Annotated in this window: 56 protein-coding genes (2 of these 56 only partly in view); 27 read left to right on the top strand and 29 right to left on the bottom strand. The window is 59.8% G+C overall.

All coding sequences use genetic code 11. From position 1 onward, the window contains the following. Positions 1-856 carry the 5' portion of an AraC family transcriptional regulator gene (locus AB4N91_RS15145; RefSeq protein WP_145310866.1) on the bottom strand. 38 nt of this gene lie to the left of the window's left edge, so the window shows 856 of its 894 coding nt (coding positions 1-856); it begins with the start codon at positions 854-856; its stop codon lies off the left edge, out of view. A 138-nt stretch (positions 857-994) separates the two neighbouring features. Here AB4N91_RS15145 and AB4N91_RS15140 point away from each other — a divergent pair, with 138 nt between their 5' ends. Genes AB4N91_RS15140 through AB4N91_RS15130 form a run of 3 tightly spaced genes read left to right on the top strand, consistent with a single transcriptional unit; the run spans position 995 to position 3,123 of the window. Then, the gene (locus AB4N91_RS15140) at positions 995-1,738 is read left to right on the top strand and encodes an SDR family NAD(P)-dependent oxidoreductase (RefSeq protein ID WP_460112636.1); all 744 of its coding nucleotides are present in this window, start codon (positions 995-997) and stop codon (positions 1,736-1,738) included. An 18-nt stretch (positions 1,739-1,756) separates the two neighbouring features. After that, positions 1,757-2,158, top strand: coding sequence for a VOC family protein (locus AB4N91_RS15135; protein WP_077750092.1), 402 nt, complete (start codon positions 1,757-1,759; stop codon positions 2,156-2,158). Continuing rightward, entirely contained in the window at positions 2,155-3,123 is a 969-nt protein-coding gene (locus AB4N91_RS15130; protein WP_460112634.1) for a saccharopine dehydrogenase family protein, read from the top strand. The genes AB4N91_RS15135 and AB4N91_RS15130 overlap by 4 nt, the downstream gene beginning before the upstream one ends. Here AB4N91_RS15130 and AB4N91_RS15125 read toward each other — a convergent pair. After that, positions 3,120-3,425, bottom strand: coding sequence for a DUF7693 family protein (locus tag AB4N91_RS15125; protein ID WP_010459128.1), 306 nt, complete (start codon positions 3,423-3,425; stop codon positions 3,120-3,122). The genes AB4N91_RS15130 and AB4N91_RS15125 overlap by 4 nt on opposite strands. Before the next feature lie 172 nt (positions 3,426-3,597). On the opposite strand from AB4N91_RS15125, the gene AB4N91_RS15120 reads away from it, so the two are divergent. The 3 genes from AB4N91_RS15120 to AB4N91_RS15110 all read left to right on the top strand — a co-directional run bounded on the left by AB4N91_RS15120 (position 3,598) and on the right by AB4N91_RS15110 (position 6,665). Then, the gene (locus AB4N91_RS15120) at positions 3,598-3,978 is read left to right on the top strand and encodes a c-type cytochrome (protein ID WP_077750094.1); all 381 of its coding nucleotides are present in this window, start codon (positions 3,598-3,600) and stop codon (positions 3,976-3,978) included. A gap of 880 nt (positions 3,979-4,858) precedes the next feature. Then, a complete protein-coding gene (locus AB4N91_RS15115; protein WP_460112633.1) occupies positions 4,859-6,067 on the top strand; it encodes an MFS transporter in 1,209 nt (402 codons plus the stop codon). A gap of 118 nt (positions 6,068-6,185) precedes the next feature. Further along, a complete protein-coding gene (locus AB4N91_RS15110; RefSeq protein WP_010459133.1) occupies positions 6,186-6,665 on the top strand; it encodes a VOC family protein in 480 nt (159 codons plus the stop codon). Between the two features lie 25 nt (positions 6,666-6,690). On the opposite strand, the gene AB4N91_RS15105 is transcribed toward AB4N91_RS15110, so the two are convergent. The 8 genes from AB4N91_RS15105 to AB4N91_RS15070 all read right to left on the bottom strand — a co-directional run bounded on the left by AB4N91_RS15105 (position 6,691) and on the right by AB4N91_RS15070 (position 18,838). Beyond that, positions 6,691-7,554 carry an alpha-amylase family protein gene (locus AB4N91_RS15105; RefSeq protein WP_077750097.1) on the bottom strand — a complete coding sequence of 288 codons (864 nt, stop codon included), beginning with the start codon at positions 7,552-7,554 and terminating at the stop codon, positions 6,691-6,693. Next, positions 7,551-8,525 carry an alginate O-acetyltransferase AlgX-related protein gene (locus tag AB4N91_RS15100; protein WP_424480894.1) on the bottom strand — a complete coding sequence of 325 codons (975 nt, stop codon included), beginning with the start codon at positions 8,523-8,525 and terminating at the stop codon, positions 7,551-7,553. Before AB4N91_RS15100 ends, AB4N91_RS15105 begins: the two co-directional genes overlap by 4 nt. After that, positions 8,522-9,175 (bottom strand): alginate O-acetyltransferase AlgF, encoded by a 654-nt coding sequence (locus AB4N91_RS15095; RefSeq protein ID WP_460112632.1) that lies wholly within the window; start codon positions 9,173-9,175, stop codon positions 8,522-8,524. Before AB4N91_RS15095 ends, AB4N91_RS15100 begins: the two co-directional genes overlap by 4 nt. 8 nt (positions 9,176-9,183) lie before the next feature. Then, on the bottom strand, positions 9,184-11,727 hold the full coding sequence (locus AB4N91_RS15090) for an NfrA family protein (protein ID WP_460112630.1): 2,544 nt from the start codon (positions 11,725-11,727) through the stop codon (positions 9,184-9,186). Then, positions 11,724-13,838, bottom strand: a complete 2,115-nt coding sequence (locus AB4N91_RS15085) for a glycosyl transferase family protein (RefSeq protein ID WP_200668231.1) — start codon at positions 13,836-13,838, stop codon at positions 11,724-11,726. Before AB4N91_RS15085 ends, AB4N91_RS15090 begins: the two co-directional genes overlap by 4 nt. A gap of 12 nt (positions 13,839-13,850) precedes the next feature. After that, positions 13,851-16,064, bottom strand: coding sequence for a hypothetical protein (locus AB4N91_RS15080; RefSeq protein WP_460112629.1), 2,214 nt, complete (start codon positions 16,062-16,064; stop codon positions 13,851-13,853). 41 nt (positions 16,065-16,105) lie between these two features. After that, positions 16,106-17,344, bottom strand: coding sequence for a non-hydrolyzing UDP-N-acetylglucosamine 2-epimerase (gene wecB, locus AB4N91_RS15075; RefSeq protein WP_256664570.1), 1,239 nt, complete (start codon positions 17,342-17,344; stop codon positions 16,106-16,108). 606 nt (positions 17,345-17,950) lie between these two features. Then, positions 17,951-18,838, bottom strand: coding sequence for a LysR substrate-binding domain-containing protein (locus AB4N91_RS15070; protein ID WP_010459142.1), 888 nt, complete (start codon positions 18,836-18,838; stop codon positions 17,951-17,953). Positions 18,839-18,972: 134 nt separating this feature from the next. On the opposite strand from AB4N91_RS15070, the gene AB4N91_RS15065 reads away from it, so the two are divergent. Genes AB4N91_RS15065 through AB4N91_RS15050 form a run of 4 tightly spaced genes read left to right on the top strand, consistent with a single transcriptional unit; the run spans position 18,973 to position 23,179 of the window. After that, positions 18,973-20,025, top strand: a complete 1,053-nt coding sequence (locus AB4N91_RS15065) for an agmatine deiminase family protein (protein ID WP_460112628.1) — start codon at positions 18,973-18,975, stop codon at positions 20,023-20,025. 4 nt (positions 20,026-20,029) lie between these two features. Next, complete coding sequence (gene aguB / locus AB4N91_RS15060) at positions 20,030-20,938, top strand: N-carbamoylputrescine amidase (protein ID WP_169857312.1); 909 nt, start codon at positions 20,030-20,032, stop codon at positions 20,936-20,938. Between the two features lies 1 nt (position 20,939). Continuing rightward, positions 20,940-22,037: an extracellular solute-binding protein gene (locus AB4N91_RS15055; RefSeq protein WP_460112627.1), complete on the top strand. Its 1,098-nt coding sequence runs from the start codon at positions 20,940-20,942 to the stop codon at positions 22,035-22,037. Further along, positions 22,034-23,179, top strand: a complete 1,146-nt coding sequence (locus AB4N91_RS15050) for an agmatine deiminase family protein (RefSeq protein WP_145310839.1) — start codon at positions 22,034-22,036, stop codon at positions 23,177-23,179. The genes AB4N91_RS15055 and AB4N91_RS15050 overlap by 4 nt, the downstream gene beginning before the upstream one ends. A 49-nt stretch (positions 23,180-23,228) precedes the next feature. On the opposite strand, the gene AB4N91_RS15045 is transcribed toward AB4N91_RS15050, so the two are convergent. Then, positions 23,229-24,179, bottom strand: coding sequence for a helix-turn-helix domain-containing protein (locus tag AB4N91_RS15045; RefSeq protein ID WP_145310836.1), 951 nt, complete (start codon positions 24,177-24,179; stop codon positions 23,229-23,231). 294 nt (positions 24,180-24,473) lie between these two features. Here AB4N91_RS15045 and AB4N91_RS15040 point away from each other — a divergent pair, with 294 nt between their 5' ends. The 6 genes from AB4N91_RS15040 (at position 24,474) to AB4N91_RS15015 (ending at position 29,732) form a co-directional block, all read left to right on the top strand. Continuing rightward, on the top strand, positions 24,474-25,781 hold the full coding sequence (locus AB4N91_RS15040; protein WP_010459149.1) for an ABC transporter substrate-binding protein: 1,308 nt from the start codon (positions 24,474-24,476) through the stop codon (positions 25,779-25,781). 196 nt (positions 25,782-25,977) lie between these two features. Next, the gene (locus AB4N91_RS15035; RefSeq protein WP_010459150.1) at positions 25,978-26,751 is read left to right on the top strand and encodes an L-iditol 2-dehydrogenase; all 774 of its coding nucleotides are present in this window, start codon (positions 25,978-25,980) and stop codon (positions 26,749-26,751) included. Positions 26,752-26,978: 227 nt separating this feature from the next. Beyond that, the gene (locus AB4N91_RS15030; protein ID WP_460112626.1) at positions 26,979-27,905 is read left to right on the top strand and encodes a Gfo/Idh/MocA family protein; all 927 of its coding nucleotides are present in this window, start codon (positions 26,979-26,981) and stop codon (positions 27,903-27,905) included. Between the two features lie 91 nt (positions 27,906-27,996). Further along, positions 27,997-28,299, top strand: coding sequence for an ArsR/SmtB family transcription factor (locus AB4N91_RS15025; protein ID WP_010459152.1), 303 nt, complete (start codon positions 27,997-27,999; stop codon positions 28,297-28,299). 65 nt (positions 28,300-28,364) lie between these two features. After that, positions 28,365-29,348 carry a zinc-dependent alcohol dehydrogenase family protein gene (locus tag AB4N91_RS15020; protein ID WP_077750112.1) on the top strand — a complete coding sequence of 328 codons (984 nt, stop codon included), beginning with the start codon at positions 28,365-28,367 and terminating at the stop codon, positions 29,346-29,348. A 33-nt stretch (positions 29,349-29,381) separates the two neighbouring features. Continuing rightward, on the top strand, positions 29,382-29,732 hold the full coding sequence (locus AB4N91_RS15015; RefSeq protein ID WP_083377085.1) for an antibiotic biosynthesis monooxygenase family protein: 351 nt from the start codon (positions 29,382-29,384) through the stop codon (positions 29,730-29,732). 59 nt (positions 29,733-29,791) lie between these two features. On the opposite strand, the gene AB4N91_RS15010 is transcribed toward AB4N91_RS15015, so the two are convergent. Next, positions 29,792-30,487, bottom strand: coding sequence for a tRNA (adenine(22)-N(1))-methyltransferase (locus AB4N91_RS15010; RefSeq protein WP_186353611.1), 696 nt, complete (start codon positions 30,485-30,487; stop codon positions 29,792-29,794). A 276-nt stretch (positions 30,488-30,763) separates the two neighbouring features. Between AB4N91_RS15010 and AB4N91_RS15005 the strand changes: the two genes are divergently transcribed. The 3 genes from AB4N91_RS15005 to AB4N91_RS14995 all read left to right on the top strand — a co-directional run bounded on the left by AB4N91_RS15005 (position 30,764) and on the right by AB4N91_RS14995 (position 34,089). Further along, on the top strand, positions 30,764-32,623 hold the full coding sequence (locus tag AB4N91_RS15005; protein WP_077750115.1) for an ABC transporter ATP-binding protein: 1,860 nt from the start codon (positions 30,764-30,766) through the stop codon (positions 32,621-32,623). Positions 32,624-32,878: 255 nt separating this feature from the next. Beyond that, positions 32,879-33,373: a cupin domain-containing protein gene (locus AB4N91_RS15000; RefSeq protein WP_077750116.1), complete on the top strand. Its 495-nt coding sequence runs from the start codon at positions 32,879-32,881 to the stop codon at positions 33,371-33,373. A gap of 257 nt (positions 33,374-33,630) precedes the next feature. Then, positions 33,631-34,089, top strand: a complete 459-nt coding sequence (locus tag AB4N91_RS14995) for a MarR family winged helix-turn-helix transcriptional regulator (protein ID WP_460112623.1) — start codon at positions 33,631-33,633, stop codon at positions 34,087-34,089. A gap of 14 nt (positions 34,090-34,103) precedes the next feature. On the opposite strand, the gene AB4N91_RS14990 is transcribed toward AB4N91_RS14995, so the two are convergent. From AB4N91_RS14990 to AB4N91_RS14975, 4 genes are all read right to left on the bottom strand, one after another. Continuing rightward, a complete protein-coding gene (locus AB4N91_RS14990) occupies positions 34,104-34,556 on the bottom strand; it encodes a hypothetical protein (protein ID WP_010459162.1) in 453 nt (150 codons plus the stop codon). A 109-nt stretch (positions 34,557-34,665) separates the two neighbouring features. Continuing rightward, positions 34,666-35,094, bottom strand: a complete 429-nt coding sequence (locus tag AB4N91_RS14985) for a nuclear transport factor 2 family protein (protein WP_460112668.1) — start codon at positions 35,092-35,094, stop codon at positions 34,666-34,668. A gap of 198 nt (positions 35,095-35,292) precedes the next feature. Further along, on the bottom strand, positions 35,293-35,694 hold the full coding sequence (locus tag AB4N91_RS14980) for a hypothetical protein (protein WP_154911624.1): 402 nt from the start codon (positions 35,692-35,694) through the stop codon (positions 35,293-35,295). Positions 35,695-35,825: 131 nt separating this feature from the next. Next, positions 35,826-36,398, bottom strand: a complete 573-nt coding sequence (locus tag AB4N91_RS14975) for a chorismate mutase (protein WP_460112622.1) — start codon at positions 36,396-36,398, stop codon at positions 35,826-35,828. A 172-nt stretch (positions 36,399-36,570) separates the two neighbouring features. On the opposite strand from AB4N91_RS14975, the gene AB4N91_RS14970 reads away from it, so the two are divergent. Beyond that, on the top strand, positions 36,571-37,416 hold the full coding sequence (locus AB4N91_RS14970; protein WP_010459170.1) for a helix-turn-helix transcriptional regulator: 846 nt from the start codon (positions 36,571-36,573) through the stop codon (positions 37,414-37,416). A gap of 46 nt (positions 37,417-37,462) precedes the next feature. On the opposite strand, the gene AB4N91_RS14965 is transcribed toward AB4N91_RS14970, so the two are convergent. Both AB4N91_RS14965 and AB4N91_RS14960 read right to left on the bottom strand, forming a co-directional pair. Then, the gene (locus tag AB4N91_RS14965) at positions 37,463-37,972 is read right to left on the bottom strand and encodes a YkgB family protein (RefSeq protein WP_010459172.1); all 510 of its coding nucleotides are present in this window, start codon (positions 37,970-37,972) and stop codon (positions 37,463-37,465) included. Between the two features lie 363 nt (positions 37,973-38,335). After that, positions 38,336-39,262, bottom strand: coding sequence for a LysR family transcriptional regulator (locus AB4N91_RS14960; protein WP_304872147.1), 927 nt, complete (start codon positions 39,260-39,262; stop codon positions 38,336-38,338). Between the two features lie 142 nt (positions 39,263-39,404). On the opposite strand from AB4N91_RS14960, the gene AB4N91_RS14955 reads away from it, so the two are divergent. Then, positions 39,405-39,806: a RidA family protein gene (locus AB4N91_RS14955; protein ID WP_010459176.1), complete on the top strand. Its 402-nt coding sequence runs from the start codon at positions 39,405-39,407 to the stop codon at positions 39,804-39,806. Between the two features lie 86 nt (positions 39,807-39,892). On the opposite strand, the gene AB4N91_RS14950 is transcribed toward AB4N91_RS14955, so the two are convergent. Next, positions 39,893-40,297: a DUF6632 domain-containing protein gene (locus AB4N91_RS14950; protein WP_169857306.1), complete on the bottom strand. Its 405-nt coding sequence runs from the start codon at positions 40,295-40,297 to the stop codon at positions 39,893-39,895. A gap of 397 nt (positions 40,298-40,694) precedes the next feature. Between AB4N91_RS14950 and AB4N91_RS14945 the strand changes: the two genes are divergently transcribed. Beyond that, positions 40,695-41,237 carry a DinB family protein gene (locus tag AB4N91_RS14945; protein WP_172790699.1) on the top strand — a complete coding sequence of 181 codons (543 nt, stop codon included), beginning with the start codon at positions 40,695-40,697 and terminating at the stop codon, positions 41,235-41,237. Between the two features lie 181 nt (positions 41,238-41,418). On the opposite strand, the gene AB4N91_RS14940 is transcribed toward AB4N91_RS14945, so the two are convergent. After that, positions 41,419-42,294 (bottom strand): DMT family transporter, encoded by an 876-nt coding sequence (locus tag AB4N91_RS14940; protein ID WP_172790700.1) that lies wholly within the window; start codon positions 42,292-42,294, stop codon positions 41,419-41,421. A 134-nt stretch (positions 42,295-42,428) separates the two neighbouring features. Here AB4N91_RS14940 and AB4N91_RS14935 point away from each other — a divergent pair, with 134 nt between their 5' ends. After that, entirely contained in the window at positions 42,429-43,283 is an 855-nt protein-coding gene (locus AB4N91_RS14935) for a LysR family transcriptional regulator (RefSeq protein WP_427700277.1), read from the top strand. Between the two features lie 204 nt (positions 43,284-43,487). Here the strand turns inward: AB4N91_RS14935 and AB4N91_RS14930 are convergent, their stop codons facing one another. The 5 genes from AB4N91_RS14930 to AB4N91_RS14910 all read right to left on the bottom strand — a co-directional run bounded on the left by AB4N91_RS14930 (position 43,488) and on the right by AB4N91_RS14910 (position 47,143). Then, positions 43,488-43,787: a hypothetical protein gene (locus AB4N91_RS14930; RefSeq protein WP_077750366.1), complete on the bottom strand. Its 300-nt coding sequence runs from the start codon at positions 43,785-43,787 to the stop codon at positions 43,488-43,490. 92 nt (positions 43,788-43,879) lie between these two features. Further along, a complete protein-coding gene (locus AB4N91_RS14925) occupies positions 43,880-44,599 on the bottom strand; it encodes an NADPH-dependent F420 reductase (protein ID WP_460112620.1) in 720 nt (239 codons plus the stop codon). Between the two features lie 343 nt (positions 44,600-44,942). Then, on the bottom strand, positions 44,943-45,503 hold the full coding sequence (locus tag AB4N91_RS14920; RefSeq protein WP_304818393.1) for a hypothetical protein: 561 nt from the start codon (positions 45,501-45,503) through the stop codon (positions 44,943-44,945). A gap of 60 nt (positions 45,504-45,563) precedes the next feature. Next, positions 45,564-46,058 carry a PaaI family thioesterase gene (locus AB4N91_RS14915; RefSeq protein ID WP_200668263.1) on the bottom strand — a complete coding sequence of 165 codons (495 nt, stop codon included), beginning with the start codon at positions 46,056-46,058 and terminating at the stop codon, positions 45,564-45,566. An 80-nt stretch (positions 46,059-46,138) separates the two neighbouring features. After that, positions 46,139-47,143 carry a LacI family DNA-binding transcriptional regulator gene (locus AB4N91_RS14910; protein ID WP_077750370.1) on the bottom strand — a complete coding sequence of 335 codons (1,005 nt, stop codon included), beginning with the start codon at positions 47,141-47,143 and terminating at the stop codon, positions 46,139-46,141. Positions 47,144-47,370: 227 nt separating this feature from the next. Here AB4N91_RS14910 and AB4N91_RS14905 point away from each other — a divergent pair, with 227 nt between their 5' ends. The 3 genes from AB4N91_RS14905 to AB4N91_RS14895 are packed head-to-tail and all read left to right on the top strand — an operon-like array spanning position 47,371 to position 50,893. Continuing rightward, positions 47,371-48,510, top strand: coding sequence for a Gfo/Idh/MocA family protein (locus tag AB4N91_RS14905; RefSeq protein ID WP_174604247.1), 1,140 nt, complete (start codon positions 47,371-47,373; stop codon positions 48,508-48,510). Beyond that, the gene (locus AB4N91_RS14900; RefSeq protein ID WP_077750372.1) at positions 48,507-49,604 is read left to right on the top strand and encodes a sugar phosphate isomerase/epimerase family protein; all 1,098 of its coding nucleotides are present in this window, start codon (positions 48,507-48,509) and stop codon (positions 49,602-49,604) included. Before AB4N91_RS14905 ends, AB4N91_RS14900 begins: the two co-directional genes overlap by 4 nt. Before the next feature lie 56 nt (positions 49,605-49,660). Next, the gene (locus tag AB4N91_RS14895) at positions 49,661-50,893 is read left to right on the top strand and encodes a nucleoside permease (protein WP_154911629.1); all 1,233 of its coding nucleotides are present in this window, start codon (positions 49,661-49,663) and stop codon (positions 50,891-50,893) included. On the opposite strand, the gene AB4N91_RS14890 is transcribed toward AB4N91_RS14895, so the two are convergent. From AB4N91_RS14890 to AB4N91_RS14875, 4 genes are all read right to left on the bottom strand, one after another. Next, positions 50,878-51,570: a class I SAM-dependent methyltransferase gene (locus AB4N91_RS14890; protein ID WP_460112619.1), complete on the bottom strand. Its 693-nt coding sequence runs from the start codon at positions 51,568-51,570 to the stop codon at positions 50,878-50,880. The two genes, AB4N91_RS14895 and AB4N91_RS14890, sit on opposite strands and share 16 nt — an antisense overlap. An 86-nt stretch (positions 51,571-51,656) precedes the next feature. Then, positions 51,657-52,187 (bottom strand): glyoxalase superfamily protein, encoded by a 531-nt coding sequence (locus tag AB4N91_RS14885; RefSeq protein ID WP_154911630.1) that lies wholly within the window; start codon positions 52,185-52,187, stop codon positions 51,657-51,659. Positions 52,188-52,501: 314 nt separating this feature from the next. Further along, positions 52,502-54,757 carry a TonB-dependent siderophore receptor gene (locus AB4N91_RS14880; RefSeq protein ID WP_154911631.1) on the bottom strand — a complete coding sequence of 752 codons (2,256 nt, stop codon included), beginning with the start codon at positions 54,755-54,757 and terminating at the stop codon, positions 52,502-52,504. 253 nt (positions 54,758-55,010) lie between these two features. Next, positions 55,011-55,436: a hypothetical protein gene (locus AB4N91_RS14875; protein WP_145309509.1), complete on the bottom strand. Its 426-nt coding sequence runs from the start codon at positions 55,434-55,436 to the stop codon at positions 55,011-55,013. 154 nt (positions 55,437-55,590) lie between these two features. Between AB4N91_RS14875 and AB4N91_RS14870 the strand changes: the two genes are divergently transcribed. Next, positions 55,591-55,744, top strand: partial view of a TetR/AcrR family transcriptional regulator gene (locus tag AB4N91_RS14870; RefSeq protein ID WP_077750378.1) — the beginning only. It continues 521 nt past the right edge of the window; only the first 154 of its 675 coding nucleotides appear in the window; it begins with the start codon at positions 55,591-55,593; the stop codon falls past the right edge of the window.

Below are 55,744 nucleotides of genomic sequence, written 5' to 3'. Positions count from 1 at the left end.
CGGCATCCCGGGCCGGAGGCAAACCGAAGACGCGGGCGTAGTCCCGGCTGAATTGGGTAGCGCTTTCATAGCCGACATCGAACGCGGCGCTGGTGACGCTTTTAGCGTTCGCCACCAACAAAGTCCGCGCCTGAAGCAGCCGCACGCGTTTTTGATACTGCAAGGGGCTGAGCGTGGTGACGGCTTTGAAATGGCGGTGGAACGCTGACACGCTCATCGACGCTGTGCGGGCCATGTCCTCGACCCGCAGCGGCTCGGCGAAGGCGCGGCGAATCCACTGGATCGCGAGGCTGACACGGGCCATGGCCGTATCGGGCGCGGCAATCTCGCGCAACATCCAGCCGTGCGGTCCTTGCAAAACCCGATAGAGAATCTCCCGCTCGTACACCGGGCTCAGGGCCGCGATGTCCGCCGGCCGGTCCATCAATCGCAGCATGCGCACCCAGGCGTCCATCAGCTCGGGTGTGACTGCGGCCACTGAAAAGCCGGCCTCCTGTTCTGACGGTGCGACAGGTTTTGGCAGGTCTGTCAGTAACGTTGCCAGTACGGCAGGGTCCAGCGTCAAGGCGACGGCGAGGTACGGCTCGCCGGACGTGGCCGGGTGCACACTGCCGACCGCCGGCAGCTCAATCGACATCACGAAATAGGTCGCCGGGTCATACCTCAGTGTGCGATCGCCGACGGTGATGGTCTTACTGCCTTGCAGGATCAGGTTGATCATCGGCTCGTAGACAGCGGCCAACTGATGTTCGGGAATCGCACCCTGGACCATGGCCACGCGCGGAATGCCCGTCTCTGTACGCCTGTTTTCGGCCCTGGCGGCAAGGGTTCTGAGTTCATGCAGTTGGTTTTCCATGGGGAGACATCTGACCGCAGGGGGACGCACGGCGCAAGCGAAAAGCAGAAACAGGCAGGATTGGAGTAGTAACGGCTGCGCTCGCCCGAGGGTCTATGGTTACCGTGGTTGCTCATCTGATTGACAGTGGAGCAAGCCATGAGCGTTATCGTCATTACCGGCGGCAGTCGAGGCATTGGTGCCAGCGCCGCAGTGCACTGTGCCCGGCGTGGAATGGGCGTCATCCTGACCTACAAGAGCAACGTGCAAGCGGCGGATTCGGTGGTTCAGCGCATCAAGTCCGAAGGTGGTCATGCCGTCGCCCTTGAACTGGATGTCTGCCATGCCGGGCGCTTCGGCGTGTTCGTCGATGCGGTACGACAGGCGCTGCAATCGAACTGGCAAACCACCACCCTGGGTGGTCTGGTCAACAATGCCGGCCACGGTCTGTTCAATCCGCTTGAGGCGGTCACCGAGGCGCAGTTCGACGACCTCATGAACGTTCACCTCAAGGGCCCGTTCTTCCTGACCCAGGCCTTGCTGCCGCTGATGGAGGAGGGCGCAAGCATCGTCAACCTGACCAGCGCGACGACACGGGTGGTCACCCCAGGCGTGGCGCCTTATGCCGCTTTCAAGGGCGGACTGGAAGTACTGACCCGCTACATGGCCAAGGAGTTTGGTGAGCGACGCATCCGTGCCAATGCCGTCTCGCCCGGCGCCATTCGCACCGAACTGGGCGGCGGCTTGAGCGAAGAATTCGAGACGCTGCTGGCCTCGCAAACGGCGCTCGGTCGCATCGGCGAACCGGACGACGTCGGTCGAGTGATCGCCACGCTGCTGTCCGAAGAAAGTGCCTGGATCAACGCGCAATCCATTGAGGTTTCCGGCGGTTACATCATCTGAACCAGCGAGGCGCATTCCATGCTTGATCATGTGTTTATCTCAGTCAGCGACACCCAACGCTCCGTCAATTTCTATACCGCGGCGCTCACACCGCTCCGCATCACTCACTCGCTCGATTTCGACGGCAAGGATGGCCCGCCGGGCCACCCGGACCTCAAGGGTTTCGGTGCGCAAGGCCGGGTGTTTTTCTGGCTGCGTGAAGGGGTGGTGGAGGGGCGGGCTGCGCATGTCGGGTTCGTTGCGAACAGCAGGGGCGAGGTCGATGCGGCCTATGCCGCTGCGATGAAAGCAGGCGCTACCGATAACGGCGCTCCCGGCGCACGGTTGCATTACGACCCGAATTATTACGCGGCTAACGTCCTGGACCCAGATGGCTACAGCCTCGAATTCGTCTATAAAAACTGGCAGCACCCACAATGAGCAAACTTCTGATTTATGGCGCAACCGGGTACACCGGCCGAATGGTCGCGGCACAAGCGAAGGTAGCCGGGCTGGACTTCGAAGTCGCTGGACGTGACGCGACAAGCGTGGCTGCGCTTGCCCGGCAGCTGAGCGTGCCTTATCGCACCTTCACGGCCGACGCTCAAACGGCGCAAGCGCTGAGCGGCGTCACGGTCTTGTTGAACTGCGCCGGTCCTTTTGTGATGACTGCAGAACCGTTGATGCGGGCTTGCATCGAGGCCGGGGTCGACTATCTCGACATCACTGCCGAAATCAACGTTTACCGGCTGGCGGAGCGGTTGGGCGAGGATGCCGGTGTGATGCTATTGCCAGGCGTCGGCTGGGACGTTGTCCCCACGGACTGCCTCGCCCTGCACGTTGCCCGTCGTGTCGAACATCCGCAATCGCTACGGATCGCGCTGCAGGTTGCAGGCTCCATGTCCCGTGGATCGGCCAATAGCGTTGGAGAGATCATCGGTGCAGGATTGATGACGCGGGTCGACGGCGTACTCGTTCCTGCGCCGGATGCGCAACCGCGTCACTTCGACTTCGGCACCGGGCCTGTGCTCTGCGCGCCGCTGTCGTTCGGTGATCTGGTCACGGGTGGGCGCTCGACGGGTATCCCCAACATTGCGATGTTCGTGCACATCAGCGGTGACGCATTCCCAGAGGGCGACTTGTCCCGACTTCCCGATGGCCCCAGCGAGCAAGAGCGCCTGTCGCATCGGGCCTATGCGGTTGCTGAGGTAACGGGGGCAGATGGGCAGGTTGCGCGGTCGGTGATTGAGACAATCAACGGCTACTCCTACACACCGTTGGCCGCGGTGGAAGCGGCGCGACGCGTGTTGGCCGGGGAGCGGCGTTCCGGGTTCGAGACACCGGGTCGTCTGTTCGGAGTCGAATTCGCCGAGAGCATTGCCGGGACGGTGATCGTTGATCTCTAAGGCTGGCGCTGAAGGCACAGCAAGCGCTCGATCTGCGCCAACTCCCAGGTGCTGAGCAAACTGACCGGGTCGGTGCCGTAACGTTGCCAGCGGTCGAGTTCACCCTCGCGGCCGTCCGGGGCCTGGCAACGTTGGCAATGCAGCAGACGGGCGCCGTCGACACCGAGGCTCAGGCGCCAGCCTTCGATATCGACGTGCACGTGGCCGGGCTCGGGTTGTCTGGCGAGGCGCGATAGCGGCCGGAGTTCCAGCGCGGCGTCGCGCAACTGCTGGTAAACCTCGCGGGCGGTCAAGGGTGGCACAGGGCATCTCCGGTGGAATCGCAGGGTTGCACAGGATAGAGTCTGCGCTTGCCGCTGTCAGCGGATAGCGGGGTCGTTATTCCACCCGTCTGCCGGCGGCTTATTGGAAGTAGGTTCAACCGGGTGCGAGCTGATTTACGTGCGCTTGGCCACAAATGATTTGGAGCAGGACATGAATAAAGCCGCAGCCCTCATGGTGCTTATTGCGGGGGTGTTCGGCGCGCAAGTCCAGGCGGCCGGCGATGCTGAAGCCGGCGCGACACTGTTCAAACGGATATGCGGCGGCTGCCATCAAGTGGGGGAGTCGGCGCGGGGTTCGTTCGGGCCGCAACTCAATGGCATTTTTGGACGCCCGTCAGGTAGCACGACGGATTATCAATACTCCGACGCCATGAAATCGGCCGGCATTGTCTGGACCCGCGAGACCCTGATCGCGTACCTCGAAGATCCAAAGGAAGTAGTGCCCGGTACCCGGATGATTTTCTGGGGGCTCAGCGATCCGGAGAAGATTGAAAACCTGTTGGCGTATCTTCAGACCTTTCAGCCGCAGTAGGGCACCCTGCATTGACGCAGCGCGGCTTTCGATCAAACGCTCGGACCCACCCTCAGCAAGGCGACGTGCGGACCATGACGATCTATATGTAGGAAGGCACCTACAAAAACTCACGAAACCATGATTTTTCACACTCATAATCGAACTGGATAACCGCCCGATGGGGCGGTTTTACTTCGTTAGGATGTGTCAGTTTCCTCCCGGTATTGACTTCGATGTTTCAGGGGGAGACTCTTGGCGTCGCTGGATCCCGTAGCTGAAACCGGATAGAAATGCTCTTGCCAAATAGACTCGAAGATCATCGTGTATCTCTAGTGCAGAAACAAAACATTCTGGTTTTCTGGCCGTGAATGTTGTTTTTCATGCGCCATGAATACACCGTTTTTGTTAGCTGCGAGCTGTCTGGGATGGGCGTTTTAGGTGGCATTGGTTACATGTGATAACACGGGTAAGAGGGGGTGGCGGATATGCCTGCCCTAAATAGTTAGTTCTAATGATCGACGCGTTGCCATTGGATAGTTTGCGGCAGATGGCAGGTTAGATTGATTAGATAATATTCCAAGGACTGCACTTGCATGATGTAAGTGCGAACAATCGATAGAAGTGAGTTTATTCACTTCTGGAGGCAAGGATGCACGACCAAGTTACGTCTGAATTTTCTGTTCATCTGTGTATTCATCAACTATTCGAAGCCCGGGTTGCACGCAGTCCTGAAGCCACGTCGCTGGTCTTTGAGGGTGAGACGCTCAGCTATGGTGAACAACTGCCTCGCTTGCTTGCTGGTTCACATGTGCCATTGAGTCGCCGATAAACCGCCCGCAACAGTTTGCGGGCGTGCAGCGGGGTACCCATCGGCGAAGCATTATAAAAAGGAGAAATCATGGCAAATCCCTACCGCGAACTGCTCACCACCCCGGGCGTCATGGGGTTGGTGATCGCGAGTTCCATTGCCCGTCTGCCACAGGCAATGATTGGCATCGGCATCATTACCATGTTGGTGCAGCAGACGGGACTTTATTGGCTGGCTGGCTCGGTCGCCGGTACCTTTACCCTGGCAAATGCGCTGATCGGCCCGCAGGTGTCGAAACTCGTCGATCAGCGGGGGCAGAGTCGGGTGCTGCCCTTAGTCACCACCTTCAGCATTGGCATGTTGCTGGCGCTGATCGTTGCCGTCTCTATAAGGGCGCCGACCCCGCTGTTGTTTATTCTTGCGGCACTGGCGGGCACGATGCCCAGCATGCCCGCGATGATAAGAGCACGCTGGACACAGCTTTTCCGTGGCAAGCCGCAGTTGCACACGGCTTTCTCTCTGGACACGGTGCTGACTGAGCTCGCTTTCATTATCGGTCCACCCCTGGCCATCGGTCTGAGCGTCAGCTTTTTTGCCGAAGCCGGACCGCTTGTCGCGGTCTTGCTGCTGGTCATCGGCGTGAGCGCTTTTCTTCTGCAAAAGCAGACAGAACCGAAGGTCGTCGTGGGCGTCAGGAAGAGCACTGGCTCTACCTTGCTGATTCCCGGCGTTCGCACCATCGTTCTGGCACTCCTGGCGATGGGGGTGATTGGCGGATCAATCGATGTGGCGGTGGTGGCCTTCGCCAACGCACAAGACTGGCCAGCGTCCGCCAGCTTCATCCTCGCAGCCTATGCGCTCGGCTCAATGATCGCGGGCCTGACGTTCGGCGCGTTGAGGGTCTCCTTGTCGATTGAAAAGCAGTTCTTCGTTGGCGTTCTGATCACGGCAGTTACAGCCGTCTTGCCCATTTTCTCGCCGGACGTCTACATCCTTTCCGGGATGCTGTTTGTGGCAGGCATGTCATTCGCACCAACGATGGTCGTCGTCATGAACCTTGGTACGATCATCGTTCCACCGTCCAGGATCACCGAAGGCCTGACGTGGATGACGACGGGCATCAGCATCGGAGTGGCGCTCGGTGGCGTACTCGCGGGGCTGGTCATCGACGCCTATGGCGCACGGGCAGGGTTCGGCGTCGCCATCGGCGCGGGGCTGGTCATGGTGGTGATCGTGCTGTTGGGGCTGCGTACACTTCGCGCCACATCAGCGGTTTGCGCCGAGCCGAGTTTCCAGTAATCAGCACGCTGGACTTCGTTACAGGATTGATCTGCCGACAAGGGGCATGGCCCTCTTCGTGGTCCATCTGGTCGCTCAGCTAGAATGATCATTCATTCCCCATTGATGGAGAACCAGAATGGTCAGCAAAAACACGATTTGCCTCTGGTACGACGGCGCCGCGCTGGAGGCCGCGACGTTCTACGCCAAGACGTTTCCCGACAGCGCGGTGGGCACCATCCTTCGCGCGCCTGGCGACTATCCTGCGGGCAAGCAGGGCGATGTATTGACGGTCGAATTCACGGTGATGGGCATTCCGTGTCTCGGCCTGAACGGGGGCTCGGGGGTCAAGCACAACGAGGCGTTCTCGTTCCAGGTGGCGACTGACGACCAGGCCGAAACCGACCGCTTGTGGAGCGCGATTGTCGGAAACGGCGGCCAGGAAAACGTCTGTGGCTGGTGCCAGGACAAATGGGGATTGTCGTGGCAGATCACGCCCCGCGTCCTGACGGATGCCATCAATAATCCCGATCAAGCAGCGGCCAAGCGCGCGTTCAACGCGATGATGCAGATGGGGAAAATCGATGTCGCGGCGATCGAAGCGGCGGTCAAGGGTTAATCCGACCTGACGCTGATGATCTACGTTATCGCGCCAGTTGCTCCACCAGCTCAGGCGTCACGTAGTGCGGTCCGTCGAACAGGTACAGCGGATAACCGTCATAGGCCGCCAGTTGCGGTTTGAGTTCGGCGGCGGTGGCGGAGCGAAATCCGCCGCCGAAGTTGGGGCGAAAGGCTTCGACGATGATGCGCACCCGGTCTTTGCCCAGACGCTCGCGCAACGCGTCGGCGTAGGTCCTGGCGACCGGTGCGGTGCGGGCGTAGACACCGACGCCGTCCTGGAAGAACACGCCAATATCATTCGGCAGCCACTGCTTGAGCCATTCTGCCGTGGCGACAGGGCCGATGTTCGCACCGTCATACACGCTGATCCATAACGGTCGTGGCAGCTTGGCCAGCAGGGCGGGCAGTTCTTTGGCGCGGGTCCAGCTGGGGTCGACTTCGGCGGGGAAATACCAGCCGGTGACGTGCAACGGCGTCGGCAATTTGGCGATGCGTGCCGAGACTGCCGCCAGTTGCTCGATGTTGTCCCGTGAGCGGTTTTCGCTGAAATAGCCAGCCAGTCCAAGGATGACGTCTTGCGCCCAAGGGGCCTTGGCGATGCGTGCCCAATCGGGCAGAACCGGCACGCTGGGCAGGCCGGAACCGGCAACGAATGCTTGATCGTCGACGACAGTCCATTGCACCAGCAGCTCGCGGGCCCCCAGCTTTTCCCAGTGGCCATTGATGCCGACGGTCTTGTTGTCCGGCTGCCAGACGATGCCGACGATCCCTGGGGTCTGGGCCTTTTTGTCCGTCACGTAGAGCACGCCGGTCCCGGTGCCGAGAATGGCGGCAAACAACAGACCCGCAATGGTCGCGCGACTGGCGGTGTAACCAAGAATGTTCACGGAAGCGCCTTATTGATGCGCTGATGCCATTGGCTCAGCGAGGTGACGCCTTTGGCGTTCCAGTTAGCTGCGGCATCGGGGCCGAGGTGGAATTGGCCCTCGTTGAATTGCCAGACAATCACTTGCGGTTTGTGTTGGGCGAAATCCGCAGACTCCAGGTATTGCAGCAGCGTAGCCCATGGGCCGACATCGCCAGGATTCCAGGTCAGCGCGACGGGACGGTCCAGGGCATTGGAAAGCTTTTGCGTAAAGCCCAGGTAAGGTTGGACAAAGCTGTTGCCGATCACCTGAACCGGTGCCGGTGCGTCATCGATCAGCAAGTCGTTCTGGGCCTGATGGCGAACGGTGTAGATGTCGCGACCAATCGATTTACGTTTGATCGCCGGCAGGAAATTGCTCGCCAGATCGCCGAACGCGCGTCGGTCGAACCACTCGCCCAGCGCCGCGCCACCGCCGGGTTCGCCTTGCAGGCGGTAACGCTCGGTAATCAGTTGCGCCGTGGCGTCGGCGGTGTTTTCCGCGCTCCAGGCGGTCCAGTGGTAGTCGGCGCGATAAAACGCGGTCTGTTTGCCGTGTTCAGTGCGTTGCAGGACGGGCTTGATGTTCAGCGTGGTCAGGCCTGCCTGAGTCAGCTCGCTCTGTAAGTGGTCGTAGCGCTGCATCACGGCCGGGCTCAAGGGCTGATTGGCGGGCAGGCGCGAGGCATAAAACGGCGCTTTCATCGGCACTACCAATACGACCAGGCTGATGTGTTCCCGCGCAAGGTTCTGCTGGAGTTGTTTCACCAGCGCAATGTTGCGAGTCGTGCCGGGGTTATCGACCTTGCTGAGGCTTTCCCAGGCCGGGAACAGCCAGCCACCTTCGCCGGTAATGACCGCCGAGGCCGCTTCAACGCCGGTGCCTGACAGGCTCAACAAGACACCGGCGATCAGGGCGGAAACCGGCCAGCGAGATTTCCATTGAAGGGTCATGGCGCGGTCTGGTCGACAAGGCCGATCAGGCGTGGAGCCTGCCGGGAGCCGACCAGGAACAGGCTGTAACGATCGCCGGCCTTGAAGGGCGCCAACTTGAACGGCAGGCTGATGTTCTGCTCGCAATTGGCAACCAGCGTTGCTTGCACCGGGTTAATCGTGCGCTGGGCCTGACCGTTGAACGGCACTTGATTGAACACCGGGGCATGGTTAGCCAGTTTTACCCCGGCCTTTTCGCAACCGCTGGCCAGGTTGTAGAGGTTGAGTTCGGCACGCAAGTCTTTGCCGCGCAGCGGCGGGTCGATGACCAGGCGGGGTGACCGCGCCGGGTCACTGTCGAGAATCAGCGTGACCCACGCACTTTTCGGTGCACTCAGGCCCTTTATCTCGCGACCGTTGACGGTCACTTGCAGCGGCTGTCGCGAGTCCACGACCTGAAAAGGACTGGCCACCGTCGCCTGGGTCGAAAGGGCGAAACTCGCGCCCTGGCCCACCTGGACCTGCATGGCAGTGTCGGAGGGGTTGACCACCCGCACCCAGGCCGAACCCTCCGGCAGTTTTGGCGCGTACAGCTGGGCAATTTCAGGGGCGGCGTTTGCCCCCATCGGGATCAGGCCAAGTCCCAACCACAAACAGAATCGAATCTTCATGCAAGTCCTCAATAGGAATAAGTCAGGCGACCGAAGACACCTTGAGCGCGATCATCGCCCAGCACCTTGACGCGGTACTGCAGGGAGAAGTCGAGATAGGAGCGGGGCGCGTTGTACGCATCTTCGCGGAACCAGTAGCGCACGTTGTTGCCGACACCGATGCCACCGGCCTTGCCGGACGATGAGTCCAATTTGCCATCGGAGTCGGTGCCACTGTTCATCTTCGAGTCGTAATCGAATGCAGCCACCACATGAGGGAACGTCACCCAGCGTGAGCCCGCGCCACCGATGGCATAGCTGCGGCCGACCTGCCATTCGCTGTTGAAATAGTCCCGCGAGTCGTTGACGTAATGTCCGGCTTCAGCGAACAACTGCGAAGTCCACCAGCTGGAGGCATCGACCCGCAGATCGGTACCGACGCTTGCGCCATAGCCCAGACGCAGCAGCCAGTCACCGTCGACGTCCGACGATCCCAAGGGGAATGTGCGCTCGACGGCGGCCATCACGTTCAGCGACGTGAAGGGTTTGACCCGTACACCCACCGCGCCTTGCAGCGCATCGAAACCGGTGTCCGAATCGCTGTTCTTGCTCCACAGCGTGTCGGTGACGCGTCCGTAGAGTTCGACAAAGCGTGCATTGCGATAGCCCAACGGCCGCCAGGACAATTCGGTGCTGTTCTGCAGGCTGTCATTGCTGCTATTGCCGCCGCTCGGCGCTGAGCTCAGGCCGCTGCTGGTGCTGTTGCCGCGGTAACTGGTGGTGTTGGTCAAACCCCAGGTGCGCGAGACATCGGCCACGGCGCGACGGGTGTCGAACAGCTGCTGCGGGGACAGGTCCGGTTCACCGGCATTGTTTGCGTCGATGACGCGCTTGAAGTAGCTGACGGCTTGTTCGTCATCATTGACCCGCATCGCGTTATAGGCCGCGTCCTGAGTGGCTGTCGGCGTCAGTCGCGTCTCGGCATCGGCCTTGCGGAACGATGCGTGGGCACCGTCATCGTCGCCGGCCTGGACCGACAAGTAAGCGATCTGCAGGTCGCTCATCGATTCCAGTTCACCCGTGTCCCGCGCCTGTTGCAGCCGTTCGCGCGCGGTTCGGCGCTGGCCGATGGCGCTGTACAGACTGGCTTCTTCATAAGCAGGCAGGCTGCCCAGTGCCAAGGCCTGGGTAAAGTCCTGGCGAGCATCGGCGTCGTCACCCGATTGCTGGCGCAGACGACCGCGTTGGGCCAGCAGTCGGGCGTCATCGCCGCTGAGCTTGAGGCCCTCGCTGGCTGCCGCGATGGCTTCGGGCACTCGTTTCTGATCACTCAAGGCGCTGACGAGCAACCGTCGGTACGCCGGATTCTTCGGCGCACGGGCAATGGCTTCGTTGGCCAGGACGACGGCCGAGGCGGGGTCCTTGCTGGCGAGTGCGGCGTAAGCCTGACCGGCCTTGTCGGTTCCGCCGTCGCGCTGGTTGCCCGGCCAGATATCGCAGACCAGGCCAAAAGCGGTTTCCTGACAGTTCAGGGCCGGGGCCGGAAACTGGGCGGCAGCGTTCAACCCGTTGTTTTTTTGCCTGAGGGCCATTCGGGCGGCTGTGCGTCGACGGGCCACTTCGCCGCCTTCGTCATCGGCCAAAGGTTGTAGCTGATCGAGCGCCCGCTGAGGCTCGCCATGGGCCAGCGCAGCGTCGGCGGCGAAGAAGCGTATGTCGCGGGTTTCGGTTTCCAGCAGGCCATCGATGGCCAGGGCGTGATTCAGGTCAGCCTCGGCTGCCGCTGTTTTACCCTGACGATCAAGGGCGTAGCTGCGCAGGATCCACGGCGCGATTTCGCCATCGTCCTGAGCCAGTGCGCCAGATGCGGCCAGCTCGGCTCCTCGGTAATCCTTGGCTGCGAGCAGGGCGCTGATCAGCAGTTGCTGATTGGCGCCGATTTCCGGTGCCCAGGCGACAGCCTTTCTGGCCTGATCCACGGCCAACGGCACCTGGCCTTGCTCCAGGGCGCGATAACTTTCGACGGCCAGCGGTGCGGCCAATTGCCGACGAATCGCTTCGCGGCGCATCAGCAACGTATCGTCGTCCGGGAACACGGCCAATGCCTGAGTGGTGGCTTGATCCGCTTCTTGAAGATGTTGTTGACGCTGCAACGACTCGATCAGCAGCAGTCGATAATCCATGCGTTTGGGTGCCTGAGCGATGGCTTTGCGTGACGCTTGTGCCGCCGCGCCGAAATCATCGCGATCATAGGCCTTGAAGGCTTGGGCGGCGGCGCCGAAGCCTGGAGCCTGACGTGACTGTGGGTAGCGCTTGGGATGATCACGCAGATCCTTGTCCCGTTGAGCCAGCACGATCAGCCTGTTCAAACGGGTGATGTCGGCGCGCTGACGCAACGCTTCGCGTGCCTTGGCGATGGCCAGGTCGTAGTCTTTGCGCTCGTAGGCGCTGTAGGCCTCGTTGGCGGTGACGTAGGCCGGACCGGTCAACGGTAATGGCAGTGTTTCGGCATGAGCCAGCGCAGGTATCAGGCTCAGCCCCGTGGCCATGAGGGTCAGCAAGGGGCGATTCATGCCGGAAGCTCCGCAGGATAGTGGCTGTGTTGACGTGCCACGGCCTTTTCGATGGTGGCGCGGGGCAGCACGCCGCTGTCGACCAGATAGTCGCCGATGCGTCCGTGACGCTGCGGGCGGTACTGCAACATGGTGCGGTTGAACACGTCGCGATCCAGCAGGCCCATTTCGATCAACAGGTCACCCAACAGTGGCGCGCGGGCATCTGGTACCGACTGGCCTTCGCGCACATTCATCAGGCGCAACTGCGCAACGATTTCGCTTTCACGGGCAATCAGCTGCACCGGCTCGCTGCCCAGTACCTCGCTGACTTGTTGCAGACCTTCGACAGGCAACGGACTGGCCACGGCCAGTTGGGCTCGTCCGTCGGCATTCAAACCCACCGGCACCACTCGCCAGCGCAGCGCGAATTCATCATCCAGGGTAAGGGTCGACGCCTGCGCCTTGTGGGCCACATCGAACACCCGCGGCAGGTCATTCTGGAAAGCGATGGCTTCGGCCAGTGTCTCGTCGTCCAGCCAGCCATTGCTGAGCAAGATCCGCCCCAATGGCATGTGCCGGGTTTTCTGTTCGGCGAGGGCGCTTTGCAGGTCGGTTTCGTTGATCGCCTGCCAGGACAGCAACACGCTGCCCAGCTTGCGCGGGGCGGCGGCGACCAGGTCGGTGGACGGGAAGTCGTGCATGGTCTTGTCCCACACCAGTTTGCGGTTCATGACCTTGCCGACCAGGAACATGCGCCAGGCCCGTGACGCGGCCATGAAGTTGACGAAGTTGCCCACCACCATGCGCGGGATGGACAGCAATCCGTGCTGCCAGCCGTACAGCACGGTGGTGAAGTAACAGCGATGCGCGATGCGCCAGGCCAGCGCAACACCGTTGGCCAGCAGCAAGTATTTGATGAAGCCGTTGGTTTCGAACGGCGTGGGGAAACTCACGTCCCACAGGCCGCTCTGGCGCAGGATGATCAGGCCCAACAGTTGGACCAGAATCACGTAGGCGATGATGCTGACAAACGCCGTCACCACGCCTTTGCGATCACGGAACAACAGATATCGGTTGGCCAGCGAACCGTTCCAGCCCATTTGCTCCCAGCCTTGCAGGCCGATACCCAGCGTCCAACGAGCCTTCTGGCGGAACGCGGTGCGGAAGGTGTCGGGAAAGAACTCGCGCACGCACAACGGCATCTTCAGCGTCGATTCGTAAGGCTTGCGAAACCAGGATTTGCGCAGCACACGAAACTGCACCGGGAAGCGCACGAAGATCGCGTTCATGCCGACCTTGGCCAGGCGTGCGCCGACGTCGTAGTCCTCGGTGAGGCTGTCAGTGTTAAACGGCTGGTTCTGGGTTTCCCCGGCCAGCACACGCAGGGCGCGATGGGAAAAACAGGTGCCGACGCCGGCAGACGGCACCGTGTCGGTCATGCTTTCACGCACCACCAGGTCCTTGCCGTGCCATTCGGCGAACTCGTCCATGTAGGTGCCGGCCACCCATTCGTACCAGTTGCGTTCCAGCGAAACCACGGGCAACTGGATCATGTCCTTGCGCGGCAGCAAGTAGTTGAACAGACGCAATTCCATCGGGTGCAGCACGTCTTCGCTGTCGTGCAACACGACGCCGGCGAAGGTCATGCCGTGGGTTTTCTCATGCAGGAAGATCGCCTGGATCACCCAGTTCAGGCAGTCGGCCTTGCAGGTCGGCCCGGCGTGCGGGACTTCCACGCGGTGCAGCTGCTTGTAGCGCCGACGCATGCGCTCCACTTCGTCAATGGTGCGCTGATCGTTGATGTAGGTGCCGACGAAAACCACATAGTTCTGGTAATCGAGGGTCGACACCATGTTTTCGATCATCGGCGCGATGACGTCATATTCCAGCCAGGCCGGGACCATGATTGCCAGCGGCTGCTCATCCCGGGCCATCAACTGCTCGGCGGTCAGCGGTCGGTATTTGCGGTCCGCGGTGAACTTGCGAAACAGGCGGCGCGACCAGTACCACAGGTCAATGAACAGGTCGTCCAGGCTGGAAATCAGGATCAGCACCGCGACCACGATGGTCGAGATCTCCAGAAAGCTGTAGTAGTGAGCCAGCCAATAGGGCCAATAAAGCGACGTCATCGAAGGGTTCCGTTACTGGCGATTGCGACGGGCATTACAGCCAGCCAGCAACAGGATGAGAACCAACAGGATGCCACCCGGAATCAGCCACAACAGCGACGGCGTACGCCAGGCGTCGAGGCCCTTGGGTTCTTCGTTGTCGATCAATTGGCTGCCGCTTGGATCCTGGGTGTCGAAGGTGGTCAGTGCACCGTCGTTGCCGAGGATGGCCACATCGCCGCGGGTCAGCAGAATCTGTTTGGCGAAGCGTGGCGAGTCATTGCCCAATGCGCGATAGACCATACCGTGCTGGCCGCCGGCATCGACCACCTGCAACGAGGCAAGGTGATTGAGCGGATGCACGTCAAGCAACACTTGATCCTTGTGATTGATGCGCAGGCGCCCCTGCTCATCGACCTGCACGGACTCCTTGCTGTCTTTGATCGGCAGCTCGAAGGCGAGGAAGGCCTTGTCCAGCGTGACCGAGGCTTTCGGATCTGTGATGACCTTCAATTGCGCACGCAGCGGCGAGACCCCGGCGGCATCGGCGACTGAAATCACTTGCGGCAAGCTGCTCGCCGGATGATCGAGGTAGGCCTGAGGCACCAGGAGTTGGGTGTCCACGGCAAAGCGCGCGGCCATGCCGGAGAAGTCATCACCCAGCGCGGTTTTTTCCAGCACGATGTGGCTGGTCGGCAGCACGGAAACCGGGAAGGCTTGCGGCGTTTCCAGGCAGCGATCACTCACGGGCTGACGCTGGAACGACACGCGTAGCACGTTGGTCGCGCCCACGGCGTAACGCGGGATGCGCGCTTCGATGCGTTGTTTTTCACCGTTGGCTACCAGCTGCTGCGCGCCAATCAGGTAGTCATTGAGAAACAGCGAGGCCACCGGCGCAGTGTCAGAAGCGCCGGGCGCGGCAGACACGTCGACCACAGCCTTCACCGGCAAGCGACCGTCGTAAGCCACGCTGCCCAGAGAGAATGACGTGCTCCAGTCAGACTTGGCCAGCACGTCGATGGCGCCGGGATTGCCGCCCAGGCGAGACAGGGCGACACGGCCGTCGGTGCTCAAGGGCAGCTGCGCTTCGCTGACGGTCAATTGGCGACTGCGTGCCAGTTTGTTCCAGGCGCTACTGAACAAGGCCAGCGCCTTGTCGGTGGCATGCGGCGCAATCATCAGAACCGGGCGCGTGCCCACGAGGGCCAGGCGCACATTGTCAGTGCCATTGGCGGCAAGGCCGGCATTGATATGCGTCTCACGCCATTGCGTGAACGCGTTGGCCGCCGTGGCATCGAAGCCCTGGATCTGGCTCTGCAGCGCGTCGAGGGATGCATTGATCGCTGTGAGCAGTTGCGGGTCGTTGACCGCCAGATCCGCCTGGACGTTCGGCGTCTGGCCCAACACCAGCAACGCGCCGATCTCCGCCGGGTTCGCCAGGGTGTGTCGACCTTTGCCGTTGAGGCTGGCGAACGCTGGAATACCTTGCAGTTCGGCCGGAATGCGCAGGCCGTTCAGGTCGATGCTGTCTTGTACGGCAGGGAAGGGCAGGATTTGACTGCGCTTGCCAATCCGCTCCAGTGCCACACCCAGACGCCATGCCGAATCGTAGCTTTCAGCGGATAAGGTGCCGGGCGCGACCATGATCCCCGGTTTGCCAGGCAAGGCCGTCCACGCAGCGCCGACGTCGCGCAACTGGCTGGCGTCATAGCTGTAAGTCAGGCGGGTGTCGGGTTCGATACGTAGAACATTGCCGATGGCGCGTTCGTCTTCGCACAGCACACGGGACACGATCGACGACCAGGCGATGCCCAGGCGCAGCGAGCCGCTGTCCCGCGCTTTTTTGTCCACGCCCAGCGTGACGCTGGCGTCACCCTGGGTTTCGCTCAGCCCTTGGGCACGCACCGGATAACCGTCCAGCGACAGCAGCAGCGTGTTGCGGCCGCCTTCGCCATTGAGGTAACTGGCGTCGAAATTCAACGTCGCATCCGTCAGCGGAACACCTGCCGGCACCGGCAGATACAGTTCGCGGCGGGCATCGGTGGAGCCGAGGATGATCGGTGCATCGATCCCCAGATCGCTCAAGCGCACCTCACGCTCTTGTCGGGTGTCGGCGTTGAGCCGGTTGATCGCCTGGGTGAGCGGACTGTCCGCGGCCAAGGCAAAGGTCGGCATGAGCGCGAGCAGGCTCACACCACAGGCAAGGGCGCTGAGGGCACCCGTATGGATGGCAACGGAAGACTTCATTCAGGTAGATCTCGAGCTGATAAGGGGAGGAACGGTTTGGTTTATCGAGAGGTAAAAGCGGGGTAATGCTTCTCGGGCGCAGGCTGTGCAGACGGGTATTGCAGGAACTTGGGCAAGGACTGGCCGGCCACGATGAAATCGTCCACCGGACGGCCCATCAGGGCATCGACGATGCGCGCACTGGCCTTGCCGTCGCCGTAAGGGTTGGCCGCCTGGGAGCAGCGGCGCCACAACAGGTCGTCATCGAACAGCGCGTTAACGCCAGCGATGATCGAGCCCGGCGAGGTACCGACCAGGCGCACAGTGCCCGCCGCCACAGCTTCCGGGCGTTCGGTCACATCGCGCATGACCAGCACGGGTTTGCCCAGGGACGGCGCTTCTTCCTGCACGCCACCGGAATCGGTGAGGATCACATGGGCCCGTTGCATCAGGCGCACGAAGGCCAGGTAGTCCAGCGGCTGGATCAGGTGCACGTTGGGCAGATCGCCCAGATGCTCGGTGACCGGGCCCATGACATTGGGGTTCAAGTGCACCGGGTAAACGATCTGGATATCCGAACGCCGAGCCAGATGGCTCAGGGCCTTGCAGATATCCAGGAAGCCTTCACCGAAATTTTCCCGACGATGCCCGGTCACCAACAGGACCTTGCGGCCGGTCTGCAGGAACGAAAACTGCCGGTCCAGGCTTGCGCGCAGGTCGGCATCCTGCTCAATGCGCCGTGCAGTCATCTGCAGCGCGTCGATCACCGTATTGCCGGTGACGAAGGTGCGACCCTGTAGGCGTTCGTCGAGCAGGTTCTGGCGCGACTCGTGGGTGGGCGCAAACAGCATGTCCGCCCCCAGGTCGATGCAGCGACGGTTCATTTCTTCCGGCCATGGGCTGTAGATATCACCGGTTCGCAGCCCGGCTTCCACATGGCCGACCGGGATCCGTCGATGGAACGCCGCCATCGCAGCCACCATGGCCGAGGTCGTGTCGCCGTGCACCAGCACCCGGTCCGGGCAGGTCATTTCCAGCACCGGGTCGATCGCCCCGTAAAGCGCCGCCGTCAGGGAGTTGAGCGTTTGCTGCGGGGTCATGACATCGAGGGTGTAATCGGCCTTGAGGTCGAACAGGTCCAGCACCTGTTTGAGCATGCTTTGGTGTTGGCCGGTGATGCATATCTGCGAATCAATGCCGGGTTCCGCAGCGAGGGCTTTGACTAACGGCGCCATCTTGATGGCTTCTGGACGGGTACCGAAGATCGAAAGGATTTTAATCCTTGAATGATGACGAGCGATGATGCCTTCCTCGCGCAGTTTTAGTGCGCAGCACAATGCAGGCCCAAGTTTTATTGAACTTGAGCAAGCCGGTGTTATTTGAATTTGATTAATACCGGGGATCAGCGTTGATGCTGATATTCACTTCGTGTGAGGGGGAAAGCGCCTGTAAGCCCGGAAGCGGCGGAATTATTAGCATTGAAGAGAGATGTTTTAAAGCGTTACATGGGATTTATTATTTATTAAATGAGTTTGAAACTTTTATAACTGATCCCTGTCTTTTTTTGGTTTTGTGTTTTTCTGAAGGGGTTTTGTTTTAGTTGGTAATAGAATATTAACTTATTGTTTTTAAAGGGTTTTAATATTTAAAGTCCATTCGTCGGTGTGTTTGAATTTTTGAATGATTGTTGCAGTCTCGGTCGGCGGCATTAGCGAGTGGTTTTTGTGAAATACAAGTCACTTAAATGGCGCCTGAATAATGTCATGGCGCACTGGAAGTTCTTTTGAACTAATTAAGTTTTTTGTAAGCGACTTCTCTCAATAGCACTAGGCTGAGTGTTCTGTTGTTCAATATGAACTTCATCAACGGACTTGGCTGAGGATACTGGCCATTAGCCGAGTCCCCTTTCATATTGCACGTGCGGGAGACGTCTGGCTCGTTGCGTCCAGGTTACTTAACAGCCACTCGACGAAGCTACGCGCCAGCGGATTGTTCTCGCTGTCACGATGGGTCAGCAAGGCCCAGTTCGGGCCGCGAATGGTGTCTTCCACCAAGGGCTGCAACAGTCCGCTGTCACGTGCCGGCCGACTCAGCAACTGACTGACCAGGGCGATGCCGAGCCCCGCGCAGGCGGCGTCCAGCAGCAGGCCGGGGTCGGAGAAATTCAGCCCCTGATCCTTCTGCCCGACATCAATCCCGGCCTCCACCGCCCAATGACTCCAGTCCATCTCCCGCTCTCCGTGAAGGGTGGTGCGCTGCTCGACGGGCACCGTCAACACGTCTGGATGACACGCCGGGTACAGGCGGTCGGCGTGCAACACCTTGAAGCTGCACTCGGCCTGGGAACTGATGTCGTCACGCACCGCGAGGTCGATGGTCTGGGTGGTCATGTCCGGGACTTCATCGGTGCTGAAAATCCACAGGTCGACCTCCGGGTGCTGACGACGAAAATCCCCCAGACGCGGCAGCAACCAATGACGGGCGAATGTCGGCGTGGTGTTGAGCACCAGTTGGTTGGGTTTCTGGTATTGCCCGAGGCGACGAATGCCGACCGCCAGTTGCTGCAATAACGCCTGGGTGGTGCTGAGCAGATCGTGGCCGGCATCGGTCAGGCTGACGCTGCGTCCACTGCGAAAAAACAACGGCTGCTCAAGGTACGCCTCAAGCGTGCGGATCTGCTGGCTGATGGCCGACTGGGTCAGGTGCAACTCGTCGGCCGCCTTGTGAAAACTGCCCAGGCGGGCGGCGGCTTCAAAGCCGCGAAGGGTGTTGAGCGGGGGCCAGTGCTTGAGCATATCGATAAGTTCCTCTAATCACTTTTCTACAAAATCCATCGTTTGTTGGCCTTGTTTTACGACCGTAGCATGCATGCCAAGACCGCGAAGGCAGTTTTCATTGAACACAATGACTTAACTCAAGGGTGCTTGTCATGCAGCAGAACGAACTTCAGAACAGTGGCTGGTGGATGCCGGCAGAGTGGGTGAAGCACGCCGCGACCTGGATGGTCTGGCCACACAACCAGGCGCTTTGGGAGTCGGGCTGGGGCGTCACCTTGCCGTTGGTGCAGGAGGATTTCGCACGGGTGGCGAACGCCATCGCCCGGTTCGAACCGGTGAAAATGGTGGTCGACCCTTCGGCTATCGCAAGTGCCAAAGCGCTGTGTGGACCCAACATCGAACTGATCCCGTTGGCGGTCAACGACAGTTGGTGCCGCGACTCCGGCCCGAGCTTCGTCTGCCATCCGCAACACGGTCTGGGCGGGGTGAGCTGGCGCTTCAATGCCTGGGGCGGCAAGTCGCTGCATAACCTCGACGAAAGCCTGGCGCGCCGCGCACTCAATCGCCTCGGCGTGCCGTGCTTTGGCACCCCGCTGAGCAACGAAGGCGGTGCGATTCATGTCGACGGCGAGGGCACGCTGATCACCACCGAATCGGTGTTGCTCAACCCCAATCGCAACCCGGGCATGACCAAGGCCGAGATCGAGGAAATCTTCACGCAGTTATTGGGCGTGAAGAAAACCATCTGGCTGCCGGGTGACCCGGACTACGTGACGGGCGACATGACTGACGGCCACGTCGATGGCGTCTGCGCCTTCGCCCGCCCCGGCGTGTTGCTGGTGGATGCCACCCACGACAAAGATTCGGTGTACGCCGAGATTGCACGGGAAAACCGTCGCGCACTGGAGCTGGCTACCGATGCCCACGGGCGCACGTTCGAGCTGATCGAACTCTATGAAGCCACCGATGCCGTGGACACCGAAGCCGAAGTGTTCTGTGCCTCGTACACCAACTTCTACATCGCCAACCACGCGATCATCATGCCGGCCTATGGCATCGACGCCGACCACGCGGCGGCCGAAGTGTTGGCCCGGGCGTTCCCGGGGCGCGAGGTGGTGCCGGTGCGGATCAATCACCTGGCCCATGGCGGCGGCGGGGTGCATTGCATCACCCAGCAGCAGCCCGCCTGGCCAGTGCAGGGGTGAAACCATGACGCTACTGACGATTGCTACCACCCAGATGCCGTGCACTTGGGACTTGCCGAACAATCTCGATCAGGCCGAGCGACTGATCCGTGAGGCGGCCGCGAAGGGCGCCCAGGTCATCCTGTTACAGGAGCTGTTCGCTACGCCGTATTTCTGCATTGAACAAAGCCATAAACATTTGGCGTTGGCCGAAGAGTATCGATACAGCGGCGTACTCAAACGCTTTGCTGCGCTGGCCAAGGAGTTGGGGGTGGTGTTGCCGCTGAGCTGGTTCGAGAAGGCTGGCAATGCCTACTTCAATTCCCTGAGCGTGGCCGACGCCGACGGGCGCTTGCTGGGGGTGTATCGCAAGACCCACATCCCCAACGCCATCGGTTACCAGGAGAAGGAATACTTCAGCCCCGGCGACACCGGCTTCCGTGTCTGGGACACGGCATTCGGGCGCCTCGGCGTCGGGATCTGCTGGGATCAGTGGTTCCCCGAGACCGCCCGCTGCCTGGCGTTGATGGGCGCCGAAGTCTTGCTGTTTCCCACCGCCATCGGCTCTGAGCCGGGCTGCGAAACCCTGGATTCCCGTGACCATTGGCAGATGACCATGCGTGGCCATGCCGCTGCGAACATCCTGCCGGTGGTGGCGGCCAATCGCGTCGGTCGTGAGGTGGCGACCACCGATGCGGCCTTGCAAATGAGCTTCTACGGCTCGTCGTTTATCTGCAACCACAAGGGCAAGTTGCTCGCCGAGGCTGATCGCGACAGCAGCGGCGTGCTGGTCCACAGCCTGGACTTGCACGCCATGCGCGAAGAACGCCTGAGCTGGGGCATCTACCGCGACCGTCGCCCGGACATGTACGGGGCGTTGCTGAGTCAGGACGGTCGTCACCTTCATGCACGCTGGAACACTCAAGGAGTTTGATATGCGCATTCCCCGCAAGCTGTTGCTCGGCGCCTTGGGATGGGCGATCGCCTCGCCGCCGCTGCACGCCGAAGAGAAGACCCTGCGGCTCTACAACTGGGCCGATTACTTCGCCGAAGACACCCTCGCCAGATTCACTGCCGAAACCGGGATCAAGGTGATCTACGACGTCATGGACGGCAGCGAAACCCTGGAGGCCAAGATGCTCGCCGGCGGCAGTGGTTATGACCTGATCTTCCCCGGCGACACCGTCGCCGAACGCTTGATGCGCGCCGGCAGCCTGCTGCCGCTGGATCGCTCAAAACTCACCGCTGTGGACGACATCGAACCCGGTTTGCAGAAGCTGCGCAGGCAGTACGAAACGTCGAGCCAGGCCACCGTCCCCTACACCTGGGGTACCATCGGCCTGACCTACAATGACGAACAGGTCAAACAGCGTTCGCCCGACGCCCCGGTCAACAGCCTGGACATGCTGTTCAAACCGGAACTGGCGGCGAAATTTGCCGATTGCGGCATCTCGATGATCGACTCTCCGGACGAAGTGCTGGCGGTGGTGCTCAACTACCTCGGGCGTGAACCGCGCAGCGCCAAGCCTGAAGACCTGGCCGCAGCGAGTGAGTTGCTGATGAAGCTGCGACCGCACATTCGCAAGTTCCAGTCGCAACCCGTGACCGATCTGGTCAACGGCAACCTGTGCCTGTCCCTCGGTTACAGCGGTGACATGACCCAGGCACAACGCACCTCGGACAGCGCCGGCAAGCACACCCGATTCGAGTACCGCATTCCCCGCGAAGGCACGACCGTGTGGATGGACACCATGGCCATTCCGGTCGACGCCAAACACCCGGAGTACGCCTACGCGTTCATCAACTTCGTCATGCGCCCGCAGAACATGGCGGCCATCAGCAATTTCACCGGCTACCCGACATCCAACGCCAAGGCCCGCCCGGACGTCGATGCGACGATGCGCAACAACCCGGATATTTACCTCGATGAGGCCACCTATGCGCGGCTGATTCCGGGCAAGGACATTCCCCAATCCGACATGCGGGCGCGGATGCGCACCTGGACCAAATTCAAGACGGCGACAGCGAAATGAGTGCTTCAGACAAGGATCAACACCGGCCGACACGGCGGGATTTCATCAAGCAGGTGTCGGTGATTGCCGGTCTCGGCGCCGCAGCTTCCCTCGGCTTCAGCTTTGCGCCCGTGCATGCAGCGACGCAAGGTCGTTGGCGCATGCCGGACGAGGGCGACCGACACGAACGGGCCTTCATCGCGTTCGGCGCACAGAGCGCCATCTGGGAGGATTTCACGCCCGAAGTGCAAGCGACCATGGGCCTGATCGCCCGCACCATCGCCCGCTATGAGCCGGTCACCGTGTTCTGCCGCCAGGGCGAGCGGCGTCTGGCCGAACGACAGTGCGGCACGGCCAATATCACCTACGTCACCACTGAGCTTGACGACATCTGGATGCGCGATATCAGCGCCAATTTTGTCATCGATGGCGAAGGCGGACTCGGCGCCGTTGATTTCAACTTCAACGGCTGGGGCAACAAACAGCAGCATGACGAGGATGCGCAAGTGGCCGCTTTGGTGGCCGAGACTACGCAGGCACGTTATCTGCGCAGCGAACTGGTGGGCGAGGGCGGCGGTATCGAAGTGGATGGCCACGGCACGGGGATCATGACCGAAAGCAGCTGGATCAACCGCAACCGCAACCCCGACTGGACCAAAGCCGAGGTCGAGCAGGAACTGAAAGACCGTTTGGGGTTGCGCAAAATAATCTGGTTGCCGGGCATCAAGGGCAAGGACATCACCGACGCTCACGTTGATTTCTACGCGCGGTTCGTCAAGCCGGGCGTGGTGGTCGCCAACCTCGACAACGACCCCGATTCATACGACCGGAACGTGACATTGGCGCACCTGGACATCCTTAAAAACGCCACCGATGCGGATGGCCGCAAGCTGCAGGTGCATACCTTGTCGCCACCGCTCAATCCGCGCAAAAGTCAGTTCACCCGCAACAACCCGGACTTTGCTGCCGGATACATCAACTACTTTCTGGTGAATGGCGCGGTCATTGCGCCCGAGTTTGGTGACAAAGCGGCGGATACGAAGGCCTTTGAACTGTTGTCGCAGCTGTACCCGGACCGGGAGGTGGTACAGCTCAATATCGACGCCGTCGCGGCGGGTGGCGGAGGGATTCACTGTGTGACCAGTCATCAGCCGGCGGTTTGATCGTAATGGAAGCGAGTCCAGGTTGAACCGACTGGCTCGCATCGCTCATTCAATGGGCTTTGGTGAACGGCAGGGAGGCGTGGGGACCGTTGCGATTGAACAGGGTCATCGCCGAACCGCGACGGTATTCACTCGGGGTCTGGTCCATTTCGATACGGAAGTGCCGATTGAAGTTGGACAGGTTTTCATAGCCCACTTCAAAACAGATGCCCGCCACTGACATCTCGGTTTGCAACAGTAGCCGGCAGGCACGCTGAACCCTGAGCTTGCGCATCAGGTCGATGAAACCGTGGCCGGTGACTCGCTTGAAGAAGCGCGAAAAACCGGGCTCGCTCATGTTCAGGCGCTGGGCAATCACCGATAGGCGAATGTCGCCTGTGAGCTCGGTCAACAAGTAGTCAAAGGCCTTGTGGATGCGCTCGGAGCTTTGGGCATCCAGGGATGGCGCGTAGTAAGCGCTGGCGAGCACATGGACGTCTTGGGAGGGCGCTTTCATCAGTGCATTGATCAGTTGCAGAAACAGAATCAGGCGTTCGAGCCCCTGAGCGGGGCCAATGTCTTCCAGCAGATGTGCGGCCTGCACAGCCGTTGCGCCGCAGAACTCCAGGCCCCGGCGTGCACGTTCAAACAGGTGCTGAAGCTCGCCCAGTTCGGGCATCGTTTCACGCAAGGCCAGAATCGCGGCACCGTCGAATTGCAGAACCACATCGCGTCCTGCCAGGAACTCGCCGGGTGCCAGATCGCCTATCCAGTCATGGGGCAGATCAGGGCCGATCAGCGCCACATGTCCGGCACCGAATGCGCCGATGTAATCGCCCGCAACCAGCTTGCCGCTGCCTTGGCGGATCAGATGGATTTCGAATTCCGGGTGGTGATTCCAGCGAGCCAGGGAGTAGGGATAGTCGTGTTCATACCAGCGAAAACAATGATCGGGCTCGGGAAGAATGACCTCCAGTTCGGCGGGGCGCTGTTCAAACAGCGCGGCTCGGCTATCAGGCATGGCAGGTCTCTTTCTTTGTTATTTGTTGTTCGTATGCAGGCAACATACGCCTTCCTGCCTGGCGCTTGCTAGCTCGGGGATTGCTTGGCACTGATACTTTTTTGATCGCCAGGCTGTGTCCCGGGGACGGTAAAAAAAGTATCGGGTTGCCGTCCTCTGTGCGTTTGTCCGGGGTTTTCCAAGCTGGTGTAATCAAGCCGTCCACCATGGCTGCGCAGCTGTATTTGCCCGGCAATGGTTAACAACAAAAATAATAGCTTCCGTCGTCCAGGGCGCGAAGCGGAGAGCACTACGATGACCATCCCGAAAGCACTGTACATTTTTGCCGGCCTGTCTTTTGCCCTCGTCAGTCATGCAGCCGAAACGGTCACCATCGCCACTGTGAACAATGGCGATATGATCCGGATGCAGCGGCTCTCCAAGATCTTTGAACAGCAGCACCCCGACGTGAAGCTCAACTGGGTGGTGCTGGAAGAAAACGTCCTGCGTCAGCGCCTGACCACCGATATCGCGACTCAGGGCGGGCAGTTCGACGTGCTGACAATTGGTACTTATGAAACACCGCTGTGGGGTGCCAAGCATTGGCTTGAGCCGATCACGGCACTGCCGCCGGCCTACGATCTGCAAGACATCTTCCCGTCGGTACGCCAGGGCTTGTCGGTCGACAACACGCTCTATGCCTTGCCTTTCTATGGTGAAAGCACGATCACTTATTACCGCACCGACCTGTTCAAGGGCGCCGGGTTGACCATGCCGGAGCATCCGACCTGGACGCAGCTCGGCGAGTTCGCCTCCAGGCTGCACGAACCCGATAAAGGACAGTACGGCATGTGCCTGCGGGGCAAGGCAGGGTGGGGTGAGAACATTGCGTTGTTGAGCACCATGGCCAATGCCTTTGGCGCCCGCTGGTTCGATGAACAGTGGCACCCGGAGCTGGCCAGCCCGGAGTGGACCGCCGCGGCGCACTTCTACGTCGACACCCTGAAAAAGTATGGGCCACCCGGTGTGTCGAGCAATGGTTTCAACGAGAGCCTCGCACTGTTCAACAGCGGCAAGTGCGCGATCTGGGTGGATGCCAGCGTGGCGGGATCTTTCACGACGGACAAGGAACAGAGCAACGTTGTCGACCGCGTTGGCTTTGCCCCGGCACCGACGCAGGTCACCGACAAGGGTTCGTCGTGGCTGTATGCGTGGTCGCTGGCGATACCGGCCACCTCCAAGCATAAAGAGACAGCCAAGGCGTTCATCACGTGGGCCACGTCGAAAGAATACATTCAGCTGGTCGCTGAAAAAGACGGCATCGCCAATGTTCCGCCTGGCACGCGTCAATCCACGTACAACGAGGCCTATCTGCAAGCGGCGCCTTTCGCACAAGTGACCTTGCAGATGATGCAGCACGCTGACCCTGCACACCCCTCGATCAAGCCGGTTCCTTACGTCGGCATCCAGTACGTCACGATTCCTGAGTTCCAGGCGATAGGCACCTCAGTGGGGAAACTGTTTTCCGCTGCGCTGACGGGGCAAATGTCTGTCGATCAGGCACTCGCTGCCGCACAGACCTCCACCGAACGTGAAATGAAACGCGCCGGTTATCCCAAGTAGCCAACGGTGCATCGGGGCCACTGTCCTGGTTTGTCTGGACACCGAGTGGCCTCCATCGCGGACAAGCCACGCGCCCACAGGATTGCGCAATCAATGTGGGAGCGGGTCTGTCCTGATGCGTCTCGCTGCCTGAACGCTACACCCCGCCTGCCCTTGATCGGGCTTACCCGAATGTTAGAAAACGGATGAACCATCAATGAAACGACTCGAAGGAAAAAGCGCGCTTGTCACAGGGGCTGCCCGAGGCATTGGACGTTCCTTTGCCCAGGCTTACATTCGCGAGGGAGCGACTGTCGCTATCGCGGACATCAACCTGGAGCGTGCCCAAGCCACGGCCACCGAGCTGGGGCCTGACGCATACGCTGTCGAGATGGACGTTACCCGCCAGGCGTCCATCGATGCGGCCATCGCCGCTGTCATCGCGCAGACCGGCAAGCTGGATATCTTGATCAACAACGCCGCACTGTTCGACCTTGCGCCCATTGTCGATATCACCCGCGACAGCTTCGAGCGTCTGTTTTCGATCAATGTGGCAGGAACGCTTTTCACCCTGCAGGCAGCGGCCCGTCAGATGATCATTCAGGGGCATGGCGGCAAGATCATCAACATGGCCAGCCAGGCGGGACGAAGAGGGGAGGCCCTCGTGGGGGTGTATTGCGCGACCAAAGCGGCGGTGATCAGCCTTACCCAATCCGCAGGGCTGGACCTGATCAAGCATGGGATCAATGTGAATGCCATCGCCCCAGGTGTCGTCGATGGCGAGCATTGGGACGGCGTCGATGCAATGTTTGCCCGCTATGAGAACCGGCCATTGGGTGAAAAGAAACAGCGCGTGGGGCAGGAAGTGCCTTTTGGGCGGATGGGCACCGCTGAGGACCTGACGGGCATGGCGATTTTCCTCGCGTCGTCCGAGAGCGAATATGTGGTGGCTCAGACCTACAATGTCGACGGTGGTAACTGGATGAGCTGACCTGTTTTTGCGCTGGCGTGGCGGCGGGGCAATGCCTTCGCCACGCCGGGTTCAGGGGGGCGTCGGTGGCGGGCCGCTATCGACCCTCGGCGTTAGTTGGCAGGGATAGCATCGCTCCAGCTCGCGTGCCAGATGAAACGTCAGCACATCATCAATGACTTCCCCGCCACACAAACGTAATCTTGCCGATTCGCGTATCAAGAAAAACAAAAAAACAGGAGTCATTGATGCAACCGATCCGTCTCGGTCTGGTGGGCTACGGCAAGATTGCCCAGGATCAACACGTCCCCGCTATCAACGCCAACCCCGCGTTCCAGTTGGTTTCTGTCGCCACGCAAGGGCAGCCCTGCGCCGGGGTCGAGAACTTTCGGTCCCTGGGCGAGTTGCTCGACAAGGGCCCGCAGGTCGATGCGATTGCGTTTTGCACACCGCCACAAGGCCGCTTCGCGCTGGTGCAACAAGCGTTGGCCGCTGGCAAACACGTGCTGGTCGAAAAACCGCCGTGCGCCACGCTGGGTGAAGCCATGGCATTGGTGAGCCAGACGCAGGAGCAAGGCGTCAGCGGATTGTTCGCCTGGCATTCACGCTATGCGCCCGGTATCGAAGCCGCCCGTGCCTGGCTGGCTACCCGCACCCTGCACAGCGTGCAGATCGACTGGAAGGAAGACGTACGCAAATGGCACCCCGGTCAGGCGTGGATCTGGCAACCGGGCGGCCTGGGCGTCTTCGATCCCGGTATCAATGCGTTGTCGATCGCAACCCATCTGTTGGCGCTGCCGCTGTTTGTCGAGTCTGCTGAACTGCGAGTCCCCAATAACTGCCAGTCGCCGATTGCCGCTTCGATCAAAATGTCTGACGCGCGTCACCTCGACGTGCGCGCAGAGTTCGATTTCGACCACGGTCATGACGAACTCTGGAGCATCGAGATTCGCTGCACCGAAGGCACCCTGCGCCTGGATAACGGTGGCGCATTGTTGAGTATCGATGGCGTGCATCAAGCCGTCTCGGAGGAGGGCGAGTACGCGGCGGTGTACCGACATTTCCAACAGCTGATTAGCGACAAAACCAGTGACCTGGACCTCCAGCCGCTGCGACTGGTGGCTGACAGCTTTTTTGTCGGCAGTCGGGTATCGGTTGAGCCGTTCTACGATTAACGGCTGCTCGGTCAAAGGGTGAGGCAAGCGTCAGCCGCTTGCTCTCGTATTGATGTATTGACATATCGGTAAATATCGATATCTTCGTGTTATGGAATTACTCGAAATATTCAAAGCCCTCTCAAACCGTACACGCCTTGAAATCTTGAAAGGTTTGAAGGATCCAGCCAAGAACTTCCCTCCGCAGGATGAAGGTGACGTTCATACGGTGGGCGTCTGCGTCAGTAGTATTCAAGAAGGCGTCGGCCTGTCGCAGTCGACGGTGTCTGATTATTTGGCAACGCTGCAACGAGTGGGCCTGGTCGAGGTCAGGCGCATCGGTCAGTGGACCTACTACAAGCGCAATGAAGCAACCATCAGTGCTCTTGTCGAGCTCATGGGGAAAGAGCTGTAGCTATTTTTTTACCGTAAGATATCGAGAAATCCCGATATCCCTTTTTGTCGAAACGAGGATTGACCATGAAAGCGCTCATACTCAAATCATTTGGCGGCCCGGAATCGTTCGAACTTCGTGACGTGCCCAAGCCAGTACCGCACACAGGACAGGTCCTGGTCCGGGTACACGCAACCTCCATCAATCCGCTGGATTACCAGGTACGACGTGGCGATTATCCCGATCTGGTGCAACTGCCAGCCATTACCGGACACGACGTATCTGGCGTTGTCGAAGCCGTTGGGCCGGGTGTGACGACCTTCGCCCCGGGAGACGAAGTCTGGTACACCCCGCAAATATTCGACGGGCCAGGCAGTTATGCCGAGTACCACGTTGCTGCCGAAAGCATTGTCGGGAAGAAGCCCCCCTCGATCAGCCATCTTGAGGCGGCAAGCCTGAGTCTGGTCGGAGGAACGGCGTGGGAAGCACTGGCTGTGCGTGCTGAGCTCCGAGTGGGGGAAAGCATCCTGGTCCACGGCGGCGCGGGAGGCGTCGGTCATGTGGCGATCCAGCTGGCAAAAGCCATGGGCGCAAGGGTGTTCACGACTGTGCGCGAAGCAAACGTTGAGTTCGCTCGAAGTATGGGTGCCGACGTGATCATCGACTACGAAAAGGAGGATTACGTCGACGCCATCATCCGGGAAACCGGTGGTCGCGGAGTCGATGTCGTGTTCGACACCATCGGCGGCAACACACTGTCGCGTAGCCCCGACGTGCTCGCACAACTGGGCCGCGTTGTCTCGATTGTGGACATTGCCCAGCCACAAAACGTCGTTCAGGCCTGGGGCAAGAACGCGAGTTATCACTTCGTTTTCACAAGACAAAACCGCGGCAAGCTTGATGAGTTGAGCGCATTGATAGAACGCGGTCAGCTGCGGCCGCACGTTGGCGCTGTCTATTCGCTTGCCGACATTGCGCTCGCCCATGCCCTTCTGGAGAGGCCCAACAACGGTGTTCAAGGAAAAATCGCGATTGCAGTAGGGCCATCGTCCCATCTCGTCAGTGCGTAATTTTGACCGTTGAACTCACTTTAAGGGAACGCCATGATTTACGAAATCGCTGTGCTACCCGTGCACAAAGAACAGATTGAAACGTTCAGGCGTGCATTTGCCGAGGTCGCTCCTTTGCTCAGCCGCGCAAAGGGTTACCGCGGTCACTTGCTCGCTCAAGGGATCGAAACTCCCCAGCTATTCAACCTGATCGTGCGATGGCAATCACTCGAGGATCACACGCCGGGCTTCGAGGCGAGTGAAGACCATCGGATATTCATGATGGGCTTGGAGGAATATTTTTCGGAGGAACCGACGGTCTATCACCTCGAGGGTGGACCCTTTGCTACAGGCGAATATGATGATCCGAACAGCGCCGCCGGCATGGGGAATGCTGTTGCCTGAGGTGTTTTTAGCTTTGCCGGATCACCGCTCTGCACTGTTCGCGTAAGCCCTGCACAATCTCAAGCCAGCAGCTCGGTGATCCATCGGGCCTGCCGGGCGATCTCTTGCAGCTTCGCCTCGGGCACGGCCTGCCGCGCACGGGCGAAGTGGGTCAGGGTCTGCTGCTTGTGGCGCAAGATGCGCTGCCACTTGAGCAGGAACGCCGGGCTGCGTGCCTGCATCTGCAGCGGGCCGAAGTACAACTCCTCGGCGGTGTACGTCACCGCAGAGGCGCGCTCGGCGACGATGATTTCGTAGTCAAAGCGGTTTTCCCGCAGCAGTTCCTCGCAGAGGATGCGGTAACCGTTGTCCATCAGCCATTGGCGCAACGGCTGCTCGCCGCCGTTGGGTTGCAGGATCAGGCGTTCCTGGCCGCTCAGGTGCGCCTTGCCGCTGTCGAGGATGTCGCGGATCGTCTCGCCGCCCATGCCGCAGATGCTGATCGCCGTGATCCCGTCTTCCGGCTCGATGGCCGCCAGGCCATTGGCCAGGCGCACGGTGATTCGCAGGTCTTGACCGCTCTCGCGCACGGTGCGTTCAGCCGAGTGGAACGGCGTCAATGCCACCTCACCGGCCACCGCCGATGCGATGACGCCCCGGCGCATCAACGCCACCGGCAGGTAGCCGTGATCCGAGCCGATATCGGCGAGGCGCGCACCGGCTGGCACATGCGCCGCCACGCGTTCCAGGCGCATGGACAATGTCTGTTCGTTCAACCGCAACCCCTTTTCACCACAAACGACCGGCACTTTGGCCGAATCGGGGCGCCATTCTGTCGAGCAACGCCGTGCATTTCAAATTCCTGCGACCGGGGCCATGGATCGCCCGGTGCCTTAGCGCTCGAAGCGAACATGAATCCGAGCACTTTCTGCCATTGCTGAGTCAGTTCAGCGGTGCAATCGGCCAGCAGCGGCTTACCTCAATTTCACAAAACCCTCAAAGCAACCGTTCAATGGCAGAATCTCCCCCACTTGATCGTTTTGGAGAACACCATGCTTCGTGCGTTTGAACGAAGACTCGACCCTTTTCCTCCTGACGAGGTACCACCACCACCCGCCGGTCTGGCTCGTTTCCTGTGGGCCTGTACCCGGGGCGCCCGCGGTTACATCCTTGCGCTTGCGTTGCTCAGTGCCTGTGTATCGATCTACGAAGCCTGGCTGTTTTCCTTCCTCGGTCAGGTCGTGGACCTGCTCTCGACCTGGCAGGCGGGCGGTGAAGCGGCGGCGCAGGAAAGTCGCGTGTTGTGGGGCATGGGCATCGTCATGGTGACCAGTGTCGGGCTGGTGGCGTTGCGCACCATGGTGCAGCACCAGATATTGGCGATTAACTTGCCGTTGCGGCTGCGTTGGGACTTCCATCGCCTGATGCTGCGGCAAAGCCTTTCGTTTTTCTCCGATGAGTTTTCCGGGCGAGTCACTACCAAGGTGATGCAGACGGCGCTAGCGGTGCGCGACGTGCTCTTCACCCTGATCGAGATCGCACCCGGGATCGGGGTGTATTTCATCGCGATCATCGCACTGGCCGGCGGCTTCGCGCTGAAACTGATGCTGCCGTTCGTTGCCTGGGTCGTGTTGTTCGGTCTGGCCATGCTGTACTTCGTACCCCGTCTGGGGAAAGTCGGGCAGGAACAGGCCAATGCGCGGTCGATGATGACCGGGCGTATCTCGGACGCCTACACCAACATCACGACGGTCAAACTGTTCTCCCACTCCAATCGTGAAGCGCACTTCGCGCGTGCCGCGATGGAGGATTTCAAGCAAACCGGCTTTCGCCAGATGCGTCTGGTCAGCCAGTTCGAGATCGTCAACCAGGCATTGGTGGTGGCGTTGATCATGGCAGCCGGTGGTTATGCCCTGTGGCTATGGCACCTGGGTGAGGTTGGCGCGGGTGCCGTGGCGGCAATCACCGCCATGGCGTTGCGGATCAACGGCATGTCGCACTGGATCATGTGGCAAATGACCTCGCTGTTCGAGAGCATCGGCACCGTACAGGACGGCATGGCAACACTGACCCTGGGCGCCAAGGTGCAGGATGCACCGGGCGCGGGCGCGCTGGTGACCTCTGGCGGCGCAGTCACCTTCGATAAGGTGAGCTTCAACTACAATGGCGAACGCCAGGTGCTCGATGGCCTGAGCCTGAGCATTCGCGCGGGCGAAAAAATCGGCCTGGTCGGCCGCTCTGGCGCTGGCAAATCCACGCTGATCAACCTGCTACTGCGCTTCTACGACGTCGACAGCGGGGAGATTCGCATTGACGGCCAAAACATTGCACACGTGACGCAAGAAAGCCTGCGCGGCTCCATCGGCATGGTCACGCAGGACACCTCCCTGCTGCACCGTTCTATTCGCGACAACATCGCTTACGGCCGTCCCGATGCGACCGAGGCGCAAATTCGCAGCGCCGCGGCCAATGCCCAGGCCGATGGATTCATTAGCCAACTGAGCGACCGGCAGGGCCGTACCGGCTACGACACCCTTGTGGGTGAGCGCGGCATCAAGCTGTCGGGCGGCCAGCGCCAACGCGTCGCGATTGCCCGTGTGATGCTCAAGAACGCCCCGATCCTGCTGCTTGACGAGGCCACCAGCGCCCTGGACTCGGAAGTCGAAGTCGCCATTCAGGAAAGCCTCGATGAAATGATGCAGGGCAAGACCGTGATCGCTATCGCCCATAGGCTGTCCACGATTGCGGCCATGGACCGACTCATCGTCATGGATGACGGACGCATCATCGAACAGGGCACTCACAGCGAATTGCTTGGGAAGAACGGCGTCTATGCGCGGCTGTGGCAGCACCAAAGCGGCGGATTCCTGGGTGAGGACAAGGGTGTGTTCGAGGCGATGGATCAGGTGTGAGGGGGGAGGGTGAGCGTCCGGGCGAACTGTTGGTTGGCAAGAGCCCGGACTGAATTCATCCCTCCGTTGGAGGTTGTGTCAGCGCACACGCTCGCGAAGTGAAAGGGCTAGCCATCGCGGTGAGTCGGGGGGCTGTTATGACACCTGTTATTGAATTGATTACACTGCGTATCAACTGAAATACGCATCAGCGGCATTATCACAGGAGATCGCCACCCCTACAGTAGAGAGGACATTTTTTCTCAGGGGCCTCCCATGATTCAGAGCATTATGAAAACTGCTTGCCTGACTACGTTTCTTGCCCTGTGTACAACCCTGTCGGTGGTTCAAGCACAACCATTGCCGCTCGGTAAAACCGGTGCTTTGTATAACGAAGACGTGGAGTGGCGTAGCTTTCCAGCGTTTCCGCAAGAAGTAAAACTGGCTGTACTGGTCGGTGATCCTGCCAAGCCAGGCCCCTACGTCGTGCGAGTCAAAGTACCGAATGGCACGAAGTTAATGCCCCATACCCATCCTGAAGACCGTATATACACCGTCATGTCCGGTGTGTTTTACATTGGTTTTGGGTCTGTGTTTGATCCGGACAAGTTGGTCGCTTATGGCCCGGGCAGTGTAGTGGTGCTCCCGGCTAATACGCCGCATTTTCACTGGGCCAGATCGGGGGAATATATTTCTCAGGTGTACGGAACAGGTCCGCTGGGGCTTGAGTACATTGACCGTCGTGACGATCCTCGTCATGCGTCAAAGTGAATAAGAGAGGCGGGGCAGGCTCACCCTTTGGCCCGGTGACGCAAGCGCGAGTATGAAATCAGCATGCTGGTCAGCTCCTGCGTGAAAGTGATCTGAACCGCGCGATCAAGGGGCGCTCCCGTTGGACCGGTCGTCGGCCTTCAAAGGCCTGATCGACCTGAAAGCACCGGCCGTTGCAGTGAGCACTTCCGATGCCATCGCATGCGACGTATAGTCTGACCTTGCAGTCCATCCTTCTTCGGCCCCAGAGAACGCTCATGAAATCCACCGAAAAGACAGCCGCCCTCAACCTGAAGCTTTCCGACTTCCTGTGCTTTGCTGTCTATTCCTCTAACCTCGCTTTCGGCAAGGCATACAAGCCAATGCTTGAACGGCTCGGACTTACCTACACGCAATACATCACCCTTGTGGTGCTGTGGGAAGAAGACAACCAGACCGTTGGCAGCCTCGGCGAAAAGCTGTTCCTCGAATCCAACACCCTCACGCCGATCCTGAAGAAACTGGAGGCGATGGGTTATCTGCTGCGCCAGCGCGACCCGGAAGACGAGCGGCAGGTTCGCATCCGCCTCACAAGCGAGGGGCGAAAACTGCGTGAAGGCCTCACGGAGGAAGGCTTCCCGCAAACCGGTCTTGATCCCGACGAATTCGTGCAAATGCAGAAAGCCATTGTGAAATTACGGGACAACCTCATCCGTACTACGAAAGACAGGGAATAAGCCGTTTCGAATGGCTACTTCACTGCGCCTCCCTGCTTGATGTCACCGCAAAAAATATCGACGTTGCCACTCTCCGGAGCCGTTCGCACGACGATGGAATACTCGCTGGAAAGCAGGTCTTGCAGGGCGATCGGTGCACTTCTTGAGAACGACCAGCCGCGTACAGGTTCGCGCTGGGTGTTGACCTTGTCGTTCATTGCAAAGGCCACTGGCCCGGGCTGCTGGCAGGTGCCTTTATGGATGAAGCTGTAGAGACGCAAGGGCAAAGTCGCTCCGCTGGGAGCTCCCGTGATGAAGAAGCTGAGTCCGGTCTGTTTTTCCCAGCTTGTCAGCGTGACGTTGCCGATCTGCCCGGTGTTCTGTCGGGTGGCGACCAAGGGGACAGACACGCCATGGTCTGTTGAAGTGGCGCAGCCGAAGAGGCTTAGGCTGATCATTAGGGTTGCAAGTGAGCATCTGAAGTTCATTGCCAACTCCTGCGTAAGAACTGCAATGGGTGATTAGCCGGTATAGAGCGAGGTGCTCGGGTTGCCTGTCGGCCCCCTGCAGCACCGCGCCCCAACCGATGCTTTGCAATCAGGCTTTGCTGGCGGCCAGAAAAGCGCCAAGGCGTTGTCCCATTTGCTCGCCTAAGGCTTGCAAGGCACTGAATGGGCGAACCATCACCTCGAATTCGACGATTTTTCCGTGTTCATTGAAGCGGATCATGTCGATACCCTTTAACTCTTTACCGTTCACTTTGGCGCTGAACTCCAGGACGACGCTCAAGCCGTCGGCCGTCGACAGTTCCCGGTGATAGGCAAAATCCTCAAATACATTGACTACCGTGTTGAGAATCATCGATACCACGGCCGCTCCCGGGTAGGGCGTGTGGGCCATCGGTGAGCGGAATACTGCCTGTGGGTCCAACAACTCGGGCAGGGCGCTCAAGTCACCCTTGCGGATCATGTCGTGCCATTGCGTCAGGGAGTGTGCGGCGTTGGGGTGCAGGTTCAGCTCAGACATTTTCAACTCCTGTATTTTTGTTGTTCTGTAGAACGTTTCAGTGTTGCCCATGCAGTGTCGCCCGATGGCTTGCTGCAAGACCCTGATAGTGCCGCCAAGATCGACTGGCGGCTATGCGAATGTACTAAAAGTAGCTCACGAAAAAGCCCGGCGGGTCAGGCCGGGCTTTTTGATGGGTACCACTGTGAAGCCATTCATTCAGGCGACGCGGTTTTCAATCAGGCGGTCGGAACCACCTTCAGCGACGCGGTTTTCGATGAGACGGTCGGAACCACCTTCGGCGACGCGGTTCTCGATCAGACGGTCGGAACCACCTTCGGCGACGCGGTTTTCAATCAGGCGGTCGGAACCACCTTCGGCGACGCGGTTTTCGATCAGACGGTCGGAACCACCTTCAGCAACGCGGTTTTCAATCAGACGATCCGAACCACCTTCAGCAACGCGGTTTTCGATCAGACGATCCGAACCACCCTCAGCCACACGACTTTCAATCAGACGATCCGAGCCGCCTTCAGCGACAACCGGGTGAGCAGAGGTAGCGGCGAAAGCGTTAACTGCAAAAACCGAGAAAGCGATGCTGAGAAGGATTTGGCGTTTCATGATGGTGTGCTCCGGGGTGTAGTTGTTTGGTATGGAGGCGATGTTACGCCCCGGAGTTTTTAAGAGAACTTCATTGAGTTAATGGTGACTATTGATGCAGTCAATGGCTGCCCGAGACTACCGTCGGCCTGTCACTGATCGGCGACACACAGCTCCCCGGTCGCGCGTATCAATGCCTGACCATGCAGTTGGTCCTTGATCAGGCCGGCGCGTGCCTCGCCCAGCCAGTTGGGGCAGTTCGGGTCTTTGCGATAGGGCGCGAACTCAGCGTATTGCTGCAACAGCCGGTTTTGCAGCTCATCCAGTTGGGGCCTGATCTGTTTGGCAAGGTCCGGCCGCGGTGTGTCAGGCGCCTTGCCGGCCGCCCGCCAATTAGCGAGCAGTCCGTACTGCACGAGCTTGTTGGCTTCGATCTGTGCGGCGATCAACTCGGCGACCTGTTCCGGGTCCAGTTTGCGTTTAATCGCCATCTTCCTGGCGTTAGCGATGACTTGCGCTTCTCGGGCACTGTCCTGGATGGGTTTGCCGCTGTCCCACTTGGCCAGCGCCACCAAATCACCAATGTTCAGTCGCTCATTCATCGTCACCAGCAGCGGTTGCAAACTCTCGGGCACTGGGGAGGGCGTGCTCGCCTGTGCGCCGCCAGCGAAAAAACCGATCAGGGCGCAGGCCAGCAGTTGCGGGATGCGTGGGGAGTGGGGCATAAGCAAAACCTCGTCAGAACTCAGGACTCACACAATCAGGTGTTGTGTATCACACAGGTGCGCCAAGCATACAACGCCTGGAGAGCCCGCCGCGTGGGGAAAGGACCCAACCGGACCGCAACCCCCTCGGTGATATGCTCTTTCGTGTCTACACTTCGCCCAGAGATCGCCCATGGATCGCTTGTCTACACTGTTGTCGCAGTTCGGCGTGCGCGCCAACCTCTTTTACAACGGCAAGCTTTGCGGCATGGCGTCTTACGACGGTGCTGACACGCGAGGTCATATTCACCTGCTTCAGGCCGGTTCCCTCACGTTGCTGGGGCTCGATCGCAAGGACTTGCTGCTGACTCGGCCCAGTCTGATTTTTCTGCCCCGACCACGCCGGCATCAACTGTTCGCCAATGAACCCGAAGGAGCTCAACTCCTGTGCGCATCAATGGAGTTTGAGGGTGGGGTTGATAACCCGCTGTCGGCTTCGTTACCCGATTTGCTGGTGCTGCCCCTGGATGAGCTACCGATGCTGGCCGACACGTTGAGATGGATGTTTGTTGAGGCGGCGGGCGGACATTGCGGCAGGGAGGCTGCGCTGGATCGCTTGTTCGAATTGCTGATCATCCTGTTGTTTCGGCATCTGCTCGACCACCACCAGTTGCACACCGGAATGATGGCCGGGCTGGCCGATTCACGATTGGCGCGCTCCCTGGTCCAGATTCACAACGCACCGCATCGTCCCTGGTCGATTGCCGAGCTTGCGAGCGAGTCAAACATGTCGCGCGCGGCCTATGCCGTGCATTTTCGGGCCGTCATCGGGCAGACACCGGCCGATTATCTGTTGAGTTGGCGTATCAGCCTGGCGCAGAAGCGTCTGCGTGAAGGGCGACCGATCACGCTGATCGCCGCCGAGGTCGGTTATGAAAGTCCTTCGGCGCTTGCCCGCGCTTTTCGTCGCAAGACGGGCTACAGCCCCCGGGACTGGATGAAGGATTCGGCAGGAGAGGCTGATGGCGAAATGGCCTGAAAACCTCTAGCGGTTTCAGGCCATTCCTGGAGGACAAATCATCGGTTCAACGCGATTCCAGTGCAGTCAGAGAATGGCCGGCCACGAAAACCGAAGCGGCAAGCAAGCCGATATCCTTCAGGAGAAACTGACCAGGTGCAACCGAAATGGCCGGGAAACCGAGGCCGGGTTCAATCACGCCAGGTGTCGACAACATGAAGCTCAAGGTCGTGAAAAACAATCCGGCAGACAACGCACCCCCGATCAATGAAAGCTTGGGTGACAGCAGGCGCCCCGCAATAAGAAGACCGATCGAGACTTCCAGGATACCGAGCAGACTGGAGAACGTATCCACACTGAAAATGTTGTAGACCCAACCGAGGAAAGGGCTGTTGCTTACCAACGGGACCAGGCCCTCGGCTTCATAGTGCGTGAACTTCATGCCGCCGAACCAGAAGTAAATGATGGCCAGAGCAACGTAAGCACCGTAGGTGCCGATCGCCGTGGTTCTAACCCCGAGCGATGCTTTCTGAGTGACGCCGGACGTTCTGCAGTTCTCATTGTTCAAGGTAGTCATGATTCAGGCTTCCAATAATGTGGGGATTCAAACCCAGCGCGGTTTACGTTGGGAGTGGACACAGTGTTGCCTTTGATCCCACGCTCTTGGCTTCTGAACGTATTGAGAACTGTGCAGATCGTCTTGACTCACTTCAGGTCTTGAAAAGAGGAGGGCGGCTGGACCATCGCGTCCCGGCGCCTGCCCATGACACTGGCCAGCCTGTTGCTGTCCCTGGAAATGATCTTCGCGACCAGCCTGGGGCTGCTGTTGTACTTACCAGGACCCTCGGTGCCGGAGGGGCATCGCACTGATTGTGGTGGGAGCCGTCACAGCGATCATTTGGACAAAGCGACCGCCATGGCGAATTCCCCAACGCTGTATTCACGAGTCATGTCCGTCGCTGACAGGCGCATGGTGTGCCATCAGCTCAGCGACCCAATCGATGAACACACGCAGTTTGATACTGATATGCCGATTTGGCGGAAATGCCACGTAGATGGGCATCGGATCGAGTCTCCAGTTCTCGAACAGGGGCACTAACTCGCCGCGCGCTTCGAAGGTCTTGGACATGTACTTTGGCAGCCACAGCACGCCCAGTCCGGCAAGGCCGGCCGCGAGGTAGGCATTGCCATCGTCGACTGCCAGCGCGTAGCGACCTTTGATCCGGACACTCTCAACGTCGTTGTGCAGGGCATAGGGCACGGCTTTGCCGGTGCGCGCCCACAGGAAACCGACGATACGGTGATGCGAATCTTCCAGCTCCCGCGGATGCGCAGGCGTACCGACGCGTGCCAGGTAGCTGGGCGCTGCAAAAACACCAAGCTGGAGGTCGCCTACTCGTCGGGCCATCAACGACTGATCCGTCAGCTCGCCGCCGCGCACCACGCAATCGACGTTCTCATCAATCATATCCACGATACGATCGCTGACGCCCATGTCGATCTGGATGTCTGGGTACCGCTCGTAAAACGCAGGCAACGCGGGTACGAGAATCATGCTGGCCAGCGGGCTTGGCACATCCACTCGCAACCGGCCCCTGGGCAGCGTCGAGGCGCCGGACAGGCTGGTCTCGGCGTCGTCCATGTCGGCCAGCAATTGAAGCACTCGCTCGTAATAAACGGCACCGTCGGCGGTGACGTTGACTTTGCGAGTCGTGCGGTTAAGTAATTTGACGCGCAACCGTGCCTCAAGCTGCTGGACCAGTTGTGTCACGGTGGTCTTGCTCATGTGCAGTGTTTCGGCTGCCTTGGTGAAGCTGCCCGCTTCCACCACTCGCGCAAATGCCTGCATTGCATCAAAACGGTCCATTGCTGCCCCGGCTATCGATCAGATTGTTTGGATTTCACAAACAGTGATAGCTACGGTTGCTTGTTTATCGCCCAGGCACAAGTCCTTACAGTCTCGACATCGTTTGTTCCGGGTCTGATTAGACCCATTGATGGAGGCACCTATGACACAGCGTGATGTTGTTTTTCCACCCGGACGCCAGGCGCTTTATGAGCGCAATCGCTATTCGCCGGCTATCAAGTCCAATGGTTTCCTATTCGTGTCGGGACAAGTCGGCAGTAACGAAGACGGCTCGCCCGAACCCGATCTGGAGGCCCAGGTTCGGCTCGCGTTCAACAATTTGAATGCAATCCTGGGCGCTGCCGGTTGCACCTTCGACGATGTGATTGACGTCACCGTCTTCATCGTCGATCCCGAATCAAAGTTCGAGACGATCTGGAAGGTTCTGCCAGAGTTCTGGGGTAACGCGCCGCACCCGACGCTGACCGGCGTCGGCGTCACGTGGCTCTACGGTTACCAGTTCGAGATCAAGGTGATCGCCAAGCTTCCAGAAACCACGGGATGACCTGAGATCTGACGTATCGACAGCTCGCCCGTGGTTGCTTTACTGAAACGCAATTTTCGTCCCGATCCTGACAGTCAAACCTGCTCTTAGGCCCCATTGTGTGTCCGGGGCTGAGCGGCCAATTGCGAGCGGGGCGTCAAGATGGCCAAGGCAACCGCTACGATGAAAAGCGCCGGCACGTCACCTGCCAAGTGCCCCAGTTGCCCCGGCTGGGTGAGCGCCTGGACGGTCATGATTCCTCCGTGAACGGCGCTAGACCATACGGTGAACCAGATTAGGCTCAGATTGGCTAATGGGTCGCGTGCGGCCAGGATCAAGAACACCCCAAGTGTGGCGTAGATGCCAACGATCATCATCGGGTAGTCCGAGTGACCGACGTGCCAGGCCCAGCCGGACGGCCAGAACAACATCAGTGGGTAGAGAGCAAGGCACGCGAGGCCAGCCAAAACTAGAACGACGCGCAAATACCTGAGGCGATCGACTACGGTCATGGCGGACTCCTCTTCGGGCCTAACTCTAAGTTGACCTCAAGTGGGGTGATAACACCTTCACGGGCTTGGTCGACTACATTCCTTGCTCTGTCATCTTGCCCGACTAGACCGGGCATTGTGACTGTCGGGCGACCGCTGAAGGGGTTTATAAATCATGGTCGAAAAGCCCATCTGCTCAATCAGTTCCGGCAGTAGACCAAGCATAGCTACTCATTAGCTATCGCTTCGTTCACCGGCTGTTTTTGGCCGATTGTTGCCTGTCGCGAAGTGCAGCAACCGACCCGATGTAGCCGGTCACGTGTCTACGAAATCAAGGGCGATTCAAAAAGCCTTGCTCTAGAATGGCCCGAGATGAGCGTGGAACGCTTGTCTAGTATTCACTCAAAGGATGAACACGATGGGCCGCACCGACCATATCTGCCTGATGGCTATCTATAACGATTGGATGAACGCAAAGGTTTATGAGGCGGCCAGAAGTCTGACAGATGAAGAGCTGTCAGTGGATAGGAAAGCATTCTTTGGTTCTATTCTCGGGACGTTGAATCACCTGGTGGCCGGGGACACTATCTGGCTAAAGCGATTTGCCAGGCACCCGGCGAATCAGTTGGCTCTGGAGCCGATTCGACAGCTCCCGGCTCCCAAAAGCCTCGACCAGTTACTGCTCTCAAATATTCGAGAACTTTCGGCACATCGCGTTTGGCTCGATCAGGTGATTGTCGAGTGGTCTCGCTCGATTACAGAGGCGGATTTAGATTACACCCTCAATTACACAAGCATGAAAGGAACCCCCGCTGACAGGAGCTTTTATGGCTTGGTCATGCATTTCTTCAACCACCAGACTCATCACCGAGGCCAAGTTACTACTCTGCTGTCACAAGCGGGTGTCGACGTAGGCGATACTGATCTGGTCCTCCTCATTCCTTCCGAGTCGCGCACATAATCTAAAAACCAGCGCTAGACCGGGATTTTCATGTCATACCGGGCTGGTAAACCAGCGTGGCCATCTGCAACACTCCTTCGGCTTACACAGAATTTAGATGTGTTGCATCGACCGGTTGAATCCACAGCCGATTAAAGTCTGTCGGCAAGAGCAACTTCTGCCCCGAAACATCCATCAGCTTTTACCGCCGAGCCTGCCGAGCCTCCGACCGAACCACCATCCAGATGCCGACCCCGGACACTGCCATGCCTGACACCATTTGCCATGACAACGGTTCGTTGAACATGGCCCAGGCCCAAAGCATCGTGACGGGCGGGCTCAGGTACAAGACGCTGGCCACTCGTGTGGCTGTCGCCCGGCGCAGGCAGACCCAATAAAGCCCGTAGCCGCCTAACGTAGACAATCCCACCGTCCACAGTACGCTTAGCGCAAACCCCATGCCGGGTATCGGCGCCAGGCTACCTTGCGTGCCCTCGATCAGGGCGAATGCAAAACTCGACACGCAACATTGCAGCCACAGGTTGGGCAGCAGGTCCAGCGATTCAGAGGCGTGCAGATGCTTCTGCCAGAGTGTCGCGATGGCGAGCGAAAGCGTACCGAGCACCGGCAGGCCATACGCCCAGAGGGGCGCGCTACCCCAGGCCAGCGCGCCAAGCGTCACCACCACAACCCCAACCAGGCCGATGCCCAGCCCTGCCCAGACTTGCCAGGCCAGTTTTTGCCCCAGCACGCCAGCGGCCAGCAATGCGACCGCCATCGGCAGCAGGTTGGCGAACACCGCGGCAAGGCCCGCCGGTACGCCCAGGGCTATGCCTTGTATGACGCCGGCCAGATAGCCGGCCATGGCCAGAAGACCGATGCCGGCGTTTTTCAGCAACACGGCAGGGGAGGTTTGCCGCAATTGCCTGGCGACGAAAGGAAACAGGATCAGCGTGACCACGACGCAGCGCCAAAATACCACCAACAAGGGGGGCGCATAGTCCATCGAGAATCGCGCGCCGACGAATCCGGAACTCCAGGTCAGAATCAAAGCCGCCTCGAGCAGCGGCAGCGGCATCTTCTGGCGCCAGTGGGGGATGACTTGCTGCTGACAGGAGATCGGTGTGGGCTGGTTCATTGCCACAGGCTACGAAATCGGCCTAATCTAATAAATCAAAATAAAGTGCAGCAGTCATTCACGAAGATTAAATCATGACGGCGATACTCGATATCGAGCTGGTACGTACATTTCATGCGGTGGCGCGGATTGGCAAATTCAGTGCGGCGGCCGAGCAGCTGCATAAAAGCCCGGCGGCGGTGAGCGTGCATATCCAGCGGCTTGAGGCAGTCGCCGGGGGGCGCTTGCTGAATCGCGATAATCAGTCCGTCTCCCTGACCGCACTGGGCAAGCGTTTGCTTTTGTCGACGACAGAACTGCTGAGCACCCATGACCGGGTGCTGGCCGACCTGCATGGAAGCCACCTGGCAGGACGCATTACCCTGGGTGTCCCCGACGAATACGCCGCCCATGTCATCCGCGACATCCTGCCGACATTCGCCGCTGCCTGGCCCAACGTGGTGCTGGAGTTGAAGACAGCCCCCAGTGATTCGCTGCGTGACCAGGTCCAGCGTGGAAAGCTTCAGGCCGCGGTGATTGCCCAAGCCAGGGGGCAACTGACCATGCAGGCGCAATTTCTCGTCGCCACCACGCCGATCTGGGTGGGGCCGGCAAACAAGTCGCTGGCCTCGATGGATCCGCTGCCACTGGCCGTGCATGCGGCGCAATGCCCTTATCGGCAAGCCATGGTGGCATCACTCAAACAAAGCGGCCGCCGGTGGCGCGTGGTGCTGGACAGTCCGTCCAACCAGGCCGTCAGCGCCTGCGTGGAGGCCGGGTTGGCGATCAGTCTGATAGACCGCGCCCGGGTGACGGAAAGTATGCAGATTCTCGACGGTTTGCCCGTCATACCGGAGCATGAGGTCGTGTTTGTCCGATCGCCGTCTTCAGATGGGGATGAAGCGGTGGATTTGCTCTCCCAAGCCATGCAGCAGCACTTTCGGCTCTAGTCCGCGAGCAAGGGAAACTGTCAGGCTCGATCGTCCCATGCTGAATGGCATTGCGAGCAAAGCTGCACTACCGTGTAGGTGTAAGCCTTCGTGCCGCAGTCCTATTCTGGTTGAGAGGTGGGTTTCATGAACAACATCATCTACATCGTCGGGTTAGTGGTGGTCGTCGTGGTTATCCTGTCGTTCCTCGGCTTTGCATAGGTTTCAATGCCTGCACTCCGCCAACACCACTTGGCAAGTAGTCGGCGTGCCACCGGATCGGCCGGCATAGCGGATGCAATTATCCATGGATTTTTTACGCGCCATGCTCAAGGTGGAGCCCCAAGCCAGGCCACCCTCGCCAGCGGTGGGAAGCGCTTTTGCATAGCAGGCTGAGCCCACGCTTGAAGTTGCATAGCGAGCGGTGGACGCTTTGCCGGAACATCCCGCGATCAGCGCCAGGTTGATGGCGAGCAGGGAGGGTATGACCCATGACGAGCATTGGCGCGCTGTTCTATTGGCCATCCCGTTTCCCCTGTATCAAGAGGCGAGCCGCGTGGGGTTGTGCTTCATTGAGATTAGACGGTGTTGGACCTGACCCTCTATCGATTTCAACACTAACGAGCTTCAGCGCAGGTCGCCTCTACATGCTGACAAAGCTCACCGACGCCCCGTCGTTGCTTGAGTTCGGCCTCACGCCAGACGCCGCTGAGCGGGCCGCCCGGCAACCCTTCATTGGCGCGCGCCAGCGGGAACAGCACCGGTACAAACCCGGCATCACGCACTAACCGGACGCCGACCTCCCGGGCCTGGGCATCGTCGGCGAAAACAGGAATCGCCTTGTTTTTGCCGGAAAGGCCTTTCATTGAGGCGAAGCCAATGGCGTTGAACGCCCGCACCAGGTGCACGCCGGGCAGATACTGCTGATCCGCCAGGGCCACGCCCATGTCCAGCGCCTTGCGCCCGACATCTGCGTCACGGCCGCCGAATGGATTACTGGTGCTGAATATCACTTTGCCGTCCAGTTTGCCCTTCAACTGTTCGGACAGCGCCGGCATGGCGCCATAGGGAACACTCAACACGATCACATCGCCCCAGGCCGCGGCCTCGGTGACCGAGCCGGCCCGCGCGTTGGGGCCGGCCTCCTTGACCAGGTCCGCCAGCGCCTCGGGGTGGCGTGATGAAAACATCACTGAGTGCCCGGCCTTAACCCAGAGCGTGCCAAGCGTACCACCGACCTTGCCGGCGCCGATCACGCCGATCTTGAGGGTGTCTGCCATCGCCTGGCTGGTGCACAGAACCAGGCCGGCGAGCATCAGAGAGAAGATTCTGGACATGCACTGGGCTCCTCGGTTGGACAGCGGTCTTGGAATCACCGTAGTTGAGCTTACGTCTAAACGAAAGCTGCGGAGGGAGGCGGCGGACGAGCAGGGGTATTTGATGAGCGGCGTGAGGGCTGTTCAGCAAGGGAAGCTATTGTCTATGTGTTCGCCTCGCCAGTTGCCGTCCAACCAGCTCGTCCCTGAGGTGGCTGGCGAGGTGGACCCTCCTGGCCGATTGCTGCCTTTTGATTTCGCTTGTACTGGATGGGATAGCTGCCATGCCGACTCTCGCCAACTGCGAAGATGGTCTATTCACCCTCCAGGGTTGCGGCCACCCGCGCCACTTTCCACGACCCGCCTAGCTGGTCAGTGTAATGGCGACGTCCAGGGCAGAAATGGGCACATAAATCAGGGTGATCGTCGAATACGTTTTGCGCGATTTGGCCTTGAATGCGCAGACCGGGAGAATAATCATGACGACATCCAGCGCCCCCCAAAGCGCCATCGGCGATACCTGAAAGAAGAGGACGTTCACGATGAGGCCGAGCACGAGGTAGGTCGAAAACGATAGAAGGGCGTAGCGCCCATCCTGTTCGAAGTAAACGCGAAGCCCGCTTTGCTCGTCCTCACTTCGACTGGGCAGCAGTAACGCGGCAGAGACAAAAAGCGAGAGCGCCAGGAGCACCAGCAATAAAAACTCGGCAAACGAAAAGGTCGCTTTGATCGTCGGCAGCGCGTTGACCGCCCACCAAAAATCCAGCTGGGACGTGAAAAGCATGACCGCCCAGACCAGCGCCACCCAATCAGGCGCGGCGACGCGGCGGATGCGGAACACCGTCAGCGCACCCATCAGCAGGCGAGTGACGGAGAGCCCCAATATCATCGCGAGTACCGTGGCCACGATGGGGAAGTTGCTCATGACACCTCCTTGTAAATTACACGACCCACACGCAGGATCGATTCCGCTTTCGGGTAGGTCCTACCGACTGTGCGCCGCCGCCGCCAATTGATCGGTATCCACGCGGACAAAAACGGAATCGCCAACCGCCGTGAGTACGTCCCCGGCATAGACCTCGCAGATGACACGGGTTTTGCGTCCGACATCGCCTTCCACTCTGGCACGCAGGGTCAATGGCACACCCATCGGTGTCGGTTTGATGAACTTGATGCCAAGGTTGCCGGTGACGCAATTGATCCGGGGCAGGCTGGCGACTTCGCGGTTTTCCCCACGGTAGTGATAAGCCATCGCCGTCCAGTTGGAATGACAGTCCACCAGCATCGCGATCAACCCGCCGTACACCAACTCCGGCCAGCCGCAATACATGGGATCAGGCACGTGCTCGGCCATGACATGCACGCCGTCCGCATGCCAGAAGCTCTTGATGTGCAGCCCGTGCGGATTGCTGCTGCCGCAGCCGTAACAGACGCCGTCAGGCGCGGCGGTGTCTTGCAGAGAGTTGTCGAGACTGGACATGACAGGCGCTTCCTCATACGAATGAACTCAACCGTCGGATTCTAACGCTGGTATCGGGGTGCGGTCACTTTGGTCATCCGTTAGCGCGCCCTGACAACTGCGGTGCTGTTGCGCAACGTCAACTTGAACGGCAACACCACATGCCGCTGTTCGATCGGTTTCTTCTCGATCAGCGCGATCAACATCTCGACGGCTTTCTGACCGAATGTTTCGGCGGGTTGCGAGATGGTCGTCAGCGGCGGGTCGCAGTACGCCGCGAAGGGGATGTCGTCGAAGCCCACCAATGAAATGTCCTCAGGAACGCGCAGGCCTTGTTGCTTGATGCGTTTCAACGCGCCGATGGCCATTTCATCGTTTTCGCAAAACAACGCCGTGGGACGGTCGGGCAATTCCAGCATCGCGGCGGCGCCGTCATGTCCGGCCTTCAGACTGAAATCGCCATGGCAGATTAGCGCGGCATCCGACGTGATACCGGCCTGTTGCAAGGCGTCCTGATAACCGGCCACGCGATCGCGGGTCAGCGGGCTGCTTTTCGGGCCTTTGATCAGGCCGATCCGGCGGTGGCCCAGTTCGATCAAATGTTCGGTCATGGCCTTGGCAGCCGCGCGGTTGTCGAGGCTGATGGTGGGATGACGGCCGCCCTGTATCACCTCGCAGGCATTGACGATCGGCGGTAAATCGGCGCTGGGGAAGGGCGCTTCAAAAGGGTCATAGGCGCGTAACTGGATCACGCCATCGGCCTGATGGGCGTAGACCAATTCGGCAAACTCCCGTTCCACTTCCTCGCGGCCCTGGGTGTCGCACAGCAACAGCCGATACCCGGCGAGCTGGGCGGCTTGCTGCGCGCCGCTGATCACCTTGGCGAAAAACGTGTTGGCGATGGTCGGCACCAGAATCACCAGGTTGCCGGTTCTGCGCGAGCGAAATTGCACCGCCATCTGGTTCGGTCGATAACCGGCTTTTTCCACCGCGGCGTTGACCTTGTCGCGCGTGTCGGGGAGCACGCGTTCAGGCGACTTCAGCGTCCTGGAGACCGTGGCGACGGAGACGCCGGCCAGCCTGGCTACTTCGCGGATATTGGACAAGACCACCTCGTTATCGAACTGTGCAGGGGCGAGCTTAACGCAGGTAAGCCCACCCCTGAAATTTTCCTGGAGATTCATCCGGGGTTTGACACCTCGTCAAACAGGGCCTAGATTTCCGTCATGATGTAACCGGTTACATCGACTTTTGGATGCATTCCTGTAAAGCCGCCGAAAACCGCCTCAAACAGAGAAACGTTGCGATGAGTGTTGCCGTGAAAAAAATAAGAATGGGTTTTGTCGGTGGTGGGGAGGGCGCCTTCATCGGTCAGGCCCACCGTCAGGCCGCCGGGCTCGATGGCCGTTTTGAGTTGGTGTGTGGCGCGTTCAGTCGCGACGCCCGCAACAATCAGGACACCGGCGCCGCGCTGGGATTGTGCGCTTCGCGTTGCTACAGCGACTGGCGGCGGATGTTGGAAGCCGAGCGCGCGCTGCCGGTCGATCAGCGCATGGAGCTGCTGATCATTGTCACCCCCAATCACCTGCACGCGCCGATTGCCAGCCAGGCGCTGAGTGCGGGATTTCATGTGTTCAGTGAGAAACCGGCGGCGTTGAATCTGGCCGAGTTGCTGCCGCTCAAGGCTGTGCTTGAACGCAGCGATCGCCTCTATGGCCTGGCCCACACGTACCTGGGCTATCCGATGGTCTGGCAGGCGCGGCAGATGGTACGCGACGGGGTGATCGGCTCCGTGCGCAAGGTGATTGTCGAGTACCCCCAAGGCTGGCTGAGCGAGGATGTGGCGGGGCAGGGCAACAAGCAGGCCGGCTGGCGCGACCTGCCTGAGCAGTCCGGGTTGGGCGGCTGCATCGGCGATATCGGCACCCATGCCTTTTCATTGGCCGAATTCGTGGCTGACCAGCCCATCCAGCACCTGTGCGCGATGTTGAATACCCACGTTGCCAGCCGGCAACTGGACGACGATGCCGCGATGCTGTTCAAGATGGCTGACGGCGCGAGTGGTGTGTTGATTGCCAGCCAGGTCTGCGCGGGTGAAGAGAACCCGTTGAAAATCCGCGTCTACGGCGACAAGGGCGGCCTGGAATGGCGCCAGGAAGAGCCGTCGAGCCTGATCCATCGTTCCCTTGATCAACCAATGCGCGTGCTGCGTTCCGGTGTCGGCCAACCTTGGTTGTGCGACGCCGCGACCCGGCGCATGCGTCTGCCGGCCGGACATCCCGAAGGCTATCTGGAAGCCATGGCCAACCTATACGGCGATTTCGCCACGGCGATTCGCAGCAACGTCGACGGCAACGTGGCCCCCGGCGTGCCGGGCATCGACGTAGGGCTGCGCGGCATGGCCTTCATCGAAACCGTGATTGCCAGTCATCGTGGCGACACGAAATGGACCGAACTGGTCTGCCCTCAATGAACCCGGAGCACTCGCCCGTGAACCCTACTTCTCAAGCAGGCCTGCGCGGCCCGGGGATCTTCCTCGCGCAGTTCATGTCCGCCGAAGCGCCCTTCGACACCCTGGCCAATATTGCCCAGTGGGCGGCGTCGCAAGGCTACAAGGCCATTCAGTTGCCGACCTTGGGCACGCAATACATCGACCTGGCGCGCGCCGCTGAAAGCCAGGAATACTGCGACGAATTGAAAGCTGTCTGCGCTAAAGCAGGCGTCGAGATCAGCGAGTTGTCGACGCACCTGCAAGGCCAACTGGTGGCGGTGCATCCGGCGTTCGACGCCCTGTTCGACGACTTTGCCCCGGCGCATCTACGCGGCCAGCCGCAAGCACGCACCGAATGGGCCATCGAGCAGTTGAAGCTGGCAGCCCGGGCCAGTCAGCGCTTGGGACTGAAGGCCCACGCAACCTTTTCCGGTGCGCTGCTGTGGCCGTATGTCTACCCCTGGCCGCAACGCCCAAGCGGATTGGTCGAACAGGGTTTTGCCGAACTGGCCAAACGCTGGTTGCCGATTCTTGATTGCTTCGAGGAGGCCGGTGTCGACCTGTGCTACGAAATCCACCCCGGTGAAGACCTGCACGACGGCGCCTCGTTCGAACGTTTTCTGGAGGCGGTGGATCACCATCCACGCGCCGCGATTTTGTATGACCCCAGCCATCTGCTGCTCCAGCAAATGGACTACCTGGGCTTCATCGATCGCTACCACGCGCGCATCCGCATGTTCCACGTCAAAGACGCCGAGTTCCGCCCCGATGCGCGCTCGGGCGTCTACGGCGGTTACCAGGGCTGGGTTGAGCGGCCGGGGCGTTTCCGTTCCCTGGGCGATGGCCAGATCGACTTCAAATCGATCTTCAGCAAACTGACCCAATACGACTTCAGCGGTTGGGCCGTGCTTGAGTGGGAGTGTTGCCTCAAGGACTCCGCCCAGGGTGCCGCAGAAGGGGCGGCGTTCATCGAGCGGCACATGATCAGCAAGACGCAGAAGGCCTTCGACGATTTCGCCAGCGTGCAGTCGGACGCAGGTTTTAATCGACGATTGCTGGGGTTGCCCGAGGCCTGATCAAAAAGTTATTCGCTTCTCTCTCCAACAAGAAAAACAATAAGACGGTGACTGTTATGTCCACGATGACCGCGCGCCTGAGCGCCATGATGTTCCTGCAATTCTTTATCTGGGGCGGATGGTTCGTCACCCTCGGTACGTTCCTCGCCAGTAACCTGGGCGCCAGCGGCGGGCAGATCGGCATGGCATTCTCTACCCAGTCCTGGGGCGCGATCATCGCGCCCTTTGTGATCGGCTTGATCGCCGACCGCTTCTTCAATGCCGAACGCATCCTTGCGGTGCTGCACCTGGTGGGCGCCGTGTTGCTGTATCAGCTGTATCGAGCGCCGGACTTCAGTACGTTTTACCCTTACGTGCTGGCGTACATGATGATCTACATGCCGACCCTGGCACTGGTGAATTCAGTGGCGTTCCGGCAAATGAGCGACCCGGCCCTCGAGTTCTCCCGCATCCGCGTGTGGGGCACCATCGGCTGGATCGTGGCCGGCGTGGTCATCAGCTTTGTGTTTGCCTGGGACTCTCAGGCCCTGATTTCGTCAGGCGGGCTGCGCAACACCTTTCTGATGTCGGCGATTGCGTCTCTGGTGCTCGGCCTCTACAGCTTCACCTTGCCGCGCACCGCGCCACTGAAACCTGAGGTGGGCCGCAGCGGCCTCAAGCACATGCTCGGGCTGGATGCGTTGAGTTTGCTGAAGGACCGCAGTTACCTGGTGTTCTTCATCGCCTCCATTCTGATCTGCATTCCGTTGGCGTTTTATTACCAGAATGCCAATCCGTTTCTGGCGGAAATCGGCGTGACCAATCCGACGGCGAAAATGGCCATCGGGCAGGTTTCCGAAGTGCTGTTCATGCTGCTTCTGCCACTGTTCATTCACCGCTTCGGGATCAAGATTGCGCTTTTGGTGGGGATGTTGGCGTGGGCCTTGCGCTACTTGCTGTTCGCCTACGGTAACAATGGCGACTTGGCGTTCATGTTGTTTACCGGCATCGCCTTGCACGGCATCTGCTACGACTTTTTCTTCGTGTCCGGCCAGATCTACACCGACGCCAAAGCACCGGAGCGTTTCAGAAGCTCGGCCCAAGGGCTCATTACTTTGGCGACCTATGGCCTGGGCATGCTGATCGGCTTCTGGGTCGCAGGGCAGGTGACCGACCACTATGCGCTGACGGGCAGCCATGACTGGAAGAGCATCTGGTTGTTTCCGGCGGGGTTCGCCCTGGCGATCTTTTTCTGCTTTGCGCTGGCGTTCAAGGGGCGGCAGGCAGCGGTTGTTCAATCGACTGTCTGAACAACGCCTTGCCCGCTTTCGGCCACCAACAGCAACGACTGCGGCACCGGACTTTGCGGGTGCTGCGGCTCTTGCAGGACGGCCAGCCGAAAGCCGGCCATGTCCAGTGCATTCAGCCAGCTGGACAAGGTGCGGAAGTACCACGGCATGGGCTGCCACTGGCCCTTGAACCCGGCAAAGGTTTCTTCCCGCCAGCCATCCTGATAGTCGCCTGCCGCGACAGCCCACGGGTGCAGTGTCTGGATCACCAGTGCACCACCAGGGCGAAGCAGGGCGTTCATGGCGGTTAGCAGCGGAATGATGTCCTGGTGCAACAGGGCGAAGTTGGCGCAGATCAGGTCGTAGTCGCGGCCAATGTCCACCTTGGCCTCCACCAATTCGTCATAGCTCGCCACATGCACCTGCGATGACCCCGACGCCCGCGCCGCTTCGACCAGCGTCGCATCGCCATCCACACCGACGGCCGTGATGCCTCGTTGAGCCAGCGCGCGCAGCAACCAGCCCTCGCCGCATCCGAGGTCGAGCACGCGCTCGGGTTGGCGGCCCAGCACGGCCAGCAGGATGGCCTGGTCGGTCACCGTGAGGCGGCTTTCGATGGCGCCGCTGCGGATGGCTGCGATCCAGGCGTGGGCGTTGTGGTGCCAGCTGTCGAGGAGGGTGGATTCGGAGGCGGGCATGTTGGCGTCTGGCGTGGTGGGTTGGTTAGAAGGATAGGACACGTATCAAGGAAACGGGCTGGGTCACCCCAGCCCGCCAGGCAGGATCAGCTTTGGCAGAATCGAATGCGATTGCCGAAGGGGTCATGGACTTCCAACACTTGCCCCCAACCTTGCTGAACGATATCTGGCCGTCCGTATCCGTAGCGTTTGCCCTGTAATTCGTCGCGCAACAGTTCGATGTTGTGCATCGGGACAAATATCGTCGATCCCGGGCTCGCATCGCCATGATGTTCGGAAAGATGGAGCTGCAGACCGTTTCGGCTGATGCCCAGGTACAGCGGCAGATCTGCTTCGAAGCGGTGCTCGAATTCGACGCTGAAGCCTAGAAAATCAAGGTAGAACTCGCGCGCCTTGGTTTCGTCAAACATCCGCAGTATCGGGATGGCTCTGTCGAAGGTAATGGCGGGTTGATCAGGTTCCTGGGGAAGCGTCGCAGACGCTGTGTTCCAGTCCTTGTAACCCATTTGATGCGCGACCAGCTCAAGCGCGGTTGAGTGAGACGTCGCTTGATTGCGCGCCTCAAGCGAGGCTCGCAGCCTCTTGGCCATCTGCTTGGCTTGTTCGATTGAAAACATCGTTCCTCCTGTAGCCAAGGCATTCTGGTGCTCGCGTTGCCAAACCTCGGCTCTCAAGAGATACGACAGGATTTGGGGGAGAAGCAATGCTTTCACCTTTCCCTTCGGGAGCGAGCGGCGGGCAGCATCGGCCCGGGACTGATGATACACAGCGGTCAATGAGTGCGGAAGTCAGGCGCAGGTGAACGAGAGAATGGGCTATTTATTCGACATGAGGCGAGGACGCTTTCGTGTTTGTCTGTCGTCAAAAAGGACAACACCGGCGCAAGGCCGGTGTTGTGTTAGCAGAGTGCAACGCCACCCGATCGGGTGCCTTAGAAGCGGTATTTCGCCGAAGCCGTAATGCTACGCGGTGCACCGTATGTCAGGGCGCCGTAGGCATCGAAGATGTCGAAGTACTTCTCGTCGGTGACGTTGTTGGCATTCACCTGGCCCGAGAGGTTTTCGGTGAACTCGTAGCGAGCCATCAGGTTGACCAGGGCATAGGCATCCTGCTGGATTTTTTCGGAGTTGCCGGCCGGGTTGACGGCGTAGGTGTAGATCGAATCCTGCCAGTTAACCCCGCCGCCGATGGTCAGCTTGTTGAACGCCCCTGGCAGACGGTAGGTGGTAAAGGTGCGCAGCAACTTGGTCGGGTACAGCGTGTTGACGTCGTCGCCGTTGGCATCTTCGGCCGTGAACTGGGTGTAACCCATCGATGCATTCCAGTCCGTTGCGAGCTCGCCGGAAACTTCCAGCTCGAAACCCTTGCTGGTCGCGCCTTCACTCGCCTCGTAGGCGAAACCGCCAACCGGGTTTGAAGGATCGATCAGCGCGCCGGTGTTCTGGCCCAGGTTGTCTTGTTTGATCTGGAAAACCGCTGCGGAGGCGTTCAAGCGGCCACCGAAGTACTCACCCTTCAGGCCCAATTCAGTGCTCTCGCCAACGATCGGTTCCAATGTCTGGCCACTGCGGTCGCGTACCGATTGCGGCAGGAAAATTTCTGTGTAGCTGGCATAAGCCGAAAGGTTGTCGGTGAGGTCGTAGACAATACCTGCATAGGGTGTCAGCTCATGATCGACATCGATCTTGCTCACTTCCGAGAAGACGTCATCACTGGTCTTCTCGTACCAGCTTTCACGCGCGCCAAGGATCACTTTCAAATCGTCGGTCACGTTCAGGCGGGTTGCCGCGTACAGGCCCTTCTGGCGGGTCTCGCTGTAACCGTAGTCGGTCCTTGGGCCCCATACCGGTTCTGCGAAATTACCGTTGTAGGAATCGAAATCGGCGACACCGCCAAAGCCTGTTTGCGCGTCGAGTGAATCGGTGTCGAACTTCTGCTTGCTGTCCACATAGCCGAAGGCCAATTCGTGCTCGCGACCCAGTAACGAGAATGGGCCATTGAAGCGGATGCCGTAGTCGTCCTGGGTGGTCTCGGTCTTGTAGGTCGCCGGGAACGAAGACATCGCGGAGCTGCCGTTCCTGCCTGGATTGCCGGACAGGTACAGCAGGGAAGAGTCGCCGGTGCGTTCGCCACGGTTGTAGCTCAGATTGACTTGCCAGTCGTTGGCAAAGGTGTGATCAAGATTGACGAAGTAGGTCTCGTAGGTCGTGTCCCACTTGCTCCATTTGGCGGAGGTCGACTTCGAGCGGCTCCAGTTGGTGCGGCCGCCGTCTGCGTACCAGACTGGCAGGCCACCCCACATCGGCGAGTCGGCGTTGCTTTCTTGCCGGCTCAAGCCGAACCAGAGCGTGGTGTCGGGCGTCAGGTCGATATCCATCGTGCCGTAGAGGGTCTGGCGCTTGTTCGAGTTCATATCGATCCACGTGTCGCCCTCGTTGGTCTCCCCGACCAGCCGCGCGCGAACGGTGCCTTCCTCGTTCAGCGCCGTGGACACATCAGCCTCGACGCCGTAGGTGTCCCAGGTGCCGGCGCTCAGTTCTACAGAACCCTTCAGGTCTTTACTGTTGGCGCGCTTGCGCACCATGTTGATGGAGGCGGATGGATCGCCGGCACCGGTCATCAGACCGTTGGCGCCGCGTACTACTTCGACGCGGTCATACATGGCCAGGCTGCTGAAAATCTCCCCCGAACTCCATGGCTGCTCGTAGATGGTGGGCACGCCATCGATCATCAGCGAGTTGAGCTCAAACCCTCGGGCGTTGAACTGCGCCCGGCTGGTCTCGTAGCGGTTGACCGACACACCGGTGGCATTGTTGACCACGTCGAGGATCGTATGCAGATCCTGGTCCTGTATGCGTTGCTGGGTGATGACGCTGACCGACTGCGGCGTCTCCCGCAGCGACATGCTCAACGGCGTGGCCGTGCGTGCAGCCTCAGTCGTGTAAGAGTTGGTGTCTTCGGTGACGGCACTGCGTTCGCGAATGGCCGTCTCAGTGATCGCGATAGGGGCCAAGGTCACAGAGCTTCCAGTCTCCGTCTGCTCAGTCTGTTCCGCCGCCTGCAAGGAGGGCGCAGTGATGGCGATACCGGCTGCCAGCATGTGCACTGCGAGCGCCAGGGGGCGCAGGGTCGAAGGCATGCGCGGCGTCACGGAGGTTTGTGTACACAGGGAGATGGGGGCGGTCATGCGAACACTCATTTGATTTTGCTGTTATTGAGAATCCGTATCATACGCAATGGAAATTGATTCTGGAATAGGATTTATACTCATTTGAGAGGGTTTATCAAATGAGATGTGTCCAGCGCATTGCGTGCACGCCTGGAGCGAGGCTGCATCGGCCGTTGACACAGGCTTGATCATGACGGAGGCAGCAATCGATCCGAGGCAGAGTCACCCCGGACCGATACGCTGCCCAAAAAGCGGGGACGTGTTTGGCGCGTCAAGACAGGCGCGATTCGCCTGTCGGGCTGCTCAGGTACACGGTTTTCACACCGATGCGCGAGAACACCAGCCACACAAACAGCAGCACACTGCAACCGATGAGGAGCGAGGCGACGCCAATCAACGGCTCGACTGACGGGAAGCCCTTGAGCCGCAGCGTCAGCGCGCCGAGCATCAGCGGGACGCCAACGTTGTATATCCAGAACTGCGCTGCGGCCACGCGCCCTTCGGTGATGGACGGGTGGGCTGTGCCGATGATGCCGAACAGGGCCATCGACACCCATCCCAACAGATTGATATGGGCGTGTACCGCGAAGAGCGAATGATCGCCGGAAGCGCCCATTGCCACGCCCAGCATCACGCCAATGGCAAAGTAGAGGGCAGCGAGCCGAAACCAGGTCCGGGAACGGGGGGTGTGATTCATGGCATTCACCTCATGCGCCCTGGGGCGCGTTCAGTTGTTCAAACAATTGATTTGAAGTCGTCAGGCGCTCCTGCGTGCGACTTCTTGTGGGTTGGATATCGAGTGTCTATGATGAGACTCGTGTCTCACGACAAGACAGGATCTCATTTACTCCATGCCAATTTCCAAGTCAAGCCCGTCCAGCGGAGACGGCGATCAGGGCCGCGACAACCAGAAGCGCCGCACGCGTCAGGCGCTGATCGATGCCGCCATCGCCTTGCGCGACGAGGGCCATAACCCGACGGTTGCGCAAGTGGCCGAGCGGGCGA

Source organism: Pseudomonas sp. H3_D04 (assembly GCF_054669175.1).
Note: the sequence above shows the minus strand (reverse complement) of the source record. Positions and strands in the feature narration are given on the sequence as shown.

Excerpts from the sequence above, each read along its gene's own strand:
- AB4N91_RS14970 (WP_010459170.1), top strand. The coding sequence starts at position 36,571 with ATGGATCGCTTGTCTACACTGTTGTCGCAGTTCGGCGTGCGCGCCAAC.
- AB4N91_RS14875 (WP_145309509.1), bottom strand. The coding sequence starts at position 55,436 with ATGAATCACACCCCCCGTTCCCGGACCTGGTTTCGGCTCGCTGCCCTC.
- AB4N91_RS15015 (WP_083377085.1), top strand. The coding sequence starts at position 29,382 with ATGATTTACGAAATCGCTGTGCTACCCGTGCACAAAGAACAGATTGAA.
- AB4N91_RS15025 (WP_010459152.1), top strand. The coding sequence starts at position 27,997 with ATGGAATTACTCGAAATATTCAAAGCCCTCTCAAACCGTACACGCCTT.
- AB4N91_RS14905 (WP_174604247.1), top strand. The coding sequence starts at position 47,371 with ATGGGTTTTGTCGGTGGTGGGGAGGGCGCCTTCATCGGTCAGGCCCAC.
- AB4N91_RS15050 (WP_145310839.1), top strand. The coding sequence starts at position 22,034 with ATGAGTGCTTCAGACAAGGATCAACACCGGCCGACACGGCGGGATTTC.
- AB4N91_RS15130 (WP_460112634.1), top strand. The coding sequence starts at position 2,155 with ATGAGCAAACTTCTGATTTATGGCGCAACCGGGTACACCGGCCGAATG.
- AB4N91_RS14975 (WP_460112622.1), bottom strand. The coding sequence starts at position 36,398 with ATGCCCCACTCCCCACGCATCCCGCAACTGCTGGCCTGCGCCCTGATC.
- AB4N91_RS14925 (WP_460112620.1), bottom strand. The coding sequence starts at position 44,599 with ATGTCCAGAATCTTCTCTCTGATGCTCGCCGGCCTGGTTCTGTGCACC.
- AB4N91_RS14890 (WP_460112619.1), bottom strand. The coding sequence starts at position 51,570 with ATGCCCGCCTCCGAATCCACCCTCCTCGACAGCTGGCACCACAACGCC.
- AB4N91_RS14945 (WP_172790699.1), top strand. The coding sequence starts at position 40,695 with ATGGGCCGCACCGACCATATCTGCCTGATGGCTATCTATAACGATTGG.
- AB4N91_RS15055 (WP_460112627.1), top strand. The coding sequence starts at position 20,940 with ATGCGCATTCCCCGCAAGCTGTTGCTCGGCGCCTTGGGATGGGCGATC.
- aguB (WP_169857312.1), top strand. The coding sequence starts at position 20,030 with ATGACGCTACTGACGATTGCTACCACCCAGATGCCGTGCACTTGGGAC.
- AB4N91_RS15095 (WP_460112632.1), bottom strand. The coding sequence starts at position 9,175 with ATGAAGATTCGATTCTGTTTGTGGTTGGGACTTGGCCTGATCCCGATG.
- AB4N91_RS14920 (WP_304818393.1), bottom strand. The coding sequence starts at position 45,503 with ATGAGCAACTTCCCCATCGTGGCCACGGTACTCGCGATGATATTGGGG.
- AB4N91_RS15035 (WP_010459150.1), top strand. The coding sequence starts at position 25,978 with ATGAAACGACTCGAAGGAAAAAGCGCGCTTGTCACAGGGGCTGCCCGA.
- AB4N91_RS14895 (WP_154911629.1), top strand. The coding sequence starts at position 49,661 with ATGTCCACGATGACCGCGCGCCTGAGCGCCATGATGTTCCTGCAATTC.
- AB4N91_RS14950 (WP_169857306.1), bottom strand. The coding sequence starts at position 40,297 with ATGACCGTAGTCGATCGCCTCAGGTATTTGCGCGTCGTTCTAGTTTTG.
- AB4N91_RS15020 (WP_077750112.1), top strand. The coding sequence starts at position 28,365 with ATGAAAGCGCTCATACTCAAATCATTTGGCGGCCCGGAATCGTTCGAA.
- AB4N91_RS15140 (WP_460112636.1), top strand. The coding sequence starts at position 995 with ATGAGCGTTATCGTCATTACCGGCGGCAGTCGAGGCATTGGTGCCAGC.
- AB4N91_RS15065 (WP_460112628.1), top strand. The coding sequence starts at position 18,973 with ATGCAGCAGAACGAACTTCAGAACAGTGGCTGGTGGATGCCGGCAGAG.
- AB4N91_RS14960 (WP_304872147.1), bottom strand. The coding sequence starts at position 39,262 with ATGGACCGTTTTGATGCAATGCAGGCATTTGCGCGAGTGGTGGAAGCG.
- AB4N91_RS15030 (WP_460112626.1), top strand. The coding sequence starts at position 26,979 with ATGCAACCGATCCGTCTCGGTCTGGTGGGCTACGGCAAGATTGCCCAG.
- AB4N91_RS15080 (WP_460112629.1), bottom strand. The coding sequence starts at position 16,064 with ATGAAGTCTTCCGTTGCCATCCATACGGGTGCCCTCAGCGCCCTTGCC.
- AB4N91_RS14980 (WP_154911624.1), bottom strand. The coding sequence starts at position 35,694 with ATGAAACGCCAAATCCTTCTCAGCATCGCTTTCTCGGTTTTTGCAGTT.
- AB4N91_RS14940 (WP_172790700.1), bottom strand. The coding sequence starts at position 42,294 with ATGCCGCTGCCGCTGCTCGAGGCGGCTTTGATTCTGACCTGGAGTTCC.
- AB4N91_RS14995 (WP_460112623.1), top strand. The coding sequence starts at position 33,631 with ATGAAATCCACCGAAAAGACAGCCGCCCTCAACCTGAAGCTTTCCGAC.
- AB4N91_RS15110 (WP_010459133.1), top strand. The coding sequence starts at position 6,186 with ATGGTCAGCAAAAACACGATTTGCCTCTGGTACGACGGCGCCGCGCTG.
- AB4N91_RS14900 (WP_077750372.1), top strand. The coding sequence starts at position 48,507 with ATGAACCCGGAGCACTCGCCCGTGAACCCTACTTCTCAAGCAGGCCTG.
- AB4N91_RS15100 (WP_424480894.1), bottom strand. The coding sequence starts at position 8,525 with ATGACCCTTCAATGGAAATCTCGCTGGCCGGTTTCCGCCCTGATCGCC.
- AB4N91_RS15070 (WP_010459142.1), bottom strand. The coding sequence starts at position 18,838 with ATGCTCAAGCACTGGCCCCCGCTCAACACCCTTCGCGGCTTTGAAGCC.
- AB4N91_RS15120 (WP_077750094.1), top strand. The coding sequence starts at position 3,598 with ATGAATAAAGCCGCAGCCCTCATGGTGCTTATTGCGGGGGTGTTCGGC.
- AB4N91_RS14880 (WP_154911631.1), bottom strand. The coding sequence starts at position 54,757 with ATGACCGCCCCCATCTCCCTGTGTACACAAACCTCCGTGACGCCGCGC.
- AB4N91_RS15000 (WP_077750116.1), top strand. The coding sequence starts at position 32,879 with ATGATTCAGAGCATTATGAAAACTGCTTGCCTGACTACGTTTCTTGCC.
- AB4N91_RS15045 (WP_145310836.1), bottom strand. The coding sequence starts at position 24,179 with ATGCCTGATAGCCGAGCCGCGCTGTTTGAACAGCGCCCCGCCGAACTG.
- AB4N91_RS15135 (WP_077750092.1), top strand. The coding sequence starts at position 1,757 with ATGCTTGATCATGTGTTTATCTCAGTCAGCGACACCCAACGCTCCGTC.
- AB4N91_RS15040 (WP_010459149.1), top strand. The coding sequence starts at position 24,474 with ATGACCATCCCGAAAGCACTGTACATTTTTGCCGGCCTGTCTTTTGCC.
- AB4N91_RS15090 (WP_460112630.1), bottom strand. The coding sequence starts at position 11,727 with ATGAATCGCCCCTTGCTGACCCTCATGGCCACGGGGCTGAGCCTGATA.
- AB4N91_RS14930 (WP_077750366.1), bottom strand. The coding sequence starts at position 43,787 with ATGGCCAATAGAACAGCGCGCCAATGCTCGTCATGGGTCATACCCTCC.
- AB4N91_RS14990 (WP_010459162.1), bottom strand. The coding sequence starts at position 34,556 with ATGAACTTCAGATGCTCACTTGCAACCCTAATGATCAGCCTAAGCCTC.
- AB4N91_RS14955 (WP_010459176.1), top strand. The coding sequence starts at position 39,405 with ATGACACAGCGTGATGTTGTTTTTCCACCCGGACGCCAGGCGCTTTAT.
- AB4N91_RS14885 (WP_154911630.1), bottom strand. The coding sequence starts at position 52,187 with ATGTTTTCAATCGAACAAGCCAAGCAGATGGCCAAGAGGCTGCGAGCC.
- AB4N91_RS15005 (WP_077750115.1), top strand. The coding sequence starts at position 30,764 with ATGCTTCGTGCGTTTGAACGAAGACTCGACCCTTTTCCTCCTGACGAG.
- AB4N91_RS14985 (WP_460112668.1), bottom strand. The coding sequence starts at position 35,094 with ATGTCTGAGCTGAACCTGCACCCCAACGCCGCACACTCCCTGACGCAA.
- AB4N91_RS15085 (WP_200668231.1), bottom strand. The coding sequence starts at position 13,838 with ATGACGTCGCTTTATTGGCCCTATTGGCTGGCTCACTACTACAGCTTT.
- AB4N91_RS14935 (WP_427700277.1), top strand. The coding sequence starts at position 42,429 with ATGACGGCGATACTCGATATCGAGCTGGTACGTACATTTCATGCGGTG.
- AB4N91_RS14915 (WP_200668263.1), bottom strand. The coding sequence starts at position 46,058 with ATGTCCAGTCTCGACAACTCTCTGCAAGACACCGCCGCGCCTGACGGC.
- AB4N91_RS14965 (WP_010459172.1), bottom strand. The coding sequence starts at position 37,972 with ATGACTACCTTGAACAATGAGAACTGCAGAACGTCCGGCGTCACTCAG.
- AB4N91_RS15115 (WP_460112633.1), top strand. The coding sequence starts at position 4,859 with ATGGCAAATCCCTACCGCGAACTGCTCACCACCCCGGGCGTCATGGGG.